Consider the following 57671-nt stretch of genomic DNA (forward strand, 5'->3'; position numbering starts at 1 on the left):
ACTCCGCCACAGCGGCGGGTGGTGACGTGGTCTCGGCGTACCGGACCGCGATGGTGGTGCTCTTCGTGGTCACGGCGCTCGGTTTCGCCGCCATCGCGTTCCTGCGGGAAACGCACGCCAGGAACCAGTGGAAAGAGCCCGCAGGTCCGCCTGTCCGGGTGTGAGAGCCCGGCGCACGATTGGAGAGCGCCCCATGTTGTTCGCGTTCATCAACTGGGACCGGGACGGCGCCGGCGACTTGCGCACCGAGCTGCGCCCGGTGCACCGCGAGTACCTCGGCGGTGTTGCCGATCGCATCGCCTTCGCCGGTCCCCTGCTGGCCGACGACGGTCAGACGGTCCAGGGCAGCCTGCTGGTGCTGGACTTCCCGACGCGGGAGGACGCCGAAGCCTGGCTCGCCGGGGAGCCGTACACCGGGGCGGGCGTCTACTCGACGACCACCATCCACCTGTTCGAGAACCGCTGGCCTCAACGGGCAGGCTTTCCGGACCGATGACGCGGACGGCACCACCGCCTTCCGCCTCCACCACGAATCCCCGCCCCTACCTGCTCGATCACTTCGCCTGGGCGAGCCAGACGGCGTCGGCGCCGGCCGGGAAGCGGAGTTGGCCGGTCGTGTCGTGCACAGCTCGCCACACCGTCTCGGCGACGTCGCTCTCCCGGGTGGACAGGTCCTGGCTCATGAAGGCGTCCATGGCCTTCTTCGCCCACGGTGCGTAGGGCGCCGGGATCAGGTCGTCCATCGGGGTGCCGTTCGTTGCCCTGGCCGCGAAGTTCGTCGTCAGGCAGGCGCCGGGCTCGACCGTCTTCGCCTGCACACCGAAAGGCGCGAGTTCGAGCGCGAGCGACGCGGTGAACCCTTCGATGGCCATCTTGCTCGCCTTGTAGACGGCCGAGAGCGGCATGTGGCCCAGTACCACGCTGGAAGTCACGTTGACCACGACGCCCGAGCCGCGCTCGCGGAACCCGGGCAGCACGGCCTGGGTCGTCGCCATCACGCCGAACGTGTTGATCTCGAACACCTCCCGCACACGGGCCATCGGGGTGCCCTCGAACACGCCGATCGACGGGACGCCGGCGTTGTTGACCAGGACGTCGACAGGTCCCGCCGCCTCGAACGCGGCGGTGATGCTCTCGGGCTCGGCCACGTCGAGCTGGAGGACGCGAAGCCGGTCCGACTCGGGAAGGACGTCCGGGCGCGGGGTGCGCATGGTGGCGATGACGTTCCAGCCCTGGGCGTGGAAGTGGAGTGCGGTTTCCCGCCCGTACCCGGAGGAGGTGCCGGTGATCAGGACCGTCTTCACGATGTGCTCCTGGTGATGTCGTGGAATCCCCGAATGGACAGGCATTGCTGCCCAGCAGGAGTTGCGGTGATTCCATTCAATCGCCCTGACCTGCGGAAACGATAGAACCATCCTCCCTTCCTCTGACACGATCCTCTACGGAGCTCCGGTTCGGCCGAGGTCGGGCAGAGCGCTCGCCGGAGTGCGCCCGGCGTCCCGCAGGCGGGCCGCGTCCACGCTCGGAGGCGCGCCGAACCGGCGGCGGTACTCCCGGCTGAACTGCGACGCGTTGTCGTAGCCGACGCGCTGGCCGACCCCGGTGACGTCGCCGGGGTGGGTGGCGAGCAGCAGCCGGGCCTCCTGCAGCCGGATCTGCTTCTGGAACTGGATGGGGCTCATCGCCGTCACGGCCTGGAAGTTGCGGTAGAAGGCGGAAACGCTCATGCCCGACATGCGCGCCACGTCCTCGACCAGGAAGGGCTGCGCGTAGTGCTCGCGGATCCAGCGCACGGCCCGCGAGATGTGGCTGAGGCCGCTGTCGGCCAAGCCGATCTGGCGAACCGTCGCCCCCTGCTCACCGGTGATCAGGCGCCACAGGATCTCGCGCTTGACCAGCGGCGCCAGCACGGCCCGGTCGCGGGGCTCGTCGAGCAGCCGCAGCAACCGGACCACCGCGTCGAGCAGCGCGGCGGGAGCGTCGCTGACGGCGATCCCCGACGGAATGCCTTCGCCGGCGCGGGGGACGTCCCCGGGACCGGACTGCAGCAGCAGTTCGGCGACGGCGGAAGGTTCCAGCACGAGACCGAAGCCGAGTGCGGGCTGCTCGGGGTCCGCCCGGGTGAACTGGCCGGTGACGGGCAGGTCGACGGAGGCGACCAGGTACTGCCCGGGGCCGTACTCGTAGATCCGGTCGCCCAGGGCGAGGCGCTTGGCGCCCTGGGCGATGACCGCGAGGACCGTGCCGGACATGGAGGGCGACGGCGGATCCGCCCGGTCGACCTTCGAGATGAGGACGCCGTCGATGGCGGTGGTCCAGTCGGCGCGGACATGCCGGGCCAGCAGGGTGCGTAGTTCCTCGAGGCTCATGCGCCCATTGCAGCACTCTCCCCGCACCACAACCCCGAGATCGAGAGGATCGTGTCAGTCCGGGCGAGGATCGTTCTACGTTTTCGCAGGTCATCTCGGTTGAATGGGATCATTCCACTTCCCACCGAGAAGAGAAAACCATGATCGCCACCTACGGCTTCAGCGCCACCCTGACCGCCGCGCCCGGCTTGGGCGACCGGCTGGTCGAACTCCTGCTGACGGGCCTGGACGAGGGGAGCCCCGGCGCGAGCGAGCACTGCGTCGTCTATCTGGTCTCCCGCTCCGCGTCCGACCCCGACGTCGTCCACGTCATCGAGGGCTGGACGAGCGAGGAGGACCACCACCGGACGTTCGCCGGCGAGGCCGCCCAGGCCATCGTCGCCCGGATCGACGGACTGCTGGCCAAGGAGCCCGAGTACACCGACCACGTCCCGGTCCGCGGCAAAGCCGCCTTCTGAACCCGTAGAGCCGCGTCCCACACCCGGTGATGCGGTCCCCTTCCCGCTCGGCACACGTCCCACGAAAGGCGACGACATGACCACGGCACGCCCCGCCCTGGATCCCGAACTGCGCGAACTGCTGACCGGCATGCCCCTCATGTCCCGACTCGACCCGGAACTCCTCGCGCAACTGCGCCAGTACCCCTCGACCCCCGTCGAGTCGCTCCTCGCACACCGGCAGGTCGACCGGCGCGAGATCACCGTGCCGGCCAAGGACGGCGCCCCGATCCGCCTGTCGGTCTTCAGCCCCGCGCACACCGATCGCACCTCCTCCCCCGCGCCCTGCGTCTACTGGATGCACGGCGGCGGGATGATCATGGGCGACCGCTTCTCGCAGATCGACATCCCGCTGGAGTGGCTCGACGAGTTCGGGGCGGTCGTCGTCTCCGTGGAGTACCGGCTCGCACCCGAGGCCACCGGCTCCACCCTCGTGGACGACTGCCACCAAGGCCTGCTCTGGATCGCCGACCACGCCGCCGAACTGGGGATCGACCCCGCTCGGATCGTCGTCGCCGGCGCCAGCGCGGGCGGTGGCCTCGCCGCCGGCCTCACCCTGCTGGCCCGCGACCTCGGCACCCCGGCGATCGCCGGGCAGGTGTTGATCTGCCCCATGCTCGACCACCGCAACACCAGCACCTCCAGCCGCCAGTACTCCGACGTGCCCGGCGTCTGGACGGGAGAGATGAACGCGTTCGGCTGGCGTGCCGTCCTCGGTGACCTCAGCGACGACGAGGTGCCCGCCTACGTCTCACCCGCGCTGGCCGACGACCTGTCGGGCCTGCCCGCCACCTACGTCGACACCGGCTCCGCCGAAGTGTTCCGCGACGAGGACACCGACTACGCCACCCGCATCTGGGCGGCCGGCGGCCAGGCCGAACTCCACGTGTGGGCAGGCGGCTTCCACGGTTTCGACGCCCTGTACCCGCAGGCGCGCATCTCGACCACAGCTCGCCGAACCCGCACCGACTGGCTCGCCCGCCTCCTGTCCACGAACCCTGACGCACCAGGGGATCTGTGATCTCGGACCGGTCACACCGGGCCGAGCACGCGCCGGTGCAACTCCAGGTAGCGGTCGGCCACCGGGCCGGGGTGGAATCGCCGCACCGCCTCGCGCACGCAGTCCGCCGGGTCGATCTGCTTGCTGTCGAGCAGCTGTTCGAGCAGGCCGGCCTCGTCGTCGAGTTCGGCGAGCAGTCCGGTGCGGCCGTGGTCGAGGAGTTCGGGCAGGCAGCCGCGGCGGAAGCCGACCACCGGGCAGCCGAGCGCCAGCGCTTCGGTGACGGCGGTCCCGCCCGGTTCTTCCCAGGTGATCGGGAACAGCGCCGCGGCGGCCGTAGCGAGCAGGTGTTCGCGTTGGCGTCCGCGCACCGTGCCCAGCCAGCTCACCTGCCGGTCGTCGACGTGCGGCGCGATCTCGTCGCACCAATAGCGGACGTCGGGGTTGGTCCGCACGGTGGGCTCGGCGGCCAGTGCCCGTTCGAGGTCCGCCCCGCGGTGGAACGGGCCGACCGGTCCGGCGAGGACCAGCGGCCACCCCAGCTCGCGGGTCACCCGCACGGCGACGTGCTGTCCCTTGCACCGCGTCACCCGGACGAGCACGACGACGTGTCGCTCCTTGGGCGGCAGCGGTCTCGGCGAGCGGGGTGGCCAGGTGCACGTGTCCCAGGCTGTGCCGGAGCAACGCGGGCGGCGCGGTCCGCAGTTGGTTGGCGGAGACGCCGTTGACGAACAGCCGTGGTCCGCCGTCGACGGCGGCGTAGAAGTCGGGGTGCTTGGTGAGGTCCCAGTGCAGTGTGTGCAGGGTGGGCACACCTGCCGCGGCCAGCACGCTCAGGCCGGCCACCTCGACGTGGTCGTGCACGAGGTCGATGTCGTCGCGCGCCCGCAGTTCGGCGAGCACGCGGTGCAGGTGTGCGTGGGCGATGCCGGATACCCGGTTGTACGTCGAGCAGGTCTTCGAACCGACCGTCCGGGAACAACGACAGCCGGCCGTCGGCGGGCAGCGTGCTCGTGCCGACGGTGGCCAGGACGACCCGCACACCGCGTCTGCGGAGCTCGGGCACCAGCGTGGCGACGACGTTCTCGATACCGCCGTAGCCGTGCGGCGGTACCGGCAGCCAAGGACCGGCGTTCACCGGCACGGTCACGCCCACCGCGCGGCCTCCAGCCCGGCCAGCGGTGGGCGCTCCCGGAACCGCACTTCGGCGTCCACCAGCTCCGGCCCGCACGTCCGGCCGTCGCGGTGGAACTGGGTCAACGTCATCGCGTCCCGGAACCCGCTCGGCGACCGGTCCGCGCGCGCCAGCCGATCGAGGACGGTCAGCAGGATCGGCGCCGACATCCGACCGAGGCTGTGCGTCGTCTGGTGGGAGTGCCTGCGCACGTCCAGGTCGACCTGCGCCATCGCGTCCAGCCCGTGCAGCGCCAGCAGGTCGATGAGGTGACCGACCTCGACGCCGTAGTCCGCCACGAACGGCAACCCGGTGAGCACCTGGCGCCGTCCCGCGTACTCGCCGGCGAGCGGCTGGACGAACCCGGCGAGGTCCGGCCAGAACAGGCTCAGCAGCGGTCGCGCCACGAGTTCGGTGACCCGGCCGCCGCCGTCGGCCTCCACTTTGTCCCCCGCACTCCAGCGCGCGGCGGTAGAAACCCTTGACGTAGCACACGTCCGGGTCGGTGAGCAGCGGGACGAGCAGCCCGGTGACGAAGTGCCCGGCCAAGGGCAGTTCGCGGGAGCGCCGCACCACCAGGTCCATCGCCGTGTCCCAGTCGGACTCCACCAGGACACCGCCCCGCCGCACCAGCGGACGGGTCAACCGGTCTCGGCCGTTCCACTGCCACGAGCCGTACAGGCCCTTGGGCCCCAGCCGCCCGTGGTTGACCACGTCACCCGCGCGACCGCGCACGCCGACCATGCGGCCGTCCTTGACGGCGATGTCGCAACCGCAGCCGTTGCTGCACAACACGCACGCCGACTGCACCCACCGGTCCACGTCCGACTCCGCCAGGCGCTCGTCCAGGTGCAGGTCGACCCGCACGGGCCACGGGGCGTCCTTCGCGTGCGGTGTCCGGGCACCCCAGATGTCCGCGATCCGGTCGGCCATGCGTCCTCCATCGATCCGGTGTGAATCGGTGACGGCCACCGCACGGGTCCGGCTGTCAGGGACCAACGGAGCCGACCCGACCGGCGCGTGACGCCGTCGCGGTCAGGCGTCGTCGCGGTCAGGCGTCGTCGCGGTCGCCCTCGGGTGTCCCGGGGTCGTCGTCCCGCCGGTCGTCGGGCGATGACGAATCCGGTTCGCCGAGGCCTTCCTCCTGCTCGGTGGCGGGCTTCGCCTCGCCGGCACGCACCGCGTCTTCCCCGGGACCGGCTCCGGTGATGTCGTCCATGCCAGTCCGGTACCCGCCTCCTCGGCCGCGAAACGCGGGCGCGACCGGATCAGCGCCGCGGTTGGGTCCCGGGTTGGCGGCGACCTGCGACGGTGGTGGGCCGGGGGCGCTCAGGCGACGTCCAGGACGGTCTTGAGCCAGCCCTCGTCGCGGCGGTCGAAGGTCGCGTAAGCCTCGACCGCGGTGACCGGCCGCTCGTGCCGGGTGATGAACGCGGTGGGGTCGACCGTGCCGCTGACCACGAGGTCGAGCAGTTCGGGCAGGTAGCGGCGGTGGTTGCAGTTGCCCATCTTCACGGTGAGGTTCCTGTTCATCGCCTCGCCGATCGGGAAGCTGCCGAAACCCGGTGGGTAGACGCCGATGATCCCGATGCTGCCCGCTTTGGCGACGGCCTGCACCGCCCACCGGAGGGCCTGGCTGGGCGCGTCGCCGGGCACCCACTGGTCGCCGCTGGGGTTGGCCTCGGGCGCGGCCTGCCGCCGTTCCTGCTCGAACTGGTCTGCCTGCTGCTCGGCCTGTTCGGCGGCGGGGCCGGTCTTGGGCCGCTGGGCGTCCACGCCGACGGCCTCGATGACGCGGTCCACACCGATGCCGCCGGTCAGTTCCTTGACGAGGGCGACGGGGTCCTCGCGGTTGAAGTCGATCGTCTCGGCGTTCTGCTCGCGCGCCTTGTCCAGCCGCGAGGCGATGCCGTCCACGACGAACACCCGGCCCGCGCCCTGCCGCTTGGCGGACGCGATGGCGAACTGCCCCACCACCCCCGCACCGAGCACCAGCACGCTGTCGCCCTTGCCGACCTCGGCCAGTCGCGCGCCGAACCACGCGGTGGGGAAGATGTCGGACAGCAGGATGGCCTGGTCGTCGCTGACCGCGTCCGGGATGCGCACCAGGGTCGTCATCGCGAACGGCACCCGCGCGTACTCCGCCTGCAACCCGTCCACCGGACCTGTCGTCTCCGGTCCACCGAAGAACGACGTGCCCGCGGACGGCCCGTTCGGGTTGGCCGTGTCGCACTGCGCGTAGTAGCCGGCCCGGCAGTAGGAACAGGTGCCGCACCCGATCGTGGAGGTCGCCACGACCCGGTCACCCGGGGTGAACCCACGCACGGCGGGACCGACCTCCTCGACGACGCCGACCGCCTCGTGCCCGAGGACCGTGCCCTCGACCATGCCGGGCATCGTGCCGCGCACCAGGTGCAGGTCCGTGCCGCAGATGGCGCTGCGCGTGATGCGCACGATCGCGTCACTGGGTTCCAGGATCTTCGGGTCGGGCACGTCGTCCAGGCGGATGTCCCCGGTCCCGTGCCACACCACAGCTTTCATGCCGTCACCTCCGTCGTCGTCCCCGGACGGCTTCCCGCGCGATCGGCGCCGAAACGCCGGCGTGGTCGACAGCGACGCCCCGCGCCGCTCAAACGCCCTTCAGAACACGATCAAGTGCCGCCCGACCCGCAGGTCCCCAGTGAGGCTTGCCGCCGGGAAGACCCCGATCCCCGTTCTGCCCCATGAGCATCAGGAAGAGGCTCTTCATGGCGGCCAGCCCGCGGGCGCGCCGGATCGCCGCCTCGTCCGCGTGCGCGTACGTGTCGAAGAATCGTGAGGCCGTGCCCGCGGGGAGCAGCACCCAGGCGGCGGCGAGGTCCCACGCCGGATCGCCGGCGAACATGTCACCGAAGTCGACGACACCCGCGAGCGTTCCGTCCGAGACGACGACGTTCGCGGGATGGAGATCGCCGTGCACCCACACCGGCGGGCCCTCCCACGCCCCGGCTGCGACGGCGTCGTCCCAGACCGCCCAGACGTCGGCAGCGATGTCGTCCAGTGCGACGGCCTGGAGGAAGTTCTCGAAGCCGCCCGTGCAGTTCCTGGGATGGGCACCGCGGTCCGTGGCGATCGGCGCTTCGGCGGGCGCCTCCACGTGGAGCGCTCGGAGGAAACCCGCCAGCGTGTCGGCCGCGTGGGCGCCGCGACTGATCGAGCCGTGGTCGAGCGGCTCGCCGGGAACCCACGTCATCACGGTCCAGTGCTTGGGGAAGCGCTCGGACGGTTCGCCGAACCGCACCGGGGTCGGCACCGGGAGCGGCAGGCGCGGGGCCAGCACAGGTAGCCATCGCCGCTCCTTGAGCTGGAGCTCCGGGGTGGGGTCCATGCGCTGCATGCGCACGGCCAACTCGTCCCCGAGACGCCACATCTGGTTGCCCCAGCCGCCCGCCACCTCACGGATGGCCAGCCCCGCGAGGTCCGGGTGTTGCTCCCGCAGCAGGTCGCGGACCAACTCTCCGGTGATCTCGATCTCGGTCATGCGGTCACGGCGCCTCGACCGCGCCGGCGGGCACCGGCCGTGCCCCGTCCTCGGAGCGGCCGAGGATCAGCTCGCTCTGCAGGACGAGGACCGCCCCGCCGATCGCGGCCGCGTCCGACCCGTTCACCGACGGCACCACCCGGACCGGATGCGCTTTGCGGGCGAACAACCGGCGGTCCAGCTCCTGCTGGATCACCGCTTGGTAGATCGAGCCGGCCACGGCGAAGCTCTGTCCGGCCAGGACGATCGTGTCCAGGTCGAACAGGACCGACACGGTGACCGCGGCGTGCCCGATGTAGCGCGCCGACCGCTCGACCAGTTCACGCGCCTCCGGGTCGCCGGCGTTCGCGGCCGCCGCGATCCGGGCGAACTCGGTCAGGAAGTCGTCGGCCGCTGGGTCGAGCGCCAGCCGTCGGGCGAGGTCCGGCATCGCCAGCGCCTGCCGGACCAGGGCCGCCGGGCCGGCGTAGTTCTCCAGGCACCCGACGTTGCCGCACGTGCAGTCGTCGCCGTTGACGTCGATGGAGATGTGGCCGATCTCCGCGGTGTTCGAGGAGCTGCCCCGGTACACCTCGCCGGCGACCACCACCCCGCCGCCGATCCCGGTGGCCATGTAGAAGCAGCCGTAGGTGCTGTGCGGGTCCACCGCACCCATCCAGTACTCGCCGATGGCCGCCGCGGCGGCGTCGTTGTCAAGCAGTACGGGCAGACCCAGGCTCTCCGCCAGGTGCGGCGCGACGGGGTAGTCGTACCAGTCCTCGGTGGGCTGCGGCGTCAACAGCACGCCCGCGGTCCGGTCCTGCGGGCCGTAGCTGACCAGGCCGACCCCCAGCACCTTCTCGCGCTCGATGCCCGCCGTCGTCAGCAGGGCGTCCACCCGTGACGCCACGAGCGGCAACGCCTGCTCCGGCGGCATCGAGGACACGCCGTGGAACGACGTGCGCGCCACCGGTCGGCCGGCCAGGTCGACAACCACGATGACGCAGGCGTTGCGCTCGAGCTGCACTCCGACGCTGTAGCGGGCGGGCGGGTTGAGCTGGACCATCGTGCGCGGCTTGCCACCCGTCGGCGCACCACGACCGGCCTCGACGACCAGGCCGTCGCCCAGCAGCTCGCGCACGACCTCGGAGATCGTCGCCCCGGTGAGACCGGTCGCCGCGGCGAGTTCCACCCGGCTGATCGAGCGCGCCGCCCTGATCACGTCCAGGACCACGCCGCGCGTCTTCGGCCGGCTTGCCCAGACCGGGCTCCTCGCCACGATTCCCTCCTTCGCCGCACCCTTTCGCCAGGCTACTTCACTTAGCCCTTCTCCAGCCCACCGGGTCGCCCACCGTCACCCCCTTCAGGTGCCACCATCAGCGCGTTCGGTTTCCCAGGGAGCCTAAGGAAGGGGGGTGCGGCCGTTTCCGGGATTCTCCAGTCGAGGTCCGGCTGCCCGGCTTCGAAACCGTCGCGCGGTGGGCGCCACCAGTGCCAGTTCCGCTTCGGGTTGTCGCGCGACGACCGGGACTCCACGAACCACGGGGCGGTGCCCACGGTGGTGGTCACCGTCTGCTCGATGGTCATGGACGTCCTTCGTGGCGAAGCATGCGGAGTCACTTACCCGTGGGGCGGAGGCGCAGCAGGACTTCCGCGTTGTCGGGGTGCGCCCAGACCGCCGGGGAGGCGTACAGGTCGCGCTCGGTCGGCCAGCCGGTGAACTTGGCGTCGTGGTGGACGCTGATCGTGCCCTGGGTGAGGACCGGGATGTAGGGCATCGTCTGCTCGATGCGGGTCTGGATCGCGTCCAGGTGGGGTTGCCGGGCGGCGGTGTCGGTGGGGTTGAGGAGCTTGAGGGCGTCGAGGGCCTGGTCGACCCGCGGGTCGGAGAACCGGCTGACGTTCGGGCCGGGTTTCGCGCCGACGGCGGCGGTCTGCGCGGTGCTGTAGAAGTAGTTGTAGAGGTAGTACGGGTCCGGCGCGGGGCCTTGGTAGAGCGAGTCGATGATCAGCTGGAACGCGCCGCGGTCCTTGGCGTCGACGAACTCGTTCCAGGACACCTGCTGCGGGGTGAGCTTGATGCCGGCCTGCCGCAGCTGCTGGCCCATCGTGTCCACCGCGGTGATGTAGTCGGTCCAGCCGGCGACGACGCTCAACGTCAGCGACAGCGGTGCGCCGTCCTTGGCGTAGATGCCGTCAGAACCCTTGGCGTACCCGGCGCTCTCCAGGAGTTGCTGTGCCTTGGCCGGATCCGGTCGCATCGGCGCGGTCTTGTTCTGCAGCTTGTCGGAGACGAGGGCGTCGTCCCGTCCCGGGAGCAGGAAGCTCGGTGAGACGTCGCTGCCGGTGTTCTCGAACGCCAGCGCGTTGGTCTGGGTCCGGTCGATGGCGTGGTAGATCGCCTGGCGCACGGCCGGGTCGGTCTGCGGCCCCTGGCAGCCCAGGGCGGCGTTGCTGCACGTGACCAGTGCGATCTGGTTGGAGTGGGTGATGGTGGCCTGGTAGCCGGGGTAGGTCTTGGCGACGTCCTTGACGTCCGGCACGGGCCCGGTCTGCCAGTCGATCTGCCCGGCCTTGAGCGCGGCGGCGCCGGCCTGGTTGCCGGACAGCGAGAGGTAGCGGACCTTCTTGACGGCAGGCTCACCGCCCCAGTAGGTCGGGTTCGCCTTGAACGTGAACGCCTGCGGCTTGAACTCCTCCAGCAGGTACGGACCGGTGCCGACCGGATCCTTCACCACGGCGACCGCCGGGTCGGCGATGTCCTTCCACTTGTGCTCCGCCACGATGTAGATCCGGCCGAGGACCGACGGACCGTCCAGGAACGACGGTCGGTCGAACCTGATGATCACGTGCGTGTCGTCGACGGCCTCGGCCCGCCCGGCGTAGCCGGTGTTGTTCATACCCTTGTGCTTGCTGATCATGTCGAGGGTGAACACGACGTCGGCGGCGGTGAACTTCTCGCCGTCGGACCAGGTCACGCCGTCCCGCAGGGTGACGGACAGCTGCGTGCCGTCCGCGTTCCAGGCGAACTCGGTGCCCAGCTTCGGTGTGGGTTCGGCGTCGCGCAGGACGTTGAAGAAGAACAGGGGCTCGAAGATCGTGCCCCCGCCGCCGATGCTGGTCGGCGCGTACGGGTTGAAGTTGATCTGGTAGTCGCCCGACTGGCCGGTGTAGGCGACCAAGGTGGAACTCTCGGCCCCGGCCGACGTGCTCGACGGTCCGCACCCCGCGGCCACGACCGCCGCGGCGAGCAGGGCGGTGGCGGCGCGCACACGCGCGGCGGGGCTTCTCGACATCGTCACGACGTCCTCCTTGACGTGCGGTTCGCGGGACGCGTCACGACACCCGCCCTGCGCCCGGCCATTATTAGGTCATCTAATTAAGCCTGGCAATGGGGTGGAGTGCGCCGTTCGGCGAGCCGCGTCTCAACAGGCTCGCGCAGCTCAACAGCCAGGTGTTGACTTACTTCACCTGCCTGAGTAACCATCTCGATGCGCTTCGCCCTGCGGCGACCGATGAGGAAGAGAGCTGCCATGACGCGCTTGAACCTGCACGACGGCTGGCGTCTGCGCGCCGTCGGAGGCCCGGTGCCGGCCGACCTCACCGGCCGGGACGTGCCCGCGCAGGTCCCCGGCAGCACCCACCTCGACCTGCTGGCCGCCGACCTCATCCCGGACCCGTACGGGGACCGCAACGAGGCGGAGCTGACCTGGATGCACCGGGTCGACTGGCAGTACTCCACGACGTTCCGGGCCGAGGCGGCACGAGCGGGCGAACGGGTGGAGCTGGTCTTCGACGGCATCGACACCGTCGCCACCGTCGAGCTGAACGGCGAGGTGCTCGGCCACACCGCCAACATGCATCGCGTCCACCGCTTCGACGTCGGCGGATCGCTGCGTGACGGCGACAACGACCTGACCGTGACGCTGTGGTCCGCGCTCGCCCACGCCGAACGGGCGGAGGCCGAACTCGGCTGGCGTCAGCGGGCGTACCCGCACCCGTACAACGCGATCCGCAAGATGGCCTGCTCCTTCGGCTGGGACTGGGGACCCGACCTGCAGACCGCCGGCCTGTGGAAACCCGTGCGGCTGGAACGCTCGGACACCGCCCGTCTCACCCGCGTGCGGCCGCTCGTCACCGTCAACGCCAACGGCACCGGGCGCGTCGACGTGCACCTGGAACTGGACCGCGCCGCCGATCGCGACTACACCGTGCTGGTCACGGTCGGCGAACGCACGGAAGCGTTGGTGGTCACCGGCGACGCCGCGCACATCACCGTGCTGGTGCCGGACGCCCGGCTGTGGTGGCCGGTCGGCTACGGCGACCAACCGCTCTACGACCTGACCGTCGCACTGCTGGCCGATGGTCGGCAGGTGGACGCCGTCGAGCGTCGGATCGGGTTCCGCACCGTCACCGTGGACACCGAACCGGACGACTTCGGCACCCCGTTCGTCTTCGTCGTCAACGGCAAGCGCGTGTTCGCCAAGGGCGCCAACTGGATCCCCGACGACCACTTCCTCAGCCGGGTCACGCGCGAGCGGCTCGTTCGGCGGGTCGACCAGGCCGTCGGCGCGAACATGAACATGCTGCGGGTGTGGGGCGGCGGCATCTACGAGACCGACGACTTCTACGACGTCTGCGACGAACGCGGCGTGATGGTCTGGCAGGACTTCCCGTTCGCGTGCGCGTTCTACGCCGAAGAGGAGCCGCTGCGCGGGGAGGTCGAAGCCGAGGCGCGGGAGAACATCACCCGCCTGGTCGCCCACCCGTCACTCGTGCTGTGGAACGGCAACAACGAAAACCTCCCCGCCTACACCGACTGGAAGGGGTGGCAGGACAACCTGGAAGGACGGACCTGGGGCGCGGGCTACTACCACGAGCTGCTGCCCGAGATCATCGAAGAACTCGACCCCACCCGCCCGTACGCGCCGGGCAGCCCGTACAGCCCCGGCGACCTGCCGCCCAACGACGCCGACCACGGCACCCGGCACGACTGGGACGTCTGGAACTTCCTGGACTACACGCACTACCGCGACCACATCCCCCGCTTCAGCGCGGAGTTCGGGTTCCAAGGGCCACCCACCTGGACCACCCTCACCCGGTGGATCCACGACGAGCCGCTGACGCCCACCTCCCCCGCGTTCCTGCTCCACCAGAAAGCCGTCAACGGCAACCGCAACCTCGACCGCGGCCTCGCACCCCACCTGCCGGTCCCTACCGACTTCGAGCAGTGGCACTGGGCGACCCAGCTCAACCAGGCCCGCGCCGTGGCGTTCGGCGTCGAGCACTACCGCTCCTGGTGGCCACGCACCGCCGGGGCCCTGGTCTGGCAGCTCAACGACTGCTGGCCGGCCATCTCGTGGGCCGCCATCGACAGCGACGAACGCCCCAAACCCCTCTACTACGCCCTCAAGCACGCCTTCGCGCCACGGCTGCTGACCGTGCAGCCACGCGACGAGAGGCCAACCCTCGTCGCGATCAACGACCACGACGAGCCCTGGACGGGCGCGGTGCACGTGACCCGACAGGACTTCACCGGCGAGGTGCTGGCCACCGCCGAGTTGCGGCTCGACGTGCCGCCCCGCTCCACCGCGCCGCTGGACCTGACCGACGACGTCCTCGAACCCGCCGACCCGACGAGCGAAGTGCTGGTCGCCACCGCCGACGGCGTCCGCACCCACCACCTGTTCCGCGAAGACCTCGACCTCCGCTACCACCCGGAACCGTTCACCGCAGACGTCGCACCCGTGGCTGGTGGATACCGCGTCGACGTGCACGCCACCTCCTACGTCCGCGACCTCAGCCTCCTGGTCGACAAAGTGGCCGCCGACGCGGTTGTCGACGACATGCTCATCTCGCTGACCGCCGGAGAAACGCACCACTTCATCGTCCGCACGTCGCAGAGGCTGCACGACCCGTCCATGTTGCTCCACCCGCGCGTGCTCCGTTGCGCCAACACATCCGTGGCGGGCGTTTCGAACTCCCGCAGGTGAGGAGAGCCGAAGCCCGGAGCCGATGGCCGATGTAAGCCGGCCACGACTCCGGATTTTGGCGATTTGTTTTCTCGACCCCATCAGGCACGGAATTGGCGAAGTCATCCCCGAAGGCCGATTTCGCGCGGGGTCTTCAACTTTCGCAAACTCTTCGCTACCGTCATCCTGGGAACGCTCCCAGAGTTACCTGGGCACTTCGACGGGAGCGACCAACTCTCAATTGGATGGCCCTCCCTCGCCTGGTGCACCACTTCTCGGCGACATGGCGGCGACTGGGCTGTTACTCGCACAAAGGAGTGCAGATGTTCGGAAGAGTCAGGAAACGCCGTACCGCGCTCGCCGCGGTGGGCGCTGTGGTGTCCATCGCGGGCACGGCCCTGATGGCGGCGGCGGGCGGGTCGTGGGCGAGTGACGCGAGCTCGGCGGCGGCGTTCGCGTGCCGGGTCGACTACACGACCAACGACTGGGGCAGCGGTTTCGGCGCCAAGCTGACCGTGGCCAACCTCGGCTCGTCGCCGGTGAACGGCTGGACGCTGACCTATTCCTACGCCGGGAACCAGACCCTGCAGCACGGCTGGAGCGGCAACTGGTCCCAGTCCGGCAAGACGGTCACCGTCACCAACCTGAGCTGGAACGGCACCATCGCCGCGAACGGCAGCGTCTCGACGGGGGCGAACTTCTCCTACAGCGGCACCAACGCCAAGCCGACGGACTTCGCCGTCAACGGTGCGGCGTGCACCGGCGTCGACCCGACGACGACGACCACCACCACCACGACGACCACGACTCCGCCGGTCGACGGGCCGGCGCCGGAGTTGCGGGTGTCGGGCAACACGCTGGTCACCGCGGACGGCACGCCGTACCGGCTGCTCGGAGTGGACCGCTCCAGTGGCGAGTTCGCGTGCGTGCAGGGCAAGGGCATGTGGGACAGCGGCCCGGTGGACCAGGCGTCGGTGGACGCGATGAAGACCTGGAACATCCACGCGGTGCGGGTCCCGTTGAACGAGGAGTGCTGGCTGGACGTCTACGGCTCGCCCGGCGGCGCGACCTACCAGCAGCACGTCAAGGACTACGTGGACCTGCTGGTGCGCAACGGCATGAACGTGATCCTCGACCTGCACTGGACCTGGGGCGCCTACACGAACAGCCCGGACTGGCACTGCAAGGACGAGCACGCGGTGTGCCAGAAGCCGATGCCCGACGCGAAGTACTCGCCGCAGTTCTGGGCCGGCGTCGCGAACACGTTCAAGGGCAACGACGCCGTCGTCTTCGACCTGTTCAACGAGCCGTACCCGGAGATGGCCGCCGACTGGGACAAGACGGCGGGCTGGCAGTGCTGGCGTGACGGCGGCACCTGCACCGGCATCCCCTACGAGGTGGCGGGCATGCAGGACCTGGTCGACGCGGTCCGGTCCACCGGCGCGACCAACGTGCTCATGCTGGGCGGCCTGGAGTGGGCCAACGACATGCGCGAGTGGCTGAAGTACAAGCCGGTCGACCCGCGGAACAACATCGCCGCCTCGTGGCACGCCTACAGCTTCAACGCCTGCGCCACCGAGACGTGCTGGGACACCCAGATCGCCCCGCTCGCGGCGCAGGTCCCGGTCGTGCTCGGAGAGTTCGGCCAGGACAACTGCGGCTTCGACTACATGCAGCGGGTGGCGAACTGGGCCGACGCCCACCACATCGGCTACCTCCCGTGGACCTGGAACCCGTGGGGCTGCAGCACCGGCGCCGTGTTGATCAAGGACTGGACCGGCACGCCCGAGCCCGGCATCGGCGAGGGCTACAAGGCGCACCTGCTCACCCAGGACCCCTACTCGACCCGCTGACCGATCACCCGCACAGCTCCGCCCGCACGTCGAGCCGCCCCGGCCGCCGGTCCGAACAGGACCAGGTCGGGGCGGCTCAGTCGAAAGCGTCCTCGTGGTTGCTCGCCGGCCGGGGCCGCGGGTCACCGTAGGATCCGGACCGGGATCCGGACGGGTGAGCTGGGGGGCGCGGTGAGCGGTATCAGGGTGTTGGTGGCGGGGGCGAGCATCGCGGGGCCCGCGTTGGCCCATTGGTTGCGTCGGCGGGGAGCCGAGGTGACCGTGGTGGAGCGGGCGCCCGAGTTGCGTCCCGGTGGGCAGGCGGTGGACGCGCGCGGGGTGACCAAGGAGGTCATCGGGCGCATGGGGTTGGCCGCGGCGGTGCGCGCGGCGTGCACCGACACCGCCGGCGCGCACACCGTGGACGCGGACGGGCAGGTGCTGGAGACGTTCCGCGCCGACGACGACGGTGGCGACGGGTTCATCGCGGACATCGAGATCCTGCGCGGGGACCTCTCCCGAGTGCTCTACGACGACACCCGTGACGGTGTCGAGTACGTCTTCGGCGACCGGATCGTCGGACTCGTCCAGGACGCGGACGGGGTCGACGTGGTCTTCGCGAGCGGCGACCGGCGGCGCTTCGACCTGGTGGTCGGGGCCGACGGGCTGCACTCGGCGCTGCGGGCGATGGTCTTCGGGCCGCACGAGCGGTTCCTGCGCCACCTCGGGCACGTGCTGGCCTTCTACAGCGTGCCCAACGAGTTCGGGCTGGACCGCTGGCTGCTCGAGCACCAGGATCAGGCGTCCGGGCGCTCAGCCCTCCTGCGCCCCGTCCGGGACGCCACCCGGGCGATGGCGATGTTCTCCTTCCCCGCGGCCGACTTCGACGTCGACCACCGTGACGTCGCGGCCCAGAAGGTTCTGCTGCGCGAGCGGATGACGGGCCTGGGCTGGCTGACCTCGGACATCCTCGCGCACCTGGACGACACCCCGGACTTCTACCTCGACCAGGTCGCCCAGGTGGTGATGGACCGCTGGTCGAGCGGACGGGTGGGGCTGCTCGGGGACGCGGCGTTCAGCTCGTCGCCGATGTCCGGGCAGGGCACCGGGCTGGCCCTGGTCGGCGCCTACCTGCTGGCCGGTGAACTGGCCGCCGCCGGGTGGGACCCCGACGCCGGGTTCGCCCGCTACGAGGCGCGGATGCGCTCGTTCGTCGAGGCCAACCAGGAGATCGGCCGGCTGAACGCCCGCAGCCGCGCCGTCCCCGGGCCGGACACCGAGCCGGGCCCCGATTTCGCCGGCGAGTGGTTCGCGGAACTGGTCGGGCGCGCGATCAACGGCGTCGAACTGCCCGACTACGCCGGCGTGCCGGACTCCGGACCACGGACCACCTCCTCGGCCACGCCGTAGTCCACCGCCGTGCAAGCGGCAGTACCGGACGTCAGCGTCCGTCGCGAAGCCGCTTCACCCTCTGTTGGCAGACGTGGGATGTCAGCGGCGGCGTCGGGTTGAGCAGGCCGTGCAACCCGACCGGGACTTCCTGTCCCCTAGTCACGGACGGACTGGTAGCGCAGTAGAACCGCGCCCGTTTTGAACGTGCGGTTCTCCACCAGTTCCAGCCGCAGCCACTTGGTCAGCGACGGGAAGAACGGGAGGCCGCCGCCGATCGCGACCGGCGTGACGAGCACGTGGAACTCGTCCACGAGGCCGGCCCGGACCAGCGGTGCGGCGAGCGTGGCGCCGGCCACCTCCATCAGGCCGTCGGTCTCGGCCTTGAGCCGCCTGGCGACGTCGACCACGTCACCCCGTTCGAGCCTGGAGTTCCAGTCGACCGATTCCAGGGTCCGGGAGAAGACCACTTTCGGCATCGCGAGCCACAGCCTGGCGTACTCGGCCTCCACCGGCGGCACGTCAGGCGCCTGGCCGGCGGTCGGCCAGTGGGCCGACATCAGCTCGTACAGCTTGCGCCCGTACAGCGACAGCGCCATCCGCCCGGTCCGGTCGTTCCAGTACTGGTGCAGCTCCTCGTCCGGCGTGCTCCAGTCGAGGTCACCGTTCGCGTCGACGACGTAGCCGTCCAACGAGACGTTCATGCCGTAGGTCAGCGTTCCCATGGCGGTACAGACTGCCGGAGCGCGGGCGGCTCATCGCGCCGCCACGCCGGCTCGACGCGCCACATGCTGTGACGACGGCGGCGGAACGACCAGGGGTTCGCGAGCCATCCGCAAGGCGAAGTGACGCACATCACATGAACCGGAAGGGTGAACCGGTGACGTTCGCGACCCGGTGCAAGTTGCACCGTACGGGTCGGCGCCGGCCCGCGACAACCACCGCCGCATCACCGGGACGTGAACGCCGCCTGACAGAAGTCGTAATTGCACATCGAATGGAGCAACCCTCCGTGACCGTCGGTGAAAACTGCATTTTTCATTGATTTGTGGCATTGTGAGCCCAGTCGTTGAAGGCGCTCATCCGGGGAGAGCTGATCACGTTGACGACTTGGGGCAATCCGTTCCGGACCGCCGCGGCCGCGCGCTCCGCGGGTTGAGCTGATTCCGTGATCCCACTACCCCGCATGGCGTCGTGCGGTGAGTCCGAAAGGTTTCCCGCGATCCGACGCCGACAATGTCGGGCACCGAGCCGAACCGGGGCGTGTGGGCGCCCGGCGGTTGTCGGCGAGGTGGGCGGGCCTCCCCGGACGAGGGCCGCGACCACAGGCTGAAGTGCTCGTCCCGCGCGAGGGCAGGCCGCAGACCTGTGCGATCGAGTACGTGTCGTACTACTGGGTGGACGTGCTACTGGGTGGACGTGGGCGGTCGGATCCGGCACGACCGGGGGCGCCGGGTGCCGACTCGCTTCACCGTGCATGGGAGGAATCGTTGGAGACCCGTCATCTTCTCGCCTTCACCACCGTCGCGCAGACGAGGAGCTTCACCAAGGCCGCCGAACTGCTCAAATGTTCGCAACCCACGGTCACCGCGCGGATCAAAACGCTCGAAGACGTGCTCGGCGCCCGGTTGTTCCGACGGCTGCGCCAGGGCATACAGCTGACCCGGGCTGGCGCCGAACTACTACCCCTCGCCGCCGACATCATCAAGCTCACGGACAAAGCGTTAAAAGTGAATTCGGTGGACGACGAGCCCAAGGGCAACGTGGTCATCGGCACCACGCAGAGTCTCACCGAGTACCGGTTGTTCCCCCTGGTGGAGTACGTCCACTGGCGGCACCCGGAAATCCGGCTGTCGCTGCGCTCCCGCGACACGCCGGGCAACCTGGCGGCGGTGCGCGACGGCACCCTCGACTGCGCGTTCTTCACCGACGAGGTCGAGCACCGGGACGGCCTCGACGTCACGGTGCTGTGCGAGGAGCCGCTGGTCCTGGTCACCGGCCCGGACCACCCGCTGGCCCGCCGGGCGACCGTCACCGACGCCGACCTGCGCGGCGCGACCCTGATCAAGGCCGAGAGCGGGGGCACCTACCACGACCGGCTGGTCCAGCTGCTCGACCTGACCGGGGCGGAGCACCGCTCGTCGGTGCTGGCGCTCGACTCGGTCGACGTGGCCAAGCGGGCCGCGGCGTCCGGCCTGGGCATCGCGCTGCTGCCGTCGGTCACCGTGCGGTCGGAGATCGGCGAAGGCAGGCTGCACTGCCTGCCGTGGTCCTTCCCGTTTCCCGTCTACACGCAACTGGCCTGCCGGCGCGGTCGCACGCCGAACGCCGCCCTCAGCGCGCTGACCGCGGCCGCGACGCGGGTGGTGAGCGAACAGGTGGCCGAGCACGCCTAGTGCCCGAGGGCGTGGCGAGGTCTCCGATGAACGGATCCGCGACCAGGCGAACCCTGGCACCGGAGACCTCGTGACCGGCATGCGCCCCTGCCCCGGCGTGCCCGAGGCAGGACCACCGGAGGTCTTCCCGCCGCACGACCCCGGACCGCGACCGCCCTCCGCGCACCGGCGCTCAGCACCGGTGCTGCTCCCCCGCCCGCAGCACGAGCGCCGGGTGCTCCCCGCTGGCCGACCAGACGACCCGGCCGATCAGGAGCGTGTGGTCGTGCACCTCCAGGGCGTCCTCGATCACGCAGCCGACGCTCGCGACCGCGTCGGGCAGCACGGGCACGTCGCCGCGCAGCACGTGCCGCACCCCGTCGAACCGGCGGGCGGGGTCGCCCACGGCGAACCGCCGGCACAGCTCCCGCTGCTCCCACGCCAGCGCGTTGACCGCGAACGCGCCCGCGGCGCGGATGTGCTCCAGCGTCCGGCCGCCGCTGCGCAGCGACACCACCACGCTCGACGGCTCCAGCGACAACGACATCACCGCGTTCGCCGTGCACCCCACCGGTCCCCCGGGGCTCCGCGTGGTCACCACGGTGACGAACGTCGGCAGCTGGGCCATGGCCCGCCGGAAGGCCTCCGCGTCGACCACGTCGACCGACGTCACCGCGCCACCCGCTCGCTCAGCAGCGCGAACAGCGCGTTGCGGTCGGTCTTGCCGTTCCGGTTGAGCGGCAGCTCGTCCAGTACGGTCACGCCCCGCGGCACCATGTAGCCGGGCAGCCGTTCGCGCAGGGCGGTCAGCAGCGCCTCTTCGTCCAGGTCGCCCCCGGTGCACACCGCCTCCAGGTCGAGTTCGCCGTCGCCACCGGGCACCGCCACCACGACCGCGCCCAGCACGCCCGGCTGGTCGCGCAGCGCCGCTTCCACCTCGCCCAGCTCGATCCGGTACCCGCGCACCTTCACCTGGTGGTCGAGCCTGCCCAGGTGCACCAGCAGGCCGTCCTCCCGGCGGACCCGGTCACCGGTGCGGTACCAGTGCTCCTCGGTCAACGGCCCGGCGCCGTCGTAGCCGACCGCCACCTCGCCGTCGAACGACAGGAACCGCCCGGCGTTCTCGGCCGGGTCGAGGTAGCCGGGGAACCGCTGCGGCCCGCGCAGGCACAGCTCGCCCTCGTCGGCGGGGCGGCCGTGCTCGTCCAGCACGACGTGCTCCAGGTGCGGGTACGCCGTGCCGATCGGCACCGTGCCGTTCGCCGGGCGCGGCCAGTCGGCCGGGTCGGCGGGCAACGTGTACTCGGTGCAGGTGATCGTCAGCTCGGTGGGCCCGTAGAAGTTCTCCACCCGGCTGCCGGGCGCCGCCGCACGCCACGCCTCGGCCTGCTGCAGGGTCAGCGCCTCGCCGGCGAACAGGCTCCAGCGCAGGGTCGGCATGCTGCCCGGCTTGAGCGCCCGCAGCCGCTGGGCGAAGGAGATCACCGACGGCACCGAGCACCAGTGCGTGATCCGCTTGGCGTTGACGAACCGGACCGGCGCCAGCACCTCGTTGCGCGTGGGCACCACCAGGGTCGCGCCGGAACCCCAGGCGACGAACATGTCGAAGACCGAGACGTCGAAGGTGGTGTCGAAGGTCTGCGACACGCGGCTGCCGGGCCCGACCTCGTACCGGGGGATCACGTGCTCCAGGTAGGCCGACGCGTTGCGGTGCCGGATCGGGACGCCCTTGGGCGTGCCGGTCGAGCCGGAGGTGAACAGCACGTAGGCCAGGTCGTCCGGCCCCGGCGTGCGCGGCCGGAGCCCTTCGGCCGACGCGGGCACCTCGTCGCCCTCGCGCAGCACCCGGTCCAGCCGGGCGGACGCGGCGATGGTGTCGTTGCGGGCGACCGGGAACTCCGGGTTGAGCGGCACCACCGTGCCGCCCAGCCGCTGCACCGCCAGGTACCCGGCGTAGGTCAGGGTGCTGCGCGCGGCCAGCAGGCCGACCCTCGCGTGCGGGCCGCGCGCCAGCCCCGCGGCGATCCGGTCGGCCAGCGCCGCCAGCTCGGCGTAGGTCAGCCGCTCGTCCCCGACCTCCAGCGCGACGTGGTCGCCGTACCTGGCGGCCGACGCCGCGAACCACTCGTACAACGTCTTGCTCATCCGTTCCGCCTTTCCACCGCGATGACTTCCTCGAAGGCCCGGACCACCAGGGCCGGGCGGGGGCGCCCGCGCTCGGCGGACTGCACCGCGAAGCGCACCGCCCTGGGCAGCTCCGCCCACGCCGCCGACGCCACCGGGTTGTCGGCGTGCTTGAACTGGTGGTGCCTGCTGGCCGCCCACAGGTCCTCGGCGTGACGGCCCAGCGCCGCCGGGTCGCCGGCGACGTGCTCGACCAGGTGCCGCAGAGCGGGTTCGGTGCCCGTCACCCACCGGCCCGCCGGGGGCAGCGGCGGCGGGACGTCCCGCCGGGACAGCCACCGGTAGCGGCCCGGCGGCGGCACCACGACCGGCACGCCGAGCGCGTGCACGTCGCGGTTGTGCACCTCAGGGCGCAGCGGCGGCAGCGGCGCGAGCAGTTCCCGCAGCGCGTCGTCGTCGAACCAGCCCCGGAAGGGGCGCTGCTCGCCGTGCGGCAGCAGCGCCTCGAAGCCGTCGACGACCAGCCAACGCCCGTCGTCGTGGTCGGTCACCAGCACCCAGTGCGGCACGTCCTCGTCGGACGGCGGCGCCCACGGCAGGTTCCGGGTGTTGGCCACGGCCAGGGCGCGCCCGACGTCGGCCAGTTCCTCGCGCAGGCCCGCCGCGGCACCGGACCAGTCCTCGGCCGACCGGTAGCCCAGCCGCGGGTCCACCGGCGCGTGGTGGGTGAACGCCACCTCGCCCGGCCGGTCGACGCGCACCGAGAGGGCGACCGCCTCGGCGAACCGCCGGTCGACGTCCGGTTGGTACGGGCGCAGGCAGTCGACCAGGTTGGTCGTGTAGCAGCTCAACATGTCCACTCCTCGAACGCGCAGCTCAACGGCACGTCGACGGCGTCGCGCAGGACGACCCACCGGAAGTGCCGCCACCGGCCGGTGACCGGGCGCGCCGGGACGTCGATCGCCCACGGCAGCCCGGCCAGGCCGGTGCCCTCGGCCTTGACGCACGCCTCCTGCACCGTCCACACGCGGGCGAACTCCACGGCCCGCTCGGCTTCCGGCAGCCGGTCCAGCTCGGCCGCCCGCTCGCGCAGGCAGCGGCGCACGACCCCCGCCGGCAGCTCGGCCGGCGGTCGTTGGAGGTCGACGCCCACGGCACGGCGCAGCGCCACGGCCGCCGCGACCGCGCCGCCGTCGTGCGACACGCTCACCCCGACCCCCGGCACGCCCGCCAGGACCGGTTTGCCGGCGCCGGTCGGGGTCACCTCGGCGTCCCGGGCCCACGGGGCGACCGCCGCGAGCAGGTCGCGCAGGACGCCGCGGCCCGCGAGGAACTCCCGCGCCCGCCACGGCGGCATCCCGACCGCCGCGCGGGCGTCGGCCGGGTGCGGCGGACCGGTGTGGCCCTCGGCGACCCGCACCCACACGTCCTCGTGCACCCGGACGTCCACGGCGCCGGTCGTCACGGGCACCGTCCCGACCGCACCGATCTCCGCAAGCCCGGCCTCCACGGCACCCGCCTCCACCGACCCCGGCCTCCCTGGATCCGATCTCCACGGTCCCGGCCGCCACGACCCGGCCCTCACGGCGCCGACTCCCGGACCGACTCCCAGTCGGCCAGCTCCGCGAGCAGCCGGTCCGCCTGGTCCGCGACGCCGCCCAGCACGACCTCCGTCACCCCGCCACCGACCCCGAAGACCTCGGCCTCCGCGCGCAGCCGGTGCGGTCCACCGGCGGTGAACCCCTCCGCGCCGTGCAGGTGGGCGCACTCCGCCAGCACCCGGTTCACGGTCGGGCCCACCGACGCCTTCAGCAGCGCGCCGGCCGTGCCGTCGTGGTCCACGGCGATCCGCCCGGCCAGGCTCGCGGCCAGCGCGCGCAGCTGGTGCACCTCGACCAGGCCGGTCGCGAACCGCTGGCGCACGCCGTCGAGCTGCCACAGCCCGTCGCGGGCGGTCAACGACCGCTTGGCCGCGTCGAGCGCCCGCCGGCACAGGGCGACCGCCCACAGCGCGCCGGCGAGCCGTTCGACGGCGATGTGCCGCGCGAAGCCGGCCAGCCCCCGGCCCGGCCTGCCGACCAGGTGGTCGGCGGGCACCCGCACGTCGTCGAACCGGACGTGCCCGACGCCGCTGCCCGCGAACAGGTCGGTGTCGGCGGGCCGCGCGGTCACGCCGGGCGCGTCGGCGGGCACCAGCACCCACGAGAAGTTCGTGAAGTGCGGTCCCGGTCGACGCCGGGCGAGCACCAGCAGCCAGGTCGCGTGGGTCGCGTTGGTGATCCACCGCTTCGCGCCGCGCACCACCAGCTCGTCGCCCTCGGCGCGGACCTCGGTGGCCAGGGCCGTGAGGTCCGAGCCCGCCGCCTCGTCCGTGGCGGCCAGCGCGGTGGTGGCGGTGCCGTCGAGCGTCCGCGCCAACGCCTCCGCCACGGCCGGACCCGACCCGACGCCCTCCGCGAGCAGCGGCAGCACCGTGGCCAGCTGCACGCACGCGGCCAGCGTCACGCCGTTGAGCCCGCGCTCGTCCAGCGCCGCGAGCAGCGCGCCCAACCGCCGCGGGTCGACGCCGCGCTCCGGTCGCCCGTCCCGGTACGCCTGGGCGAGCACGCCAGCCTTGCCCAGGGCCGCCCAGCAGGCCGTCGCGTCGGGCACCGGGGGCACGGCTGTCAGGACGCACCGCACCCGCTCGGCGAAGCCGGTCCCGGTCGGCTGCTCAGGCAAAGCGCACCTCCGGGTCCAGCAGGGCGAGCCTCCCGTCCGCCAGGTACAGGCGGTCGTTGCTGTAGTTGAGCGCCGCCGAGCGCAGGTCCCGCAGCGCGCGTTCCAGCCCGGTCGGCGAGCCGCGCAGGTAGCCGTGCCGCAGCCCCACCGCCTCCACCAGCTCGTCGACTGCCGCGTGGCACTCCTCGGCCGCGGTGGTCTTCAGCTCGTTGAGCAGGAGCCGGACGCGCGGCCGGGACAGGTCGTCCGCGCCCGCCACCACGGCCTCGGTGCGCCACAGCAGCGCGTGGACCACCGCCAGCCGCCGGCGCACCCTGGCGAGACGGGTCAGCAGCAGCTCGGAACCCAGGTCCAGCGACCCGCGCGCGGACGGGTCGCGCAGCACGCCGAGCACCCGCGACAGCGCGCCGCTCGCCGTGCCGAGCCAGCACGCCGACCAGCCCAGGTGGGCCAGGGGACCGAACGTGCGGGTGACGATGTCGTGGAAGCCGCCGTGCTCACCGACCACCTGGTGGCCGGGCACCCGGCCGCGCAGCCGCAGCGCGCCGCTGTGGCTGGCCCGCATGCCCAGCGGCTGCCACTCCCCCGACGCGGTGACCTCCAGCTGCTCCCGCGCGGCGTAGACGAGCGAGACCTGGTTCGGCGAGGTCGCGTTCGGGCCGAGCATCGTCACCAGGAAGCCGTCGGCGTGCGCGCCGCCGGTGACGATCGGGGCGAACCGGTCCACCACCAGCTCGCCGTCGTCGTCGCGCAGCTCCGCCCGCGCCGTCAGCAGGTGGCCGCCCTTGCCCGCCTCGGTGGTCACCGACGCCAGGTACAGCTTGCCCTGTGCGATCGCGGGCAGCAGCTCCCCGCGCAGCCGGTCGCCCGCGTGGCGCACGACCGCGGCGACCTGCTGGCAGTGCATCGCGAAGATCATGGCCGCGGACATGTCCTCCCGGCCCAGCCGCGTGCTGACCGCCAGCACGTCGGCGACCGAGCCGCCGAGACCGCCGTGCTCGGCCGGCACCAGCAGGCCGAGCAGCCCGGTGGCGCGCATCTCGTCCAGCGCCCGCACCGGGAACGCGGCGTCGGCGTCGGTCTGCCCGGCGTGCTCGGCGACCACGGCGGCGACGGCGTCCGCCGGCTCGGCGAAGTTCGGCGCGGTGGTGGTCACGCCGCACCGACCTGGGTCTCCGTCGCGGCGGAGACGGCCCGCCACAGGTTCCCGGCGGTGGCGAACGTCGTGTCGGTGAGGTCATCGTCGGGCAGCGACACGCCGAACTCGTCCTCGATCGCGAACAGCAGCTCGATGGACTGCATGGAGTCCAGGCCCAGGTCGCGCAGCGGGGTGTCGTGGGTCAGCTCGCGGTCGCCGCGCGCGGGCAGGAAACGGGTCAGCAGTGCGGTGAAACGCTCGTCCATGGCGCAGTGGGTCCTTTCACGTCAGCGGGGAACTCGGGTCAGGTCGAGGCGGGAGGTGTGGACCAGCCGGTCACCGTCCACCACGGCCTCCACCGGGCAGGGTTGGCCGAGGAAGGCGACCAGGGAGGCGTACAGGCCGTAAGCGCCGACGTTCGGCACGGCGATCAGGTCGCCCGGCCGCAGCCGCGGCAGCCGCGCGCCGCGCGACCAGGTGTCCAGCGGCGTGCACAGCGGTCCGGCCACGACGGTCGGCTCCGCCGGTCCGACGCCCGCCGAGTGGACCAGCGTCGGGTTGAGCGGTGGCAGGCGGCGCAGCCCGGCCATGCCGCCCAGGTGGTTGATGCCCGACTCCAGCACGACGACGTCACGGCCGTGCGACCGCTTCACGTCGAGCACGGCGGTCACCAGCGACCCGGCTGTGCCGACGAGGTAGCGGCCGGACTCGAAGACGACCTCCGGCGCACCGCCGCGCCAGCCGGGCGCGTGCTCGTCGAGCAAGTCGTGCAGGCCCTCGCGCAGCCCGGCCAGGTCGACCGCGCCGCCCTCCTTCCCGAACGGCGCGCCGAACCCGCCGCCCAGGTCGAGCACGTCGACCCGGAAGCCCTCGGCGCGCAGCTTCGCCGCGGTGGCCAGGCTGCGGGCGAACTGGGCGAGCAGCTCGTCGACGCCCGCCAAGTTGGTGCCCATGTAGAGGTGCAGGCCGACGACCTCGACGTGGTCGCGGTCGCCGAAGCGCGCGGGCTCAGCCAGCACCCAGCCGACGTCCGCGCCGAACTGCGAGGTGACGCCCGTCATGGTGAGGCCCTGGCCCGGTTCCGGCTGGTCGTCGTTGATCCGCAGCAGGCAGCGGACTTGGACCGACTCCGCGCGCGCCACCGCGTCCAGCTGGTCCAGCGCGTGCGGCGAGTCGACGGAGAACTCCCGCACGCCCAGGCGCAGGGCGCGGGCGAGGTCGGCGTCCCGCTTGCCCGGCCCGTTGTAGAGCAGGGTGTCCGCGGGCCAGCCGGCGGCGAGCGCGGCGTCCAGCTCGCCCGGCGAGCAGACCTCGGCCCGCGCGCCGCCCTCCCGCAGCGCGGCGAGCACGTGGGGGTGCGGGTTGGCTTTGAGCGAGTAGTAGAGGCCGGACCGCTCGGGCAGCGCCGAGCGCAGCCGTGCGAGGTTCGCCCGCACCTCGGACAGGTCGTAGACGTAGGCGGGGGTCTCCACGCCCTCCCGCAGGGCCGTGGCGACGGCCAGGTTCCCGGGCACGGCCTGGTCCTCAGACACCGCCGACCACCTCCTGCAGCAGGGCCTTGCGGTCGACCTTCCCGTTGCCGGTCAGCGGCAGCGAGGGGGCCACCACGCAGCGATGGGGGATCTTGAACTCTTCGATCTCGTCCTTCAGCAGCGTGGTGACCTCGTCCGCGGTGAGCTGCCCGACGACCACCAGCACCGCGGACCGGTCGCCGTCCGGTGGGAGCACCACCGCGGACTCCACGCCGGGCACCCGCCGCACGGCGGCCTCCACCTCGGTCGCGCTGACCCGGAAGCCGCGCTGCTTGTAGATGTCGTCGCGGCGGCCGTCGAAGTACACGTAGCCGTCCTCGTCGAGCCGGCCGTAGTCGCCGGTGCGCAACTCCGGGAAGAGCCCTTCGGCGCGGTGGAAGCGCTGGGCGCTCAGCTCCGGCCGCCGCCAGTAGCCCGCCATCACGTTGGGCCCGCGCACGACCAGCTCGCCGATCTCGCCGGGCGGCAGCCGCCTGCCGTCCGCGTCGATCGCGAACAGCTCCGTGCCCGGCAGGGCGCGGCCGGACGCGCCGGGCCGCTCCAGGTCGCCGTCCGGCGGCATGATCGCGGCCCGCTTGCACTCGGTGAGGCCGTACATCAGCTGCACCCGCAGGGTCGGTATCGCGGCGCGCAGCACGGTCAGCGGCTCCACCGGCATGGCCGCGCCGGTGTTGGTCAGCAGCCGCAGCGGTGGCACGCCCGCGCCACCGGAGCGCTTGACCAGCCGGGCCAACGTCTCGGCCACGGCGGGCACCGACGCGAGGACCGTCGCCCCCGCACCCACGAGGTTGCGCAGCAGGGACGGCCCCACCTCAGCCGGCTGCCCCAGCCGCACGTGCGCGCCGCTCGCCGCGCCCAGGAACAGCTGGTACAGCCCGTAGTCGAAGGACAGCGGCAGCGGGCAGTAGACGACGTCGTCCGGGCGGTAGGCCAGCTGCGACTGGATCGCGCCGACCGCGAACACGACCTGCTGGTGCGTGCTCACCACGGCCTTGGGCAGCGAGGTGGTGCCGGAGGTGTAGATGAGGCAGACCGGGTCCACCGCCAACGGCCCCGAGCGGACAGGTGTGTCGGCCAGGGTGGGCGCGTCCGAGCCGACAGGCGCGTCGGCGAAGGCCGCGGCCTCGACCTCCTCGGGCGAGGTGGCCCGGATGCCGCGGAACCGCGCTGCGGCACGCGCTTCCTCCTCGGCCGCGACCAGCAGGGCGGGTTCGCTGTCGTCCAGCACGTGCTCCAGCGGTCGGCCGCGGGTCTGCTCGTGCAGGACGGTGAACGCCGCGCCGATCCGCGAGGCCGCGTACACCAGCACCGGGACGAGCGTGCCGGACGGCGCGACCAGGACCACCCGGTCGCCCCGGGCCACGCCCCGGTCGGTCAGCCACGACGCCAGCCGGCGGCTGCCCTCCGCCACCTGCCGGTGGGTGAGCAGGTCGGTGGCGGTGGACACCGCGGGCCGGTCCGGCCAGGTCCGCTCCGCCGCGTCGATCAGGTCGTGCAGCAGGGTCGTCATGCCGGTCCTCCTGAGGCGCGAGAGACGAGACGGCACAGGTCGTCCAGCCGGTGCAGGTTCTCCGGCACCAGGTCGTCGGCGTCGAACTCGACGCCGAGGGCGGACTCCAGGCGTTCCACGATGTCGACCACCCGGAACGAGGAGAACGACGGGAAGGACGGGAACGGCTCGCCGCCCAGGACCTCGGCGGGTTCGACGTTGAGCACCCGCGCCACCACGGCCGCGATCTCGCGCCGCAGCCCGTCGAACACGACCCGGTCGGCCGCGAGCAGGTCGACGAGCCGGGGCAGCACGCCGGGCGGCTCCGGCCGGCCGCGCGCCACCCGGCGGTAGGCCAGGTAGGTCTGCTCGGCCAGCGCCTCCCACTGCCGGACGTGCTCCTCGAACGCGGCGGGCTCGTCGTGGCACGCCGCGTGCAGCCGCCGGGACCTGGCCAGCAGCCACGTCTCCAGGGTCAGCCGGTCCAGCGCGGCCACCCGGTCGGGGTGCTCCCGGTAGGCCCGCGCGTAGGCGTCCACGACGTCCGGTTCGGCGTGGTGCTGCCGCGGCCGGACGTCGGCGGGCCGGTCCACCGGTTCGAGCCGGAACACCCGCGCGCCGTCCGGCACGGCGGCCGACAGCTCCGCCGCGGTCAGCTCCCAGCGCCCCGGTCGCGCCGGGCCCCACTGGGTGTCGTTGTGGTAGGCGTCGTGCACGGTGCAGCCGGCCGGCCCCGGCTCCACCAGGAAGCTGTGGTCCATGTGCTTGTGCCCGCGGTAGGGCACCCACGGCAGGTGGAACGCGTCCGCGACCACGTACACCAGGTCGTGGCCCCGCGGCAGGTCCGCCGACGTGGTGGCGTGCCACCGGTCGACCACGGCCAGGCCGAGCAGGTGACGCGCGTCGCGCAGGTGGTCGTCCAGTGCCCGTTCCACGGTGGGCAGCCCGTTCGGGCCGGGCACGGGCGCGAACCGCAGCCGCGCGCCGAGCGCGAGGTGCCGTCCCGGGCCGTGCCGGCGGTCGGCCAGCAGCGCCAGGTTGGCCTGCACGCAGTCCAGCAGCTCGGCGCGCACGACGGTCCCGGTCGAGGCGGTCACAGCCGCGCCCCTTCCACGCGCGGCAGCCCGGCCACCGCCGCCAGCAACGCTTCCTCGGCCGGGGCCTGGTCGCTCAGCTCGCCGTCCAGCAGCTGCTGGTACGCCGCCAGGTCCAGGTAGCCGTGGCCGCTGACGCAGACCAGCACGCCGCGCTCGGCGCCGTCGGCCGCGAGCCGCGCCGCGGCGGCCAGCGCGTGCCCGGACTCGGGTGCGGGCAACACCGCCTCGCGCACGGTGAAGCGGCGGCCCGCCTCCAGCGCCTCGACCTGGTCGACCGCGACGGCGTCGACCTGGCCCGCGTGCCGCATCGCGGAGACCAGTTTGGCCGCGCCGTGGTAGCGCAGGCCTGCCGAGTGCGAGTCGGGGATCGCGTAGGAGCTGCCGATGGTGTACATGGCCTCCAGCGGGCCGGTGCCGGTGGCGTCGGTCTGGTCGTAGGCGTACACGCCCCGGGTCAGCTTGGGCGTGGAGCTGGACTCCGCGGCGACGAGCCGGGGCGGCCGGGCGCCGGTGGCGGCGGCCTCCGCGTGGAACGGCAGCGCGATGCCGCCGAAGTTGGAGCCCGCGCCGACGCAGCCGACCACCGCGTCCACGTCGGCGTCCAGCTCGGCCAGCTGCACGATCGCCTCGATGCCGATCACCGACTGGTGCAGGATGCTGTAGGTCTCGCCGCTGCCGATGCAGAACGCGGCGCCCGGCTTGCCCGCGGCGTACTCCACCGCCTCGCCGATGGCCAGCGACAGGCTGTTGCCCTGCCCCCGCGTCTCGCGGGAGACCTTCGTCGTGCCGGTCGGGCTGGCCAGCACCTCCGCGCCGAGCATCCGCATCAGCACGCCGCGGTAGGGCTTGCGGGCCAGGCTCGACCCGACCATGAACACGGTGCAGCGCAAGCCGAACAGGGCGCAGGCGGCGGCCAGGGCGGTGCCCCACTGGCCCGCGCCGGTGCCCGTGACCAACTCCTCCACGCCGGCCCGCTTGTAGTAGTAGGCCTGGGCGAGCGCGGTGTTGAGCTTGTGGCTGCCGGAGATGTTGCCGCCCTCGTACTTCACGTAGACCGGCACCTTCGCGCCGACCGCCTCCTCGAAGCCCGTGGCCCGCCACAGCGGGGTCGGCCGGAACTTGCGGTAGGCGTCCAGCACCTCGTCGGGGATCTGCCAGTACTCGCGCGGCTGGATGCTCTGGCGCACCAGCTCCATGGGCAGGTTCACGCCGATGCCGCTACCGGCGACGTGGTCCGGGGAGCGGTCGTCGGGCAGCGGGGTGGTGAGGTGCGGCAGCACGCTGCGCCAGCTCGTGGGCAGTCCGGTCATCGCGCCGCCTCCACCGCGTCGAGCACGACGGACACGAGGTCGTCGACGGTGGTGAAGGTGCGGCCGACGAACAGGTCGTCGGGCAGCGTCACGCCCAGGTCGTCCTCCAGCCGCACGAGCATCCCGACGAAGCCGAACGAGTTGACCCGCAGCAGCTCGCCGTTCAACGGCTCGTCGCCGGAGACCGCGTCGGGGTCGATCGACAACCGCGACTCGGCGATCACGACGGTCTTGACCGCGCGGGTGACGGTCACGCGGTCCTGTGCCTCGACGGACATCAGTTCCCCCTTTCGGCGCGCAGCGCACCGCGGGCCTCGACGACCCAGGTGTGGGTGAGCAGCGCTGAGACGGTCACCGGGCCGCGCACGTGCAGCCGGCCGGTGCTGATCGAGATCTCGGAGCCAAGCCCGAGGGTCGGGCCGTCGTGCAGCCGCAGCGAGCCGTTCACCACGACCGCGGCGGCGTCCACGCCGCGGGTGAACCGCTCGATCGCGGCGTCGTCGGCGCTCACCACGCCCTCGGTGTGCGCCGACCCGTAGCGGCGGACGTGCTCGACGGCGGCGTCCACGTCGGGCACCGGCAGCACGCCGATGGTCGGCTCCAGGAACTCGCGGCCGAGGTCGTGCGACGCCAGCTCGGCGATCCGCACGCCGCCGCCCGGCTCCGCCTTGAGCCCACCCCCGAGCTTGAGGGTCACGTCGGCGCCGGTGCGGACGACCTCTGCGACGAAGTCGTCGGCCACGTGCTCGTCGACGAGCACCAGCTCCAGGGTGTTGCACGCGGAGGGCTCCGCGAGCTTGCTGTCCAAGGCGATCGCGGCGGCCCGCGCGAGGTCCGCGCTGCCGTGCACGTAGAGGTGGTTGACGCCGCCGCCGCTGGCGATCACCGGGATGGAGCCCGCCGAGCGGCAGAAGTCGATCAGCGCGGGGCTGCCGCGCGGGATCAGCACGTCCACCGCGTCCGGCCGGCGCAGCAGCGCCCGGAACACGGAGCGGTCCGGGTCCTCGATCACCGTGACCAGGCCGGCCGGGAGCCCGGCGGAGACCAGGGCACCGTGCACGGCGGTGGCCAGGGCCTCGTCGGTGGCCGCCATCTCCTTGCCGCCGCGCAGCAGCACGCTGTTGCCGGCGACCACCGGGATCAGCGCGCCCTCGACGGTGACGGTCGGGCGGGCCTCGTAGACCATGAAGACCACGCCCAGCGGCTTGGGCACCTTGCGCAGCGCGCCCCAGTCGCCGATCGGGACCGGTGGCGCGGGCGTGGTCGCCGGGCCAAGCTCGGCGGTGACCGCGTCGATCAGCCGCAGCAGGCCGTCGAGGTGGTCCTCGGTGAGCCGCAACCGCTCCACCAGCACGGGCGGGAGCCCTCGGCGGCGGGCCGCGGCGACGTCCTCCTCGTTCGCCTTGAGCACCAAGGGCCACGAGCTGGTCAGGTGTTCGGCGAGCGCCCCGCAGTAGCGGCGGTAGGCCGGGTCGCCGACCGGTGGTGCCGCGTGCAGCGCGGCGCGTGCGGAACTCAGCAACTGCTCGGTCATGGTCTCCTCACCACATGAACTGGCCGCCGTCGACGATCAGCTTCTGACCCGTCAGGTAGCCGCTCTGCGGGCTGACCAGGAACTCCAGGGCGTCGGCGATGTCGTCGGTGGAACCAAGGCGTCGTCGGGGGATCTCGGCCAGCACCGCGGCCAGCCGGTCGGGGTCGTCGAGCCGGAACCGGGTCCGCAGCTCTTCGGTGTCGGTCATGCCGGGGATCAGGCAGTTCACCCGCACGGCCGGGGCCAGCTCCAGCGCGAGGCACTTGGTGAGCTGGAGCAGACCGGCTTTGCTGGCGCAGTAGTTGACGCCGTTGAGCCGGGGGCGGATGCCGGTCGTGGCGCCGACGTTGACCACGTTCCCGGAGCCGGCCGCGAGCATGGCCGGCGCGAGCGCCTTCGTCAGCCGGAACGGACCGGACAGGTTGGTGTCGAGGACGGTGGACCAGTCCTCCTCCGTCATCTCCAGGAACGGCCGGTCGACGTTGACGCCGGCGTTGTTCACCAGCACCGCGGGCGTGCCGTGCGCGACGAGCAGCCGTTCGGCCCACGCGGTGACCGCGGCCGGGTCGGCGACGTCGACCCGATCCGCGGCCACCCGGTCGCCGTGCTCGGCCACCAGTCGGGCCGCGGCGTCCGCGTCGCCCCGGTACAGCGCCACGACGCGGTACCCGAGCTTCACCAGGCGGGTGGTCAGGGTCAGGCCGATGCCCCTGGTGCCGCCGCTGACCACGGCGAGCGGATCAGTCATCGAGGAACTCCTTGGTGTGCGCGACCAGGGTCGGCAGGTGGTCGGGGGCGAAGACGTCGAAGTGGCCGCAGTCCAGGCGCCTGGTCCACAGGCGGGGCGCCAGCTCGGGCCACCGGGTGTCGGTGTTGTCGGGGCAGCGGACCAGCAGCGCGGGCCCGTCGTAGCGGGCGCGGACGCGGTGCCGGTCGACCGCCCGCAGGTGGGCGTCGGTGACGGCGGCGACGCGTTCCCGGTCGGCCGCGGTGGGCGTGAACCCGGAGGAGGCCACGACCTTCTCGCGCAGCCGGTCGTCCACCGGTTCCGGGTCGGCGGTGCTGTCCACCATCACCACCGCGGGCCGGGCGCCCCGCTCGGCGAACCTGGCGGCCAGCTCCCAGGCCAGCACGCCGCCCATGGACCAGCCGAACAGCAGGGCGGGCGGCTGGTCCACGAGGGCCGCGTAGCGGTCGGCCATCGCGGTCAGGTCGTCGTCGGGCACCTCGCCCGGCAGCAGGCCGGCGGCGCGGATCGCGCGCACCGGGCCGCGCGCCGCCAGTTCGGCGGCGATGCCGAAGTACGGTCCGATGCCGCCTCCCGCCGGGTGCAGCAGCAGGGTGGGCGCGCCGTCGCCCGCGGCCAGCTCCACCAGCAGGTCCGCTTCGCGCGCGGTGGTCATCGGCGCTCCCGGACCAGAGCGGCCAGCGCGGCCACGGTGGGGTCGCGGAAGAAGTCGAGGATCGGGACGCGCACGCCGTGCTCCTGCTCCACGCGGCTCAGCGCGACCAGCGCGTTGAGCGAGTGCGCGCCGATCTCCAGCAGCGAGCGGTCGAGCGGGGGCGCGGGGTGGTCCAGCAGCTCCGCCCACAGGGCCTGGAGCCCGGCCTCCAGCGGGTCGTCGGTCGTGGTGCGCCCGGCCTCGTCCGCCCGCTGCTCGCCGACCAGCGCGTCCGCCTGCCGCAGCAGGGCGGCGCGGTCGACCTTGCCGTTGCCGGTCAGGGGCACCTCGTCCACGGTGAACGCGTGCAGCGGCACCATGTACGGCGGCAGCGCGTCGGCCAACCGGCGGCGCAGAGCCTCCAGGTCCGGTGCGTCGGCTTGGACGAACAGCACCAGGTGGCGGTCCGCGCCGTCGCCGCGCGCGACGGCCACCGCCCGGCGCACGCCGGGGTGCTGCTGCGCGACGACCTCGACCTCGCCGAGTTCGACGCGGTAGCCCCGGATCTTCACCTGGTGGTCGTCGCGGCCGAGGAAGACCAGCACGCCGTCGGCGTCCCACAGCACCTGGTCGCCGGTGCGGTAGCGGGTCGTGCCGCGCGGGTCGGGCACGAACCGCTCGGCGGTGCGCTCCGGCTCGTTGATGTAGCCGCGGGCCGGGCAGGCTCCGCCCAGCAGCAGCTCGCCGACGACGCCGCGCGGCGCGAGGTGGCCGGTGCGGTCCACCACCTGGGCGGTCACGCCGGTCAGCGGCACGCCGATCGGCACGTGCGAGGGCCAGTTCGAGTCCTCAGAGGACAGTCGGTGGGTGGTCACCGCGTGCGTCTCGGTCGGGCCGTAGAGGTTGACCAGCCGGACACCGGGGTGGCGGGCGAAGAAGTCGCGCACCTCGTCGTTGACGGTGAGCTGCTCGCCGGAGACGCACACGTACCTCAGGTGCTCGAACCGCAGCCCCTCCGCGGCCTGGACGAACGGCCGCAGCGCCGCCACCGGCAGGTAGACGTGGGTGACTGCGGTGTCGAGCACGCGGCGCACCACCGCCGGGACGTCCCGGCGGTCGGCGGGTTCGCGGGAGACCACCGTGCCGCCCGCGGCCAGCGTCGGCACGATCTCCTGGAAGGACACGTCGAACCCGAGCGGCGCGTACTGGAGGAACCGGGTGCCCTCGTCCATGTCGAGCGCGGCGAGCTGCCACGCGGTCAGGTTGACCAGCGGGCGGTTGTGCATCAGGACGCCCTTGGGGTTGCCGGTCGAGCCCGAGGTGAACATGACGTAGACACCGTCCTCTTCGGACGGTCCGCCGGTCTCGTGCGCGGTGTCGCCGCCGACGCGCAGCCCGGCCACGGGGAACACCGGCACGCCCGGGTCTCCCCCGCCGACGGCGATGCGGCAGTCGGCCTTGCCGACCATGTGGGCCAGCCGCTCGGCGGGCAGCGCGAGGTCCAGCGGCAGGAACGTGGCCCGCAGCCGCAGCACGGCCAGCATCGCCACGACGGTGTCCACCAGGGTGGTCGTGGTCAGGCCGACGACCTGCCCCGGCTCGACGCCGTGCCCGCGCAGCCCGGCCGCGACGGCGGCGACCTCACGAGCCAGCTCGGCGTAGGTGAGGGCGCGGCCCTCCTCCTCGACCGCCACGGCTGCCGGCCGTCCGGCGGCGACCCGCGCCAGCCAGCCGTCCAGGTCCGCGCACGGCGGTTCACGGTAGAACCCGTCCGCGCGGTGCGCCTCCTCCACCGAGGCGTCCACGAACAGGTCCCGCAGCGGCGTCGAGGGGTCCGCGGCGGCCCGGTCGAGGGCGTGCAGCAGGGAGTCCGCGACGGCGGCGGCGATCGGCTCGGGCAGCAGCGCGACGTCGTGCTCCAGCTCCAGCAGCCAGCCGTCCGGGGTGGGGGTGACGCCGAGCCACAGGTCGAACTTCGCGGTGCCCGTGCCGTGCTCGCGCACGGAGCGCACAGCCGAACCGGGCGGGGTGCCGGTCGAGTCCTGCATCGCCAGCATCGCGGAGAACAACGGGTTGCGGTTGCCGCCGCGGTCCGGCGCGGCGTGCCGGACGACCCGGCTGAACGGCACGGTGACCGCGCGACGCACCCCGTCGACCTCCCGGTCCACCGCGGTGCGCGCGTGCTCGGCGAAGCTCAGGTCCCAGTCCACGTCCACCACCAGCGGCAGCGTGTTGACGAAGAAGCCGCACAGGTCGTGGGAGCCGACGGTGCGCCGGGCCATCAGCGGGCTGCCGAAGACCGCCTGGTCGGTCCCGCTGTGCCGGGCGAGCACGGCCGAGTAGGCGGAGCAGAAGAAGGTGAAGGGCGTGACGCCGAGCGCGGTGATCGCGCGGTCCACCGCGGCGGAGCGCTCCGGCGACAGCGGGAGCTCGCGGCGGGCGCCGCGGAAGTCCGTGGTGGCGGGACGGTTGGGCCGCGGGTACAGCACGGTCGCGGTGGTCTCGCGCAGCCGTGCGCCGATCGCCGCGGCCTGCTCCTCGACGGTGTCCGCCGCGCCTGCTTTGACCTGGGCGTCGAGTTCGCGCAGCAGCGCCCGTTCGCGCACCGGGCGTACCCCGGCCACGTCGAGGTCGCCGGCCAGCGCGGCGTCGAGGTCGCGGACCAGCGGTTGCAGCGAGTACCCGTCGAACACGGTGTGGTGCACCGAGATCAGCAGCACCGACTCGTCGCCCGCGTGCAGGTGCACGGCGCGCAGCAGCGGCGCCTCGCCGAGGTCGAAGCCCGCGGCGGCCAGTTCCGCCAGTTCCCGGCGGGTGCGCTCGGCGAAGTCGCGGTCCACCGGCACGTGCCGCAGCGGCGCCTCTTCCGGCGTGAACGGCTCGCGCAGCCAGGCGGCGGGCTCGGGCAGTTCGCGGAAGGCCAGGCGCAGCGCGGGTTGCGCGTTCAGCACGGCGGTGAGCGCGGCGCGCACCTCGGCGGCCGAACGCGTCGGGTCGAGTTGCAGCTCGACCAGCACGTTGTAGAGGTTCCCGACGGGGACCGAGCGGTGCACCACCAGCAGGCCGAGCTGCGACTCGGTCACCGGGGTGGAGCTGATCGTGGCGGTCACCGGGTCACCTGCCCGGCGACCCACGCCCGGAACTGGCCCAGCGTCTTGAGGTCGGCCAGCTCCGCGAGGTCGATCTCGCGGTCGCCGTCGGGCACGAGCGCGGCCACGACGCGCAGCGTGGTCAGCGAGTCGAGCCCGATCTCGGCCAACGTCGAGGCGTCGGTGAAAGGAACGCGGACGAACCGCCGAATTGTGGCGTCAATGTCATCAACGAAAGTGCGCACGGCAGGATCCATCGACCAAACTCCCAGGTGGGCTGCTTGAACACCGAAGGCGATGAAGCCAGGATGCTGCCGCCGGGCAGGCCCATCAAGCCCGGTTCGGGGTAGTCCATAGAAACAGCCGATAGTCGAATAGGAGCGCCCGGAACAAATTCCGAAAATACGTCTACCGATCTTCGGGAAAACCTCGCGGTCCGAGTCGTCAGCCTCTCGGACGATCGAGGGGAACCCTACGGGCAAAAAGGAGCCGCGGTCGCGCCTGGGGGTGTGCGCGACCGCGGCTGGGGAGAGCCTGCCCCTGTGGGTGGGTCAGGCTTGGGTCTTGGCGTAGATCCGGCTCAGCACGGCCGGGGTGAAGGTGCGCAGGAACGGCACGATGAGCGCGGCGGTGGCCAAGGCGAACACCGCGAAGGCCACCCGGAAGCCGAACCACTCGGCCAGCACGCCAACGAGGGCCGCACCGACCGGCATCGCACCCCAGCTGAACAGCCTCATGGCGGCGCTGAACCGGCCCATCATCTCCTGCTCCACGAGCAGCTGGGTGATCGTGCGCGAGTTCACCGTCCACAGCGTGCCGCCGAGGCCGCCGAAGAACGCCGCGGCGCCCACCGCCACGGCGTTCGTGGTCAGCACCGGGACGGCGACCATCGCCAGCGTGCCGATGATGTCGACGAACATGACCGTGCGGCGGCCGAGCAGGCGGTTGAGCGGGCCGACGGTCAGCGCGCCGACCAAGCCGCCGACGCCGAGCGCGCTGAGCACGAAGCCGTAGCCGCGGGCGTCGAGACCCATGGCGGTCGTGGCGATCAGCGGCATCAGCGCGAGCCACGCGCCCCAGCACGCGCACAGCACGGTCAGCACCAGCGCCATCAGGCGCAGGACCTGGTTGTGCCACAGCACCTTCAGCCCTTCGGCGATGTCACCGCGGACCGACCTGCTCCCCGAGTCCTGCGCCCGCGCCACGCGGAACTTGCCCACCAGGAACACCAGCACCCCGATGCCGATGACGTAGGCCACCGCGGTGGAGCCCAGGGCCACCGACGCGCCCGCCGCCACCAGCAGGCCGCCCACGAAGGGGCCGCAGAACTCGTTGCAGACGGTCTCCGCGCCCGCCACCCACGTGTTGGCGCGTTCACGACCGGCGGGGGCGACCGCGTCGGGCACGAGCGCGCCCGCCGACGTCAGCGCGATGACCTCGGCGACGCCCAGGGTCAGGCCGCCCGCGTACAGCATGGGCAGGGTGGTGGCCTCCGAAGCCGCCGCGACCAGCAGGAAGGCGACCACCACCAGGCGCATCCCGTTGGCGACCCACAGCAGGCGGCGGCGGTCGACCCGGTCGACCAGCACGCCCACGTGCAACGCCACCAACAGCCACGGCAGCGTCAGCGTCAGCCCGACCGCCGAGATCTGCAGCGGCGAGCTGGTCAGCGCGGTCGCCATCAGCGGCAGGACGACCTTGGTCACGCCGTCGGCGAGGTTGGTGACGGCGGTGAAGGCGACGAGCACCGCGGTGTTGCGACTGCTGGTCCGGTCGACGCCGGCAGGCACGTCCGTGGTCGTCATCCGGTCCCCTAACCATCTATCGCGTTAGCCGGTCAGTTGTGACGTGCGGGTTACCCTAGAGCAGTCCGGGGTAACCATCAACCGGGTTAGGTGGTGGGAACATGATCGAACCGTCCCCGGCAGCGGAGCTGACCAGGTCGTTCGCCAACACCGTCGACCTGGAGGACGGAACCGACGACCTGGCCGACGCCGAGCCGGCCGCGGCCTGGCTGCACGCTCACGGCCTGGTGGACGAACCCGTGCCGCTGACGGCCGATGACCACCGCCGGCTGCTCGCCCTGCGCGCCGGCGTCCGGTCCGCGCTCGGCCAGGCCCAACCGGACGGACTGGCCGCGGGCGAGGCCGTGCTCACGGATCTGCCGGTGCTCGTCAGCCTCACCGCCGGCGGACTGGTGCCCGCACCGGGCCTGCCCCCCGTGGACCGGGCCTTGGCGCGCCTGGCCATCGCCTGGTCCGAGCTCGTGACCACCGGCGAGTCGCAGCGGCTGAAGCGGTGCGCGGACGACGTGTGCGGCTGGGTCTTCTGGGACGTGTCGCGCAACCACAGCAGGCGCTGGTGCAAGATGCGGGTCTGCGGCAACCGCGCGAAGTCCCGGCGCTACTCGGCGCGGCAGCGGGAACTGCGCCTCCAAGAAGTCGACTGACCGCGTTCACCCGACGGTCGTGATGTCGCAGTCGACGACGAAACCGCGGCTTGAACATTTTCGGCACATTTTGCTACGGTCCCCGGAAGATATCAGCGGGAATCATTCCCATTCGGGGCGGCACGACCAGGTCGCAGGCCTAATTCGCCGTGAAAGGTCTCTCATGACTTCAGTGAGCGGAAATGACGGCGTGGCGGTCGCGCGAGAGCCTGCCCTGGTCAGCGCTACCATGCGGTTTTCCACCTCGATCCTGGTGGGTTTGTCGGCGGGCCTGGTGTTGCAAGTGTGGACGTTGGCTTTCCTGGGCCGAGTGGGCGGCGAGGCGTTGTACGTCCGGGCGATCTACGCACCGGTGGGTTTCCTCGCCCTCGCGGTGACCGAGGGGTTGGTGGTCGCGGCGCAGGTGTCGGCGGGTATCGCGACGCGCGACGAGCGCCGTGACGTGCTGAGGCCGTTGCCCACCCACCTCGTGGTGGGCGGAGGCGTGCTCGTGCTCACCGCGGCGGTGTTCACCGCCGGGTCCGGCGTGATCCTGGGTGTGCTCGGCGTGGCGGCGGAGGACCGTCCCGGGGTGGTGACGTTCGTGGTCGCCGTGTGCCTCACCAGCGTGGGGAGCCTGGTGCCGTACGCGGGCGGCGCGGTGCTGCGCGGAATGGGCCGCGCGGGCGCGTCCTCGCTGCTGTCGGTGGGGTTCACCGTGCTGTCGATGGCGGCGATGGCCGTTCTCGGCGCGACCACGGACCTGGGTGTGCTGGCGGTCCCGGTCGGCACGCTGGTGGCGAGCGCCGCGGCCGGTGTGGCCGCGACCGTGTTGCTGCGCGGTCACCTGCCGCACACGTCGGTGCGGTGGTTGAGGCGCGACGCCCTCGGCGAGTTGTGGGCCTTCGGCGCGCCGGTGGCGGCGACGTTCCTGCTGCTGTCGTCGGTGAACTTCGGCTACCTGCGGGTCTTGCGGGATGCAGGCACGGCTGACATCGCGGGTTTCGGCCTGGGGCAGAACGCGACGGGGTTCTTCATGGTGCCGGCCCTGGCGATCGGTTCCGGCGCCGCCGTGGCCGCGAACCTGCGTCCCGGGCAGTCACGCCGGGAGATCGACGTGGTGGGCCTGTCCGCGACCCTGCGCGTGGCACTCCCCGCCTATGCGTGCATCGGCGTCCTGGCGTACGTCCTGCGCCATCCCCTTGCCCGACTGCTCACCTCGGACGAGGCGATCGTCGCGGTCACCGCCGACTACTTCGCCTGGACGGGGCCGACGTCCGCGTTGTTCGGCGGAACGCTCACCCTGTTGACCTACCTGGAACAGATCGGCCGCGCCTCGGCGGCGTTCGCCCTCAACACGGTCTACTTCGCGGCGCTGCCGGCGATCGCCTCCTCCCTGCCGCAGCCGGTCGACAGCACCACCCTGGCGCGACTGCTCGCCGTCAGCAACGTCATCGGTTTCGCCACCTGCTGGTACTGCGCCTGGCACCTGGTCCGGCGGACGCGCTGACCCCTCACGCCGATTCGGGCAAGGACCCGTCCAAGACCCCTTTCGCACCTCGCCTTAACGGAACCGCATGGCGAGGTAGCCTCCGAGCATGCTCCCTGACCTGGATCTGCGACTGGTCCGGTACTTCCTGGCGGTCGCCGAGCAGCTGAACTTCGCTCGCGCGGCCGAGGAGCTGCGGGTCGCCCAGCCCTCCCTGAGCCGCCAGATCCAGCGGCTGGAGAACGTGCTCGGTGTACGCCTGCTGGAACGCACCAGCCAGGGCAGCCGGCTCACGGCCGCCGGCGCGGCGTTCCTCCCCCGGGCGCAGCAACTGGTGCACAGCGCCGAGCAAGCGGTGCTCACCGCGCGCGCCGCGGCGCCTGCCCGCACGATCACCATCGGGTACGCCGACGACCTCGTCATCACGCCCGCCGTCCGCGACCTGCGAAACCGTCATCCCGGCGCCCACGTCCGCACCCGTCACCTCAGTTCCCGGGACGCCGGCGCGCTGTTGGACCGGCAGGTCGACGCCCTGGTCATCCGCGCACCGCTGCCGATTCCGGCCGACGACCTCGCGGTGACGACGCTCTACACCGAACCCTTGGTCGTGCTCACGTCCACCGCCCACCGCTTCGCGGGCAAGGAGTCCGTCGACGCGACCGACGTCTGGTCCGAACCGCTCGTCGGCTGCACCGGCATGAGCAAGGACTGGATCGGCTTCTGGCGGCTCGAACCCCGGGAGGACGGTGGTCCGGCCCCGGTTGGCCCCATCCTGGCGGACACCTACGCCGACAAGCTCGAGGCCGTCGCCGAGGGCAGCGCCATCGCTGTCGTTCCTGCCGATGACCGGCGCTTCACCCTGCGCCCCGACCTGGTCGCCGTTCCTGTCGACGGGGCCGGGCCGAGCCGGGTCGTCGTCGCCAGCCGTGCCGAGGAGACCAACCCGCTCGTCGCGGAGTTCGTCAGCTCCGCGGAGAACCTGCTCGTCCGCGAGAGCTGACCCGCGATACGGCTTGTGCATGACGAGGTGCGAAACGGATCTTGGACGCGCGCGCCGGCCGCCGGTTCGCTGGGTGCCGTGACCATTGACTACCGCGCCCAGACCGTGCTGCTCACCGGAGCGGGTTCCGGCATCGGCGCCGCTTTCGCCAGGACCCTGGCCGCACGCGGCGCGAACCTCGTGCTCGTCGCCCGGCGCGCCGACCGGCTGACGTCGTTGGCGGACGAACTCCGCCGCACCACCGGTGTCCGCCTCGACGTGATCCCCTCCGACCTCTCCCGACCAGGCGTCGCCGACGAACTCCGGCAAGCGGTCACCGAGCGGGGCATCCGCGTCACCGGCTTGATCAACAACGCCGCGTTCGGGTCGTTCGCCCCGTTCGTCGAACTCGATCCCGACCAGCTCTCCGCCGAGGTCGCCGTCAACGCCCTGGCGCCGATGCGGCTGACGGCCGCGTTCCTCCCCGGGATGGTGGACGCCGGCCACGGCTTCGTCATCAACGTCGCCGGCGTGTCCGCCTACCTGCCCTCTCCCCGGATGGCGGTCTACAGCGCCACCAAAGCCTTTGCGCTCAGCTTCACCGAGTCACTGTGGACAGAGCTGCGCGGCACCGGTGTCACCGTGTTCGCGGTCTGCCCCGGCGCCACCGCCACCGATTTCACGACTGGGCTGGGGCCGGATGCGGCAGTGCTGACTGCCGGAAAAGTACGCACGCCCGACGACGTCGTGACCACTGCCCTGAAGCACCTCGACGGCCGCAACCCTGGCCCCGTCGTCATCGACGGCCGCGCCAACCGGCTCGGCGTGCTCGCGAGCCGACTCCTGAGCCGCCGACGAAGTGCCCTGACGATGGCGCGCGTCTTCGACCCCGGCCGCGCACCCGCCCGGTGAGGTTGGGTCCCGGCAGCGGGTGATCGACCTAGTTCGCTTCACCCGTCAACGCGAACGACCGCAGCCGCCGGGTCGCCCCGACCGTGCCCGCCACGACGAACACCGACACCATGATCAACGCGGTCGGCACCGACAGGGTCGAGGAGATCAGCGGGGTGTCGCCGATCGCGTCCGCGATGGTCGTCGCGTGCTGGCGGATGCTGAACACGCGGGCGCCGTCGACGAACGACACCAGCAGGTTCTCCCACAGCACGATGTAGATGAGGCCGACCGCGACCGGGCGCTTGGCCATCACGCTCAGGGCGAGGAACAGGGCGCTGTAGGCCAACGCGCCGAGGGCCGTGCCGACGACCAAGCCGACCGCCAACGTGCCGGAGCCCGCGATCACGGCCGCGACGGCCAGCGGCAGGGCGGTGGCCCCGGTGGTCACCAGCCAGGCCACCAGGAGCTTGGACAGGATGATCTCCGAGCGCGGCAGCGGCTTGGTGATCAGGTGGGTGATGGTGCCGTCGTCGATCTCCAGGCCGAGCACGCTGCTGCCGACGATCAGCGCGGTCAGCGGCAGGATGACCGCGAGTCCGAGGTTGGAGAAGACCAGCGGGCCCCAGTCGGACGGGGTCACGTACTCGTCCTCGCTGCTGACGCCCAGCAGGGTCAGCCCGATCAGGACGATCGGCATCGGGAGCAGCAGCAGCACGCGCCTGCGCCCGAGGAGGGCCCTCGCCGTGAGGCGGATGATCGTCGGGTTCATGTGGTCACCAGGTAGGAGAAGACCTTCTCGAGGGACTCGTCCGAAGGCAGGATCGTGGTCAGCCGGATGTCCCGCGCCTTGGCGAGCTTGGCCAGGGCGCGGGTGAAGGCTCCGTAGTCGCTGGTGTGCACCTGCAGGCCCGCCTCGGCGAGGCTCACCCCGGAGACCGACGGCTCGCCCATCAGCGCGGTCGCGAGGAGGCGGTCGTCGGAGGAGGCGATGGTGAACACGTGCGGGCGGGTGGTCATCAGCCGCCGGATGTGCCGGTAGTCGCCGGAGGCGGCGAGCCTGCCCGCCACGATCACCTGCACGGTGCCGGAGAGCTGCTCGACCTCCTCCAGGATGTGGGAGCTGAACACGATGGTCCGCCCCTCCTCGGCCATGCGGTCGAGCAGCTGCATCATCTGCATCCGCTGCCTGGGGTCCATGCCGTTGAACGGCTCGTCCAGCAGCAGCACGTCCGGGTCGTGCACCAGCGCCGCGGCGACCCGGCTCCGCTGGCGCATTCCCTTGGAGTAGGTGGAGATCCGGCGGTCCTGCGCGTCGCGCAGGTCCACGACGTCCAGCGCGGCGCGGGCGGCGGCCGTGGGGTCGGGGAGCTTGTGCAGCTTGGCGCTCGCCAGGACGAACTCCCACGCGGTGAGGAATCCCGGCACGCTCTCGCGCTCGGTCACCAGGCCGAGCTTGCGGTACAGGGCGGGGTTGGCCCAAGCGGGCTCACCGCCGATCACGACCTTGCCCTGCGACGGTGCCAGCAGGCCCGCCATCAGGTGCAGGACGGTGGTCTTGCCCGCGCCGTTGGGTCCGAGCAGGCCGGTCAGCCCGGGACCGATCGACAGGGTCACGTCGTTGACCGCGACCACGTTGCCGTACCAGCGGGAGACGCCGGCGAGTTCGACGGTGTTCATGACTTCATCCCCTTGTACCGCCACACCGCGGCCATCGTGCCCAGCACGGCCAGTGCGACCGTGACCAGGCCGTACACCGGTCCGAACGAGCCGATCGAGACCAGGCTGACGTCCGCGTCGAACAACCACTGGTCCACCCCGTTGAGCAGGCTGGCCGGGTCGAGCACCCCGGCGAGCCGGCCGATCGTCCCGGAGTCCAGCTCGCTCAGGACCGCCGAGATCGGGGCGGTGAGCAGGAAGACGCCGATGATCATGCCGGTGGCGAACACCCGCCGCCCCGACAGCGAGGCGATCGGCAGTCCCAGCGCCGCCAGCAGCACGGCGTGGACGGCCGCGGCGAGCAGGCCGAGGAGCAGCGCGCCGAACTCCTCCAGCACGCCCGGGACGCCGTCGTCGGTGCTGAAGGCCATGCCGATGAACATGATCAGCATGGGCGCCGCGAACAGCAGGAACGTCGCCGTGGCCAGCGCGGCGACCTTGGTCAGCGCGTAGCTCGACCGGCTCAGCGGACGGGACAGGTACAGCTGCACCAGGTTCGTGCGCAGGTCCACCGACACCAGCTCCGGCGCGACCACCGCGACGAACACCGCCGCGGCGAAGGTGAAGGTGGAGGCGATGCCGACCTGGTCGAGGACCGGCTCGGGCAGCTGGCTGTTGATGATCACGATGATCAGCGAGGCGAGGGAGGCCAGGCCGATCAGCCCGATCGGCAGCACCTTCGCCCACGGGCTGCGGCCGAGGCCGTAGGCGCTGCGGACGCTGTGGACGTACAGCGCGCGGGCCGAGTGGCCGGGTCCGAGCCTCGGTCCGGTGTAGCGCTGGTAGCCGATGTCGTGGATGACGCCGGACTCAGACATGGGACACCTCCTCGGCCGGACGGTCGCGGAACAGGTCGGCGACCTGGTGCCGTTGCCGTTCGAGCCGGTGCAGGCTGAGGTCGAGGTCCGCGACGGCGTCCCGGATGAGGTCGTACACCGCGCCGTCGTCCTCGCCGAGGCGGACGGTCAGCACGCGGTTCCGGCGGCGCACGTCCAGGCCTCCGGCGGTGAGCGCGGCGGCCAACCGCTCGGCGCCCTCGTCGACCTCCACCACGAGCAGGTCGTTGTGCTCGGTCATCGACGACAGCGTCGCCGAGCGCAGGAGGGTGCCCGCGTCGATGGCGACCAGCGACGTGCAGATCCGCTCGATCTCGCCGAGCAGGTGGGAGCAGACCACCACCGAGATGCCGAACTCGGTGCCGATGCGGTGCACCAGGTCCAGCATCGCCCGCCTGCCCGCCGGGTCGAGCCCGTTGGTGGGTTCGTCGAGCAGCAGCAGTTCGGGGTCGTGGACCAGCGCTTGGGCCAGCTTGACCCGCTGCTTCATGCCGGTGGAGTACCCCCCGATCCGGCGGTAGCGCTCCTCGTAGAGCCCCACGTGCCGCAACGTCTCCGACGCCCGCTCCCGCGCCGCGGCGGCGGGCAGCCCGCTGACCCGCGCCATGTGCGTGACGAACTCCGCGGCGACCACGTCCGGCGGCAGGCAGTCGTGCTCGGGCATGTAGCCGACCTTCGCCCGGACCTGCTCCCCGTCGGCGATCGGATCGAGTCCGAGCACACGAATCCGCCCGCTGGTGGGCGTGAGCAGCCCCAGCGCGAGCTTGATCAGCGTGGTCTTCCCCGCGCCGTTGACCCCGACCAAGCCGACGACACCCGCCTCGATCTCCAACGTCAGGTCCGCCAGCGCGGTCACTTCGCCGCCGTAGCGCATTCCCAGCGCGGCGGTCTCGATGAGTGGCACACGAGGACCCTACGGCCCGCCGACCACCACCACATCCGGCCGCACCCTGAGTCCGGCGACCTCCCGACCCCTAAGGGTCCGCCTTCAGCGCCACCTCGATTGATCAAGGCCGCTGTCTTCGCGCGCGGCACGCGGCCCCATCTCTTCGGTAGCCGCCGACTGGAAGGCGATGGGTGTCGCTGCGCTCTGGGGGAAACCTCGGCGCCGGCCCGTTCGACCCGCGCGTGGCTTCGTGGCGTCCAAGCCCGAAGATGCCCGCCAGACGTGCTGCCGCGGGTGCCGGCACCCGAAAGCGACCCGTCCATCGGATCCGCAGGTGCTCCCCACATCGTCTTGGAGGTGGGGAGCACCTGGACGGACGGCTTGTAGGTCGAGTGCTCGTGGTCGTCGGTGGTCGTCGGTCAGGTGGTGGTCAGCCGACGATCCACTGCTGGTTGGCCGCGCCGGTGCAGGTCCACTGGCGCACCTCGGAACCGGGGGCGGTGGCGAAGTTGTAGTTGTCCAGGCACAGGTTGCTGTGCCGGTTGACCAACGTCGTCGTGCCGTTGGTGGTGGTCAGCCGCCACTGCTGGACCGCCAGGCCGTTGCACGTCCACTGCTGCACCACCGAACCGGGCGCGGTCGCGAAGTCCTTGTTGTCCAGGCACAGACCGCTGTGGCCGTTGGCGATGGCGTAGTAGTTGTCGCCGACCGGGGTCAGGTACCAGTCCTGCACCGGCAGGTCGTTGCACGTCCACTGCCGCACCTCCGCACCCGGTGCGGTGCCGAAGTTGTAGTCGTCCAGGCACAGGTTGCTGTGCTGGTTGCGGAGGTGCGCGCGCCTGGTGTTGTTCACCTCGCCGGAGGGACCGGCCAGCACGGTGGAGGTGGAGACGGGCACGCCGAGGTTCGGGGTGCCGTCGGCGTTCCACGAGATCTTCTGCACGCGGGTCGTGCGGGTGGTGCCGCAGCCCTGGGACGCCGAGGAGTTGGCGTGGTAGGCGATCCACGTCTCCGTGCCGTCCGGCGAGGTGAAGAACGAGTGGTGGCCGGGACCGAACACGCCGTTGGCGTCGTTGCGCTGGAAGATCGGGTTCGAGAACTTCGACCAGGACGCCGCCGCCAGCGGGTTCCCGCCGCGGTACTCCAGCATGCCCAGCTTGTAGTTCGGGCCGTTGCAGTGGCTGGCCGAGTACGTCAGGAACGTCCTACCACCACGCTGCAACGCGAACGACCCCTCGTTGACCGCGCCGTCCTGCCGCTCCCACGCCAGGGTCGGCGCGGAGATCCGGGTTCCGAAGGCGGAGGCGGTGTACGGGTTGGACATCGGCGCGATGTAGAGCGACTGCAACCCGTCGGAGTGGAACGCCGAGAAGTGGAAGTACAGCGCGCCGTTGAGCTTGAGCACCGCGCCGTCGATCGCCCACCCGTTGTTCGGCATCAGGTTCAGGATGCCCCGGTAGGTGTAAGGGCCGGCCGGGTCGTTGCCGGCGCTCTCCAGCACGTGGGTGCGGCGCGGAGCACCGGCCAGCTCCACCGAGTAGTACAGGTACCAGCGGTTGTTGATCTGCTCCAGGTGCGGCGCCCACATCGTGTCCCCGGCGGAGCGGAACACCACCTGCTCCGGCGCGCTGCGCAGCCCGGCGATCGTGGACGACCGGCGCATCACGATGTCGGAAGTCCAGGTGGTGGCGACGTAGTAGTAGTTGCCGTTGAACTGCACCAACGTCGGGTCCGCGCTGTTGGGCGCGGGCACGGCCGGGTTGGTGAACGACGGACCAGGCGCGGCCACGGCCTGCGGCTGGCCGATCGGGCTCAGGATCAGCCCGGCGACGACGGCGGCGACGAACGACATCGCCCGCCAGACCGTTGCTCGACGGTGAGCGAACAGCACAATCACTCCTCGGGGGTGTACGTGGAACAGGGAGTTCGGTGACGGCGGTGCGGCTCCAGGCGATGTTCCAGCGGTCACGTTGGGTTGTCCGGCGTGCCGCCCACGTAGGCCGAGGACAGGTGCACGGTCTGCGTTGGAGGGCGTGGTCGAGCTCCGGACGGGGCGGGCACTTCGTCCGGGTTTGGCACCGCGGCGGCAGCGGGTGTGACTCACAACACGGCGATGTGTTAACGCTAACAGGCAGCACCGGGCAACTCAAGAGCCATCCGCGAGCGGCCACGCCGCAAGCCGAGCAGCCGAAGACCGGCATCAGCGATGCACTTGAGGCGGCGAAAGATGCGGCCGTGCGGCGACCCAGCATTCACAGGCCGCAAATGTTAGCGCTAACGTTTCGGAGAGCGGCCGCGGACCAGCGCAGATGCACGCTTCGACCGCCTCCGCCGGCAAAGCACTCAAGCAGGCTCGCTTCTGCGGCGGCGAGGCAGGCACGAGATCGACGAGGAGCGGGAAGGCCGCCGGCTCACGACCGGTGCCTTCCCGCTCCTCTGCCCTTCGTCACACTGTCGTCGTGATCAGTTGGTCGGCATGCTCCACGTCTGGTTGGGGCCGCCGACGCAGTCCCAGACCTGTAGCCGTCGACCGTTGGTGGCGTCGCCGGCGGCGAGGTCGAGGCAGCGCTTGGACCACGCGTTCTGGTACTGGTTGGCGCCGATGCGGACCCAGCGCTGGTTGTCGCCGCCCCAACACGGGTGGGTCTTGAGCTGCGCGCCGTTGCCGATGGTCTCGCCGGGCTGGTCGAGGCACTCGTTGCCGATCTTGATCTTCCCGGCGGCGGTGAAGGTCCAGCGTTGGTTGGTGCCGTTCCAGCAGTCCCAGATGTTCACGGTGGCGTTGGCGGCGTCACGGTCGACGCACTTGTTGGTGCCGTTCCACTTGATCATGCCGATGCCCTGGTCCGGTCCGCTGGGCGCGTTCGTCCAGGCCTTGTTCAGCCGTCGGAACGTCAGCGATTCGAGGCGGACGGTGCCGTTGTTGGCGTAGGTGCGGATGCCGAGGCTCCGGCTGGAGGAGTCGAAGTTGACGTTGTCGGTGACGGAGACCTTGCCGTCGTTGCCGAAGGTCTCCAACTGCCCGCGGTCGACCAGGACCCGCAGCTTCACGCGGTTGCCGACCGGTGGCATGGGCGTGTCGGCGAGGGTCTGCCGGACGCGGTCGTAGCCGATGGCGGCGTCACGGGTGCCGTCGGCGCGTCGGTGCAGCTCGAAGCCGAAGTCGGTCGCGGTGGCTCCGGCAAGGTCGTAGGTCGCCTCGATCTCGTAGGTGTCGGCGCTGATGCCGTTGAACGGGTTGGTGGCGAGGTCGTTGGAGATGGTCAGGTTGCTCCAGGTCTGCGCCTGTTGGCGGATGGTGGAGATCTCGCTGACGGGGTTGCGGGTCACCCGGATGCCTTCCGGGAAGGTCCGCAGGCCGAGTTGTGCGGGGAAGGAGGCGTTGCCGGTCCAGGTCGAGCCCTTGTTGCCGGGTTGCCAGAACATCTGGACCACCCGGTTGGTGGGCATGTTGGTGAAGGTGAGGCCGGCGTAGGCGGTCCCGCCGAATTCTGTGCGCCCCACGTCCATGCGTTGCGGCCGTGACCAGCCGGCGTCCGGCACGAACACACCGGAGCCGTTCAACGTGCCGACGACGTACTCGCCGCTGGCGTCCTGCAGGACCCACTTGGGGTTGGCGGTGTTGCCGTCGACGGGGAGTTGGTAGAGGTCGGGGCACTCGAACAGCCAGTCGGCGCGGAACTCGCCGCGGTAGGTCCAGTTGAGCAGGTTGGTGGAGCTGTAGAACTTGGCGACGTTGCCGCCCTCGTTGCCCCAGAACACCATGCCCCAACGGTTGCGGGCGGCGTCCCAGTAGACCTTCGGGTCGCGGGACTCGTACGGGGTGGAGATCACCTTGGCGCCGCCGTTGTGCATGCGGAACGTCTTCGCGCCGTCGGTGCTGTAGGCGATGGACACGCCGTTGGTGTTGGTGAACAACAGGATCGGGGCGTCGGCGCCGGTCTTGAGGCCGGTGACGTTGTTGTGGTCGACCCAGCCGCCGCCGGAGAACAGGGTGGCGTTGTGCAGGCCCGGTTCCAGGGCGATCGGCTGCTGCGTCCAGTGCACCAGGTCCCGACTGGTCGCGTGACCCCAGTGCATCGTGTCCCACTGCAGACCGTGCGGGTTGTGCTGGTAGAACAGGTGGTAGACCCCGTTGTAGTACAGCGGCGCGTTCACGTCGTTCATCCAGCCGCCCTGCGAGCTGAAGTGGAACTGACCGCGGAACGGCTCGTTGTAGTCGGTCGCGTCGTAGGGGTACTCCGGATAGGACGCCGCCTGCGCCGCGGGCGCGGCGATCACCGAGGTGACGACCAGGGCCGCCACTGTGGACAGGGTGGCGACGCGACGCCACAGTGATCGTCTGAAGGGCAATCTGCGCATGCCGGCCTCACTTCACGTCTATGGGAAGGGGAAGCTCGCTTCGGTTGACTGACGAACCCGTCCGGCGCGTTCAGCAGGTCGCGGGCCGGACGTCGTCAGGCAGGAGTTCGTCGAACCACGGGGAGTCGGCGCCGGGGCGGGTGCAGGTGATGGCCGCGACGCGTTGGGCGTAGGCGAGGGTGTCGGTCAGTTCGGCGTGGGTCAGGGTGGTCAGGTTGGTCCGGGTGAGCAGGTCGTTGCGGTCGAACGCGGCCAGCAGGCCGGCCATGAACGCGTCCCCGGCGCCGACGGTGTCGACGATGTCGACCGGCAGGGCGGGCAGCTCGACGTGGCCGGTAGGCCCGGAGGCGTACACGCCCTCCGCGCCGCGCGTGACGACGACGAGAGCGATCCCGTGCTCGTGCCACTCGGCCACGACGTCGGCGAGGGTTCGGTCGGGGGCGATCCACCGCAGGTCGTCGGCGCTGACCTTGACGATGTCGACCATGCCGAGCCAGCGGCGCAGCCGGGCGCGCACGGTGGTGGGGTCGCTGATGAGCACCGGGCGGATGTTGGGGTCGAGGGTGATGACCCGGTGGGGGTGTTCGCGGGAGAGCAGGGTTTCGAACGTGGCGGCCATCGGCTCGACGGCGAGGGCGAAGGAGCCGCCGACGTGCAGTGCCGCGTCCGGCGCAAGCGTGGCCGGCAGGTCGGTCGGCTGCCAGCCGCCGTCGGCGCAGCCGTCGATGTAGAACGAGTAGTCGGCCACGCCGTGCTGGTCGACGTCCACCACGGCGAGCGTGGTCGGCGCGGTCGACGCGGAGGCGTAGCGCAGGTCGACGTTGGAGGTCTCCAGGTGCGCGCGCACCAGCGCGCCGAGGTGGTCGTCGGCCAGGCGTGCCAGCAGCGCGGTCTGCGTGCCGAGCCGGCCGAGGCCGACAGCGGTGTTGGCCGGGCTCCCACCGGGGATGGGCCGGTAGCCGCCGACGCGATCCGGCACGAGGTCCACAAGCGCCTCGCCACCAACGATGATCATGTCGTGTTCCTTGTCAGGAAGTGGTCCTCACAGCTTCTTACGTCAACGTTGACGTAAGAAGCCGCCGGACACGCTGCGGTTTCTGTCCAGGCCGTCTGTCACGCAGATATCACTGAAAAACACCGCACTTCCAGTCCTATCAGGACAGTCCAAGGAAGCGGGTCTTTCGTTAAGTCATCGTTGACGCTAGCTTCGTGGTCCAGGGCACGACAAGCTGCCGTTACGCAAGCGTTACCCGGAACGGCTGTTGCCAGTCGCAACGTTGCCGCGCTGGGCCGTTCGGGCTTGCGATACTCGGCCTTACAGGCGAGTCGCCAGCTCTCGTGAGCACACGCCCGAACGATTCGGGCCCGAGTTCCATCCGAAAGCTTTTCGCCGGGGCTGTTGACACCGGGACGGCGGCGTTCGTACGGTCTACCCAGCAGCGTTGGCACTCGAACGTCATAGACGCCAACGGAATCGACCGATCACCGAAGCCGCAGGAGGAATCCTGGGGCCGAAGTGATCACTAACTGGATAGCGCTTTCCACACGCACGCGTATCAATTGAATCGTTTCATATCCGGCCTGGCGCCTCACCGCGGACCTCTGCTGACCGCGGGATGCGTCCAGCTCATTCTGGGAGCGTTCCCAGACTCTGCGACGGAGGAGCAACGGTGCTCACCGAGTGTGTTCAGAGTGCAGGCCATTCCCGTGACGACCTCACGACGCAGGGGCCGTCAGATCGGCTGGTAGTGCCGCGACGGCACGGTGTCCACACCGTCTCGTAGCGCTCGGCCGGTCGGCACGCGCACTCCGCCGACCGCCACCGGTCTGTGCACCGGCAACCCATGTCATCCGACTTCCCTGTTGGAGGTTCGTCATGCTTTCGACCAGACGGCGCGCCGCGCTGCTCGCCGGCGGCGTCGCCCTGAGCATTGCCGGTAGCGGTGTCGTCAGCTCGCCTGCTTCGGCAGCTCCGACCCGCTACGAGGCGGAAACGGCACCGGCCACCTGTGCCGGCGCCATCGAGTCCAACCACACCGGCTACTCCGGCAGCGGGTTCTGCAACGCGGACAACGCGGTCGGGGCGTCGGCGCAGTTCACCGTCACGGCGTCCGCGGCGGGTTCCGTGACCATCGGCGTCCGCTACGCCAACGGAGGGACCGCCAACCGTCCCGCCGACGTGCTGGTCAACGGTGCGGCCGTCCACTCCGCCACCGCGTTCGACCCGTCCGGCGCCTGGACCACGTGGGTCACGAAGACGCTCACCGTGCCGGTGGTCGCCGGCACGAACACGATCCGGTTGAGCCCGACCACCGCGGCCGGCCTGCCGAACGTCGACTACCTCGAAACCGACGTCACGGACACCCCGCCCGCCGGCAAGCAGATGGAAGACCTGGACCGGGGCCTGGTCAGCGTGCGCTCCGGCACCGGCAACCTGGTCTCGTGGCGGCTGCTCGGGACCGAGTCGACCTCGACCGGGTTCAACGTCTACCGGGGCACGACGAAGCTGACCGCCTCCCCCATCACCAACTCCACCAACTACCTGGACTCCGGGGCATCGGGAGACGCCTCGTACACCGTCCGCGCCGTCGAGAACGGAGTGGAGAAGGAGCCGTCCACGCCGTCACTGCGCTTCACCGGCGGCAACTACCTGGACGTGCCGATCTCCCGGCCGGGGAGCACCTACACGGCCGGTGACGCGAGCGTCGGCGACGCGGACGGCGACGGCCAGTACGAGATCTTCCTCAAGTGGGATCCCAGCGACCAGAAGGACAACTCGCAGTCCGGCGTCACCAGCAACGTCTACATCGACGCCTACAAGCTCAACGGGCAGCGGCTGTGGCGGGTCAACCTGGGCCGCAACATCCGTGCCGGCGCGCACTACACCCAGTTCCAGGTGTACGACTACGACGGTGACGGCCGGGCCGAAATGGCGGTCAGGACGGGCGACGGCACGGTGTCCGGCACGGGTCAGGTGATCGGCAACGCGAACGCCGACCACCGCAACTCCGGCGGTCACATCATCACCGGACCCGAGTACCTGACCGTGTTCAACGGCCTCACCGGCGCCGCCATGTCCACGGTGCCCTTCGAGCCCGCCCGCGGCAACATCTGCGACTGGGGCGACTGCAACGGCAACCGGGGCGACCGGTTCCTGGCCGGCACCGCGTACCTGGACGGCCAGCGCCCCAGCATCATCATGGGCCGCGGCTACTACGCGAAGAGCACCATCGCGGCGTGGGACTTCCGCGACGGGCAGCTCACCCGGCGCTGGAAGTTCGACTCCGGCTCCGCCGGCAACCAGTGGACCGGCCGCGGCACCCACTCGCTGTCCATCGCGGACGTCGACGGCAACGGCACCGACGAGATCATCTACGGCGGCATGACCATCAACTCCAACGGCACCGGGCGGTACACCACCAACTTCTACGCCCACGGTGACGCCCTGCACGTCGGCGATTTCCTCCCCAGCCGTCCCGGCAAGGAGATCTGGCAGATCCACGAGCAGAGCTCCGGCGCCGCCGCGACCCTGCGCGACGCCAACAGCGGCGCCACCATCATGCAGAAGAACAACACCTGCAGCTGCGAGGGCCCTGCCCGCGGCGTGGCCGGCGACGTGCACGCCGGGAACCCCGGAGCCGAGTTCTGGGGCCGGGGCACCGGGCTGACCAGCCTGTTCAACGGCTCCGGCGGCAACGTCGGGCGCAACCCGGGCAGCGCGAACTTCCTCGCCTGGTGGGACGCCGACCCGGTGCGGGAACTGCTGGACGGCAACCACGTCGACAAGTACGGCACCTCCGCCGACACCCGCCTGCTCACCGGGACCGGAGCGCACTCCGTCAACGGCACCAAGTCGACGCCCTCGCTGTCCGGTGACCTGTTCGGCGACTGGCGCGAGGAGGTGATCCTGCCGCGCGACGACAACGCCGCGCTGCGGATCTACGCCACGTCGACGCAGACCGACCGGCGGATCCACACCCTCATGCACGACGCCCAGTACCGCGTGGCCATCGCGTGGCAGAACACCGCCTACAACCAGCCACCGCACCCGAGCTTCTTCCTCGGTGGAGGCATGAGCACCCCGCCCCAGCCGAACATCTACGTCCGCTAGACCACAACCCCGTGGGCGGGCCGACCAAACCGGCCCGCCCACGGGGCTCGGCCGCCTCACTTTCCGATGTAGACGGACGACGAAGATGTCGCGATCTCTTGAACCCCGACGACTACTACCGACCCATGCTCGTCGTGCCACCGCTCCGTAAAACCCCGTCCCGCAGTGAACGCCGACGTTGGACCTCGGCTCACCGCGCTTGCCGGCCGCGGACCCCGGTGTGCTCGTACGGCGGTGCGGCTGAGGGCCGCCAGCCGCGGCGTGAGTCGACCGCGTGGATGTCCGCGACACCCCGGACGGCGCGGAGGCGTGCTCCCGGGTCCGTCGACACGAAGAGCGCGTGCGCCGCGGACGCCAGCGTCACGTGGCGGTGCCACCCGGCGAACGAACGGCCGCTGAAGTCGCGCAGGCCCACCTGGTCGCCGACGTCGACCGCGTCCCGGTCCACCCGGTCGACCCAGCTTCGCCAGGTGCAGCAACGCGCCCAGCGGCGTCGAGTCGCCGAGGTCGGTCAGCCACAGCTGCGCGGGCCAGGGGTGGCCGACCGGGCCGGTGCCGATCAGGTGCAGGTCGGGGACGGTGTCCGCGCCCGGCTCGGTGGGCAGGCCCACCCGCACCGCGGCCACCAGGTCCGTGCGGGTCGTGGGGATGGGTTCGTGGTCGGTCCAGCTGAGCAGCCGCCTGGCGGACCGCAGGGCGCCGATCAACCGGTAGGCGGGCGTCGCGCCGGACGTCAGGCCGGGCAGCCGCACGTCGTCGGTGGTGAGCTGGTGGTTGGTGCCGATCCGGACCAGCCAGGGCAGCCCGACCGCGCCCAACCGGCTCGTGAGGTGCTCGATGTCCAGGCACCGGGCGTCGAAGACCACCGGCCGCAGCGGCACGCCCGGCCTGGACGCGACCTCCAGGTAGGCCTCCACCACGCAGTCGGTGATGCTCTCCTCGTCGACACCGTCGGGGATCGACGCGCGACTGCGCTTGCGCTCGTCCCGCAGCCAGGTCCGCGGCAGGTGCAGCCGCCAGTTCACCGGGCTGCTGACCTCGTCGGACGCGGCCCACACGCCCAACGCGTGCTGGGCGTTGAGCGCCTGGCCGTGCGACGGGCAGAACCGCCTGCCGACGCCGACCGAGTCGTTGCCCGCCTTCGGGATCACCATCGGTCTGACCACCCACGCCCGCGGCGGCATCGCGGACACGGTGTAGTCGGTGAGGGCCTCGCGGACCGGGATCCAGTCCCACGTCGAGTCGCTGATGAAGTGGTGCAGGCTCTGCTCGGTGGCGTGACCGCCGACGGCGGCGGCCACGTTGCGCATGGACTTGCGTCCCGGCGTGGTGAGCAGGCCGTACAGGTAGCACATCCCCTTGCGGCGCTGATCACTTCTGCCCATGGACGTGAACAAACCACTGCTCAACTCGTCGAGCACGTCGTGGTGCAGGTCGAGCCGCGGCGACAAGACGACGCTCACGTAGTTTTCCCCCAAACCATCGAATTCGATGGAGACACTCATCGAGTCGTCGGTTCGAGTGTCCGGGAGCCCGCCGGCCGTGGCTAGGTGGCCGGCTCACCACCCCTACCGCGGAGACTGTTGGTGCCGGCCCGTTTACCGCTCCCACCTGCGGCGACCTCGGCAGGTTCGTCACTGTGGACGGCGGCCCGATTCGCACTGCACTGGAAATCCGTCGCAGTGCCGACCCGCCACATTACCCCGTGACCATTCGATCGGCGCGGTCGACCTGACACCTGACGGCCGACGTGACGGATTCGCGCGGACCCGATGAACTCCGGCGGCTTTTCTCCGCCGCCATTGCCGCGGCCCACCACGCTGGACGACGCCGACGCATTCGAGCGCGGTACAGCGAACGGGAGAAGTCAAGTGGACCAGGAGTTGCTCGACATGATCCCCCACCAGGCGCCGCAACAGCCCCCGTGGCCCGACCGGACCCGCCTGGACCGGGTCCGGCGGGATCTCGCGACCCGCCCGGCGCTGGTCGGGGTGGACGACGTGCGGACCCTGCGGGCGCTGCTGGCACGGGTCGCGGCCGGCGAGGCGAACGTGATCCAGGCCGGCGACTGCGCCGAGGACCCGTCCGAGTGCACCGTCGGTTACGTGGCGCGCAAGGCCGCGCTGCTCGACGTGCTGGCGGGCACGATGAAGCTCAACACGCACAAGCCGGTGCTGCGCGCGGGCCGGCTCGCGGGCCAGTTCGCCAAGCCCCGGTCCAAGCCGACCGAGTCGTTCGGCGGCGTGGAACTGCCGGTCTACCGGGGGCACATGGTGAACAGCCCGGAGCCCGACCCCGAGCGCCGCAGGCCGGACCCGCGCAGACTGCTCACCGGCTACCTCGCCGCCCGCGAGGCGATGGGCAACCTCGGCTGGCCCGTCCCCGCGGGCGGTGGTTTCGACCCGGCCGTGTGGACCAGCCACGAGGCGCTGTTGCTGGACTACGAG

49 protein-coding genes and 2 pseudogenes (2 of these 51 cut by a window edge) are annotated in these 57671 nt (G+C 71.5%); 14 read left to right on the plus strand and 37 right to left on the minus strand.

From position 1 onward, the window contains the following. Both ADK67_RS31100 and ADK67_RS31105 read left to right on the plus strand, forming a co-directional pair. Nucleotides 1-164: the end of an MFS transporter gene (locus ADK67_RS31100; RefSeq protein WP_063797782.1), read on the plus strand. It extends 1138 nt beyond the left edge of the window; only the last 164 of its 1302 coding nucleotides appear in the window; its start codon lies off the left edge, out of view; the stop codon is at nt 162-164. A 29-nt stretch (nt 165-193) separates the two neighbouring features. Next, nucleotides 194-496 carry a YciI family protein gene (locus ADK67_RS31105; protein WP_053720114.1) on the plus strand — a complete coding sequence of 101 codons (303 nt, stop codon included), beginning with the start codon at nt 194-196 and terminating at the stop codon, nt 494-496. 58 nt (nt 497-554) lie between these two features. Here ADK67_RS31105 and ADK67_RS31110 read toward each other — a convergent pair whose 3' ends face one another. Beyond that, nucleotides 555-1304, minus strand: a complete 750-nt coding sequence (locus ADK67_RS31110) for an SDR family oxidoreductase (RefSeq protein ID WP_053720115.1) — start codon at nt 1302-1304, stop codon at nt 555-557. 135 nt (nt 1305-1439) lie between these two features. After that, entirely contained in the window at nt 1440-2369 is a 930-nt protein-coding gene (locus ADK67_RS31115; RefSeq protein ID WP_053720116.1) for an AraC family transcriptional regulator, read from the minus strand. Between the two features lie 140 nt (nt 2370-2509). Between ADK67_RS31115 and ADK67_RS31120 the strand changes: the two genes are divergently transcribed. Further along, the gene (locus ADK67_RS31120; RefSeq protein WP_053720117.1) at nt 2510-2827 is read left to right on the plus strand and encodes a putative quinol monooxygenase; all 318 of its coding nucleotides are present in this window, start codon (nt 2510-2512) and stop codon (nt 2825-2827) included. 76 nt (nt 2828-2903) lie between these two features. Beyond that, on the plus strand, nt 2904-3887 hold the full coding sequence (locus ADK67_RS31125) for an alpha/beta hydrolase (RefSeq protein WP_053720118.1): 984 nt from the start codon (nt 2904-2906) through the stop codon (nt 3885-3887). 11 nt (nt 3888-3898) lie between these two features. Here the strand turns inward: ADK67_RS31125 and ADK67_RS52845 are convergent, their stop codons facing one another. The 8 genes and pseudogenes from ADK67_RS52845 to ADK67_RS31165 all read right to left on the minus strand — a co-directional run bounded on the left by ADK67_RS52845 (nt 3899) and on the right by ADK67_RS31165 (nt 11835). Further along, nucleotides 3899-4681 carry a glycosyltransferase gene (locus ADK67_RS52845; protein ID WP_269436066.1) on the minus strand — a complete coding sequence of 261 codons (783 nt, stop codon included), beginning with the start codon at nt 4679-4681 and terminating at the stop codon, nt 3899-3901. Nucleotides 4682-5012: 331 nt separating this feature from the next. Next, nucleotides 5013-5483 (minus strand): hypothetical protein, encoded by a 471-nt coding sequence (locus ADK67_RS52850; protein WP_053720119.1) that lies wholly within the window; start codon nt 5481-5483, stop codon nt 5013-5015. Between the two features lie 85 nt (nt 5484-5568). Continuing rightward, a pseudogene (locus tag ADK67_RS49525) lies at nt 5569-5973 on the minus strand (nitrate reductase); the annotation flags it as partial. A gap of 118 nt (nt 5974-6091) precedes the next feature. Further along, the gene (locus ADK67_RS51390; protein WP_157620953.1) at nt 6092-6259 is read right to left on the minus strand and encodes a hypothetical protein; all 168 of its coding nucleotides are present in this window, start codon (nt 6257-6259) and stop codon (nt 6092-6094) included. Nucleotides 6260-6369: 110 nt separating this feature from the next. Then, nucleotides 6370-7581 carry a zinc-dependent alcohol dehydrogenase gene (locus ADK67_RS31145; RefSeq protein ID WP_053720121.1) on the minus strand — a complete coding sequence of 404 codons (1212 nt, stop codon included), beginning with the start codon at nt 7579-7581 and terminating at the stop codon, nt 6370-6372. Nucleotides 7582-7669: 88 nt separating this feature from the next. Continuing rightward, nucleotides 7670-8560 carry an aminoglycoside phosphotransferase family protein gene (locus ADK67_RS31150; protein ID WP_053720122.1) on the minus strand — a complete coding sequence of 297 codons (891 nt, stop codon included), beginning with the start codon at nt 8558-8560 and terminating at the stop codon, nt 7670-7672. Between the two features lie 4 nt (nt 8561-8564). Continuing rightward, the gene (locus tag ADK67_RS31155; protein WP_157620954.1) at nt 8565-9818 is read right to left on the minus strand and encodes an ROK family transcriptional regulator; all 1254 of its coding nucleotides are present in this window, start codon (nt 9816-9818) and stop codon (nt 8565-8567) included. A 337-nt stretch (nt 9819-10155) separates the two neighbouring features. Beyond that, a complete protein-coding gene (locus tag ADK67_RS31165) occupies nt 10156-11835 on the minus strand; it encodes an ABC transporter substrate-binding protein (protein ID WP_053720235.1) in 1680 nt (559 codons plus the stop codon). A gap of 237 nt (nt 11836-12072) precedes the next feature. On the opposite strand from ADK67_RS31165, the gene ADK67_RS31170 reads away from it, so the two are divergent. From ADK67_RS31170 to ADK67_RS31180, 3 genes are all read left to right on the plus strand, one after another. Then, the gene (locus ADK67_RS31170; protein ID WP_053720125.1) at nt 12073-14532 is read left to right on the plus strand and encodes a glycoside hydrolase family 2 protein; all 2460 of its coding nucleotides are present in this window, start codon (nt 12073-12075) and stop codon (nt 14530-14532) included. Nucleotides 14533-14834: 302 nt separating this feature from the next. Continuing rightward, the gene (locus ADK67_RS31175) at nt 14835-16364 is read left to right on the plus strand and encodes a cellulase family glycosylhydrolase (RefSeq protein ID WP_231648426.1); all 1530 of its coding nucleotides are present in this window, start codon (nt 14835-14837) and stop codon (nt 16362-16364) included. A gap of 171 nt (nt 16365-16535) precedes the next feature. Continuing rightward, a complete protein-coding gene (locus tag ADK67_RS31180) occupies nt 16536-17753 on the plus strand; it encodes an FAD-dependent monooxygenase (protein WP_053720126.1) in 1218 nt (405 codons plus the stop codon). A 137-nt stretch (nt 17754-17890) separates the two neighbouring features. On the opposite strand, the gene ADK67_RS31185 is transcribed toward ADK67_RS31180, so the two are convergent. Then, on the minus strand, nt 17891-18457 hold the full coding sequence (locus ADK67_RS31185) for a dihydrofolate reductase family protein (RefSeq protein WP_053720127.1): 567 nt from the start codon (nt 18455-18457) through the stop codon (nt 17891-17893). 765 nt (nt 18458-19222) lie between these two features. Here ADK67_RS31185 and ADK67_RS31190 point away from each other — a divergent pair. Then, entirely contained in the window at nt 19223-20128 is a 906-nt protein-coding gene (locus ADK67_RS31190) for a LysR family transcriptional regulator (RefSeq protein ID WP_053720128.1), read from the plus strand. Nucleotides 20129-20300: 172 nt separating this feature from the next. Here ADK67_RS31190 and ADK67_RS31195 read toward each other — a convergent pair whose 3' ends face one another. The 18 genes from ADK67_RS31195 to ADK67_RS31275 all read right to left on the minus strand — a co-directional run bounded on the left by ADK67_RS31195 (nt 20301) and on the right by ADK67_RS31275 (nt 39328). After that, a complete protein-coding gene (locus tag ADK67_RS31195) occupies nt 20301-20780 on the minus strand; it encodes a flavin reductase family protein (RefSeq protein ID WP_053720129.1) in 480 nt (159 codons plus the stop codon). After that, nucleotides 20777-22252: an amino acid adenylation domain-containing protein gene (locus tag ADK67_RS31200; protein ID WP_053720130.1), complete on the minus strand. Its 1476-nt coding sequence runs from the start codon at nt 22250-22252 to the stop codon at nt 20777-20779. The genes ADK67_RS31195 and ADK67_RS31200 overlap by 4 nt, the downstream gene beginning before the upstream one ends. Next, the gene (locus ADK67_RS31205) at nt 22249-23085 is read right to left on the minus strand and encodes a hypothetical protein (RefSeq protein WP_053720131.1); all 837 of its coding nucleotides are present in this window, start codon (nt 23083-23085) and stop codon (nt 22249-22251) included. Before ADK67_RS31205 ends, ADK67_RS31200 begins: the two co-directional genes overlap by 4 nt. Then, the gene (locus ADK67_RS31210) at nt 23079-23756 is read right to left on the minus strand and encodes a 4'-phosphopantetheinyl transferase family protein (RefSeq protein WP_197289698.1); all 678 of its coding nucleotides are present in this window, start codon (nt 23754-23756) and stop codon (nt 23079-23081) included. The genes ADK67_RS31205 and ADK67_RS31210 overlap by 7 nt, the downstream gene beginning before the upstream one ends. A 56-nt stretch (nt 23757-23812) precedes the next feature. Further along, nucleotides 23813-24952: an acyl-CoA dehydrogenase family protein gene (locus tag ADK67_RS31215; protein WP_231648427.1), complete on the minus strand. Its 1140-nt coding sequence runs from the start codon at nt 24950-24952 to the stop codon at nt 23813-23815. Next, nucleotides 24945-26108 (minus strand): acyl-CoA dehydrogenase family protein, encoded by a 1164-nt coding sequence (locus ADK67_RS31220; protein WP_053720132.1) that lies wholly within the window; start codon nt 26106-26108, stop codon nt 24945-24947. The genes ADK67_RS31215 and ADK67_RS31220 overlap by 8 nt, the downstream gene beginning before the upstream one ends. Continuing rightward, on the minus strand, nt 26105-26356 hold the full coding sequence (locus tag ADK67_RS31225) for an acyl carrier protein (protein ID WP_053720133.1): 252 nt from the start codon (nt 26354-26356) through the stop codon (nt 26105-26107). Before ADK67_RS31225 ends, ADK67_RS31220 begins: the two co-directional genes overlap by 4 nt. Before the next feature lie 21 nt (nt 26357-26377). Next, entirely contained in the window at nt 26378-27622 is a 1245-nt protein-coding gene (locus ADK67_RS31230; RefSeq protein WP_082404079.1) for an alanine racemase, read from the minus strand. Next, complete coding sequence (locus ADK67_RS31235) at nt 27615-29132, minus strand: class I adenylate-forming enzyme family protein (RefSeq protein WP_053720134.1); 1518 nt, start codon at nt 29130-29132, stop codon at nt 27615-27617. The genes ADK67_RS31230 and ADK67_RS31235 overlap by 8 nt, the downstream gene beginning before the upstream one ends. Then, the gene (locus tag ADK67_RS31240) at nt 29129-30208 is read right to left on the minus strand and encodes a hypothetical protein (protein ID WP_053720135.1); all 1080 of its coding nucleotides are present in this window, start codon (nt 30206-30208) and stop codon (nt 29129-29131) included. The genes ADK67_RS31235 and ADK67_RS31240 overlap by 4 nt, the downstream gene beginning before the upstream one ends. Beyond that, entirely contained in the window at nt 30205-31518 is a 1314-nt protein-coding gene (locus ADK67_RS31245) for a TrpB-like pyridoxal phosphate-dependent enzyme (RefSeq protein WP_053720136.1), read from the minus strand. The genes ADK67_RS31240 and ADK67_RS31245 overlap by 4 nt, the downstream gene beginning before the upstream one ends. Continuing rightward, a complete protein-coding gene (locus ADK67_RS31250; protein ID WP_053720137.1) occupies nt 31515-31796 on the minus strand; it encodes an acyl carrier protein in 282 nt (93 codons plus the stop codon). The genes ADK67_RS31245 and ADK67_RS31250 overlap by 4 nt, the downstream gene beginning before the upstream one ends. Then, complete coding sequence (locus ADK67_RS31255) at nt 31796-33052, minus strand: glutamate-5-semialdehyde dehydrogenase (RefSeq protein ID WP_053720138.1); 1257 nt, start codon at nt 33050-33052, stop codon at nt 31796-31798. Before ADK67_RS31255 ends, ADK67_RS31250 begins: the two co-directional genes overlap by 1 nt. Before the next feature lie 7 nt (nt 33053-33059). Then, complete coding sequence (locus ADK67_RS31260; protein WP_053720139.1) at nt 33060-33800, minus strand: SDR family NAD(P)-dependent oxidoreductase; 741 nt, start codon at nt 33798-33800, stop codon at nt 33060-33062. Further along, nucleotides 33793-34455 (minus strand): alpha/beta fold hydrolase, encoded by a 663-nt coding sequence (locus ADK67_RS31265; RefSeq protein ID WP_053720140.1) that lies wholly within the window; start codon nt 34453-34455, stop codon nt 33793-33795. Before ADK67_RS31265 ends, ADK67_RS31260 begins: the two co-directional genes overlap by 8 nt. Further along, nucleotides 34452-37544 (minus strand): non-ribosomal peptide synthetase, encoded by a 3093-nt coding sequence (locus ADK67_RS31270; protein ID WP_197289699.1) that lies wholly within the window; start codon nt 37542-37544, stop codon nt 34452-34454. Before ADK67_RS31270 ends, ADK67_RS31265 begins: the two co-directional genes overlap by 4 nt. Then, nucleotides 37541-37768, minus strand: coding sequence for a phosphopantetheine-binding protein (locus ADK67_RS48345; RefSeq protein ID WP_197289700.1), 228 nt, complete (start codon nt 37766-37768; stop codon nt 37541-37543). Before ADK67_RS48345 ends, ADK67_RS31270 begins: the two co-directional genes overlap by 4 nt. Nucleotides 37769-38074: 306 nt before the next feature. Then, a complete protein-coding gene (locus ADK67_RS31275) occupies nt 38075-39328 on the minus strand; it encodes an MFS transporter (protein WP_053720142.1) in 1254 nt (417 codons plus the stop codon). Between the two features lie 101 nt (nt 39329-39429). On the opposite strand from ADK67_RS31275, the gene ADK67_RS31280 reads away from it, so the two are divergent. From ADK67_RS31280 to ADK67_RS31295, 4 genes are all read left to right on the plus strand, one after another. After that, complete coding sequence (locus tag ADK67_RS31280) at nt 39430-39972, plus strand: CGNR zinc finger domain-containing protein (RefSeq protein ID WP_053720143.1); 543 nt, start codon at nt 39430-39432, stop codon at nt 39970-39972. 229 nt (nt 39973-40201) lie between these two features. Then, nucleotides 40202-41461: an MATE family efflux transporter gene (locus tag ADK67_RS31285; RefSeq protein ID WP_053720144.1), complete on the plus strand. Its 1260-nt coding sequence runs from the start codon at nt 40202-40204 to the stop codon at nt 41459-41461. A gap of 88 nt (nt 41462-41549) precedes the next feature. Continuing rightward, nucleotides 41550-42440, plus strand: a complete 891-nt coding sequence (locus tag ADK67_RS31290; RefSeq protein ID WP_053720145.1) for a LysR family transcriptional regulator — start codon at nt 41550-41552, stop codon at nt 42438-42440. A gap of 78 nt (nt 42441-42518) precedes the next feature. After that, nucleotides 42519-43331 (plus strand): SDR family NAD(P)-dependent oxidoreductase, encoded by an 813-nt coding sequence (locus ADK67_RS31295; RefSeq protein WP_053720146.1) that lies wholly within the window; start codon nt 42519-42521, stop codon nt 43329-43331. Between the two features lie 28 nt (nt 43332-43359). Here the strand turns inward: ADK67_RS31295 and ADK67_RS31300 are convergent, their stop codons facing one another. The 7 genes from ADK67_RS31300 to ADK67_RS31330 all read right to left on the minus strand — a co-directional run bounded on the left by ADK67_RS31300 (nt 43360) and on the right by ADK67_RS31330 (nt 52128). Continuing rightward, entirely contained in the window at nt 43360-44082 is a 723-nt protein-coding gene (locus ADK67_RS31300) for an ABC transporter permease (protein WP_053720147.1), read from the minus strand. Continuing rightward, nucleotides 44079-44990 (minus strand): ABC transporter ATP-binding protein, encoded by a 912-nt coding sequence (locus ADK67_RS31305; RefSeq protein ID WP_053720148.1) that lies wholly within the window; start codon nt 44988-44990, stop codon nt 44079-44081. Before ADK67_RS31305 ends, ADK67_RS31300 begins: the two co-directional genes overlap by 4 nt. Beyond that, nucleotides 44987-45847 (minus strand): hypothetical protein, encoded by an 861-nt coding sequence (locus tag ADK67_RS31310; RefSeq protein ID WP_053720149.1) that lies wholly within the window; start codon nt 45845-45847, stop codon nt 44987-44989. The genes ADK67_RS31305 and ADK67_RS31310 overlap by 4 nt, the downstream gene beginning before the upstream one ends. Then, on the minus strand, nt 45840-46769 hold the full coding sequence (locus ADK67_RS31315; protein ID WP_053720150.1) for an ABC transporter ATP-binding protein: 930 nt from the start codon (nt 46767-46769) through the stop codon (nt 45840-45842). Before ADK67_RS31315 ends, ADK67_RS31310 begins: the two co-directional genes overlap by 8 nt. Nucleotides 46770-47181: 412 nt before the next feature. Then, nucleotides 47182-48642, minus strand: coding sequence for a family 43 glycosylhydrolase (locus tag ADK67_RS31320; protein WP_197289701.1), 1461 nt, complete (start codon nt 48640-48642; stop codon nt 47182-47184). 572 nt (nt 48643-49214) lie between these two features. After that, the gene (locus tag ADK67_RS31325; protein ID WP_082404083.1) at nt 49215-51113 is read right to left on the minus strand and encodes a ricin-type beta-trefoil lectin domain protein; all 1899 of its coding nucleotides are present in this window, start codon (nt 51111-51113) and stop codon (nt 49215-49217) included. 70 nt (nt 51114-51183) lie between these two features. Beyond that, complete coding sequence (locus ADK67_RS31330) at nt 51184-52128, minus strand: carbohydrate kinase family protein (RefSeq protein WP_053720153.1); 945 nt, start codon at nt 52126-52128, stop codon at nt 51184-51186. An 861-nt stretch (nt 52129-52989) separates the two neighbouring features. Here ADK67_RS31330 and ADK67_RS31335 point away from each other — a divergent pair. After that, complete coding sequence (locus ADK67_RS31335) at nt 52990-55224, plus strand: rhamnogalacturonan lyase family protein (protein ID WP_053720154.1); 2235 nt, start codon at nt 52990-52992, stop codon at nt 55222-55224. A 325-nt stretch (nt 55225-55549) separates the two neighbouring features. On the opposite strand, the pseudogene ADK67_RS31340 reads toward ADK67_RS31335, so the two are convergent. Beyond that, nucleotides 55550-56609 (minus strand): annotated as a pseudogene (locus tag ADK67_RS31340) (IS701 family transposase); the annotation flags it as partial. A gap of 486 nt (nt 56610-57095) precedes the next feature. On the opposite strand from ADK67_RS31340, the gene ADK67_RS31345 reads away from it, so the two are divergent. Continuing rightward, nucleotides 57096-57671 carry the beginning of a 3-deoxy-7-phosphoheptulonate synthase gene (locus tag ADK67_RS31345; protein WP_053720155.1) on the plus strand. The gene runs 594 nt beyond the window's last position, so only the first 576 of its 1170 coding nucleotides appear in the window; its start codon is at nt 57096-57098; the stop codon falls past the right edge of the window.

It is taken from the genome of Saccharothrix sp. NRRL B-16348 (genome assembly GCF_001280085.1).
Taxonomy (GTDB): Bacteria; Actinomycetota; Actinomycetes; order Mycobacteriales; family Pseudonocardiaceae; genus Actinosynnema.

Coding starts and splice junctions, on each gene's coding strand:
- ADK67_RS31105 (WP_053720114.1), top strand. CDS start 194: ATGTTGTTCGCGTTCATCAACTGGGACCGGGACGGCGCCGGCGACTTG.
- ADK67_RS31115 (WP_053720116.1), bottom strand. CDS start 2,369: ATGAGCCTCGAGGAACTACGCACCCTGCTGGCCCGGCATGTCCGCGCC.
- ADK67_RS31120 (WP_053720117.1), top strand. CDS start 2,510: ATGATCGCCACCTACGGCTTCAGCGCCACCCTGACCGCCGCGCCCGGC.
- ADK67_RS31125 (WP_053720118.1), top strand. CDS start 2,904: ATGACCACGGCACGCCCCGCCCTGGATCCCGAACTGCGCGAACTGCTG.
- ADK67_RS51390 (WP_157620953.1), bottom strand. CDS start 6,259: ATGGACGACATCACCGGAGCCGGTCCCGGGGAAGACGCGGTGCGTGCC.
- ADK67_RS31145 (WP_053720121.1), bottom strand. CDS start 7,581: ATGAAAGCTGTGGTGTGGCACGGGACCGGGGACATCCGCCTGGACGAC.
- ADK67_RS31150 (WP_053720122.1), bottom strand. CDS start 8,560: ATGACCGAGATCGAGATCACCGGAGAGTTGGTCCGCGACCTGCTGCGG.
- ADK67_RS31165 (WP_053720235.1), bottom strand. CDS start 11,835: ATGTCGAGAAGCCCCGCCGCGCGTGTGCGCGCCGCCACCGCCCTGCTC.
- ADK67_RS31170 (WP_053720125.1), top strand. CDS start 12,073: ATGACGCGCTTGAACCTGCACGACGGCTGGCGTCTGCGCGCCGTCGGA.
- ADK67_RS31175 (WP_231648426.1), top strand. CDS start 14,835: ATGTTCGGAAGAGTCAGGAAACGCCGTACCGCGCTCGCCGCGGTGGGC.
- ADK67_RS31185 (WP_053720127.1), bottom strand. CDS start 18,457: ATGGGAACGCTGACCTACGGCATGAACGTCTCGTTGGACGGCTACGTC.
- ADK67_RS31200 (WP_053720130.1), bottom strand. CDS start 22,252: ATGAGCAAGACGTTGTACGAGTGGTTCGCGGCGTCGGCCGCCAGGTAC.
- ADK67_RS31205 (WP_053720131.1), bottom strand. CDS start 23,085: ATGTTGAGCTGCTACACGACCAACCTGGTCGACTGCCTGCGCCCGTAC.
- ADK67_RS31225 (WP_053720133.1), bottom strand. CDS start 26,356: ATGGACGAGCGTTTCACCGCACTGCTGACCCGTTTCCTGCCCGCGCGC.
- ADK67_RS31235 (WP_053720134.1), bottom strand. CDS start 29,132: ATGACGACCCTGCTGCACGACCTGATCGACGCGGCGGAGCGGACCTGG.
- ADK67_RS31245 (WP_053720136.1), bottom strand. CDS start 31,518: ATGACCGGACTGCCCACGAGCTGGCGCAGCGTGCTGCCGCACCTCACC.
- ADK67_RS31250 (WP_053720137.1), bottom strand. CDS start 31,796: ATGTCCGTCGAGGCACAGGACCGCGTGACCGTCACCCGCGCGGTCAAG.
- ADK67_RS31255 (WP_053720138.1), bottom strand. CDS start 33,052: ATGACCGAGCAGTTGCTGAGTTCCGCACGCGCCGCGCTGCACGCGGCA.
- ADK67_RS31260 (WP_053720139.1), bottom strand. CDS start 33,800: ATGACTGATCCGCTCGCCGTGGTCAGCGGCGGCACCAGGGGCATCGGC.
- ADK67_RS31265 (WP_053720140.1), bottom strand. CDS start 34,455: ATGACCACCGCGCGCGAAGCGGACCTGCTGGTGGAGCTGGCCGCGGGC.
- ADK67_RS31275 (WP_053720142.1), bottom strand. CDS start 39,328: ATGACGACCACGGACGTGCCTGCCGGCGTCGACCGGACCAGCAGTCGC.
- ADK67_RS31280 (WP_053720143.1), top strand. CDS start 39,430: ATGATCGAACCGTCCCCGGCAGCGGAGCTGACCAGGTCGTTCGCCAAC.
- ADK67_RS31285 (WP_053720144.1), top strand. CDS start 40,202: ATGCGGTTTTCCACCTCGATCCTGGTGGGTTTGTCGGCGGGCCTGGTG.
- ADK67_RS31290 (WP_053720145.1), top strand. CDS start 41,550: ATGCTCCCTGACCTGGATCTGCGACTGGTCCGGTACTTCCTGGCGGTC.
- ADK67_RS31300 (WP_053720147.1), bottom strand. CDS start 44,082: ATGAACCCGACGATCATCCGCCTCACGGCGAGGGCCCTCCTCGGGCGC.
- ADK67_RS31305 (WP_053720148.1), bottom strand. CDS start 44,990: ATGAACACCGTCGAACTCGCCGGCGTCTCCCGCTGGTACGGCAACGTG.
- ADK67_RS31310 (WP_053720149.1), bottom strand. CDS start 45,847: ATGTCTGAGTCCGGCGTCATCCACGACATCGGCTACCAGCGCTACACC.
- ADK67_RS31325 (WP_082404083.1), bottom strand. CDS start 51,113: ATGCGCAGATTGCCCTTCAGACGATCACTGTGGCGTCGCGTCGCCACC.
- ADK67_RS31330 (WP_053720153.1), bottom strand. CDS start 52,128: ATGATCATCGTTGGTGGCGAGGCGCTTGTGGACCTCGTGCCGGATCGC.
- ADK67_RS31335 (WP_053720154.1), top strand. CDS start 52,990: ATGCTTTCGACCAGACGGCGCGCCGCGCTGCTCGCCGGCGGCGTCGCC.